This window comes from Fictibacillus sp. WQ 8-8 (assembly GCF_024494405.1).
GTDB classification, from domain to species: Bacteria; Bacillota; Bacilli; order Bacillales; family Fictibacillaceae; genus Fictibacillus_C; species Fictibacillus_C marinisediminis.
This window is the reverse complement of record NZ_JAMXKG010000009.1, coordinates 1-57,671: the sequence shown is the minus strand read 5'-3', so window position 1 is coordinate 57,671 and position 57,671 is coordinate 1. Positions and strand designations below refer to the sequence as shown.

The 57,671-nt window shown below is 42.2% G+C and carries 54 protein-coding genes and 1 pseudogene (1 of these 55 running past the window's edge); 38 read left to right on the top strand and 17 right to left on the bottom strand.

Features of this window, described 5'->3' with window-relative positions:
• The 8 genes and pseudogenes from M1K46_RS18690 to M1K46_RS18655 form a co-directional block, all read left to right on the top strand.
• Nucleotides 1-328, top strand: partial view of a GNAT family N-acetyltransferase gene (locus M1K46_RS18690; RefSeq protein WP_375162217.1) — the 3' portion only. The gene continues 116 nt to the left of window position 1, outside the view; 328 of the gene's 444 nt are visible here — the last part of the coding sequence; its start codon lies off the left edge, out of view; the stop codon is at nucleotides 326-328.
• 14 nt (nucleotides 329-342) lie between these two features.
• Nucleotides 343-780 (top strand): annotated as a pseudogene (locus M1K46_RS18685) (LD-carboxypeptidase); the annotation flags it as partial.
• Nucleotides 781-1,536: 756 nt separating this feature from the next.
• Nucleotides 1,537-2,790 (top strand): dicarboxylate/amino acid:cation symporter, encoded by a 1,254-nt coding sequence (locus M1K46_RS18680; RefSeq protein ID WP_256227218.1) that lies wholly within the window; start codon nucleotides 1,537-1,539, stop codon nucleotides 2,788-2,790.
• A gap of 231 nt (nucleotides 2,791-3,021) precedes the next feature.
• Complete coding sequence (locus tag M1K46_RS18675) at nucleotides 3,022-4,224, top strand: macrolide family glycosyltransferase (protein WP_256227217.1); 1,203 nt, start codon at nucleotides 3,022-3,024, stop codon at nucleotides 4,222-4,224.
• 641 nt (nucleotides 4,225-4,865) lie between these two features.
• Nucleotides 4,866-5,384 (top strand): YbaK/EbsC family protein, encoded by a 519-nt coding sequence (locus M1K46_RS18670; protein WP_256227216.1) that lies wholly within the window; start codon nucleotides 4,866-4,868, stop codon nucleotides 5,382-5,384.
• 128 nt (nucleotides 5,385-5,512) lie between these two features.
• Complete coding sequence (locus M1K46_RS18665; protein WP_256227215.1) at nucleotides 5,513-6,064, top strand: sigma-70 family RNA polymerase sigma factor; 552 nt, start codon at nucleotides 5,513-5,515, stop codon at nucleotides 6,062-6,064.
• 1 nt (nucleotide 6,065) lies between these two features.
• Nucleotides 6,066-6,722 (top strand): hypothetical protein, encoded by a 657-nt coding sequence (locus tag M1K46_RS18660; protein ID WP_256227214.1) that lies wholly within the window; start codon nucleotides 6,066-6,068, stop codon nucleotides 6,720-6,722.
• A 28-nt stretch (nucleotides 6,723-6,750) separates the two neighbouring features.
• A complete protein-coding gene (locus M1K46_RS18655; RefSeq protein WP_256227213.1) occupies nucleotides 6,751-7,074 on the top strand; it encodes a hypothetical protein in 324 nt (107 codons plus the stop codon).
• 248 nt (nucleotides 7,075-7,322) lie between these two features.
• Here the strand turns inward: M1K46_RS18655 and M1K46_RS18650 are convergent, their stop codons facing one another.
• The 3 genes from M1K46_RS18650 to M1K46_RS18640 all read right to left on the bottom strand — a co-directional run bounded on the left by M1K46_RS18650 (nucleotide 7,323) and on the right by M1K46_RS18640 (nucleotide 9,827).
• Nucleotides 7,323-8,786 carry a DUF4153 domain-containing protein gene (locus M1K46_RS18650; RefSeq protein WP_256227212.1) on the bottom strand — a complete coding sequence of 488 codons (1,464 nt, stop codon included), beginning with the start codon at nucleotides 8,784-8,786 and terminating at the stop codon, nucleotides 7,323-7,325.
• Nucleotides 8,787-8,851: 65 nt separating this feature from the next.
• Complete coding sequence (locus tag M1K46_RS18645) at nucleotides 8,852-9,499, bottom strand: hypothetical protein (RefSeq protein ID WP_256227211.1); 648 nt, start codon at nucleotides 9,497-9,499, stop codon at nucleotides 8,852-8,854.
• Nucleotides 9,486-9,827 carry a PadR family transcriptional regulator gene (locus tag M1K46_RS18640; RefSeq protein WP_053355218.1) on the bottom strand — a complete coding sequence of 114 codons (342 nt, stop codon included), beginning with the start codon at nucleotides 9,825-9,827 and terminating at the stop codon, nucleotides 9,486-9,488. The genes M1K46_RS18645 and M1K46_RS18640 overlap by 14 nt, the downstream gene beginning before the upstream one ends.
• 267 nt (nucleotides 9,828-10,094) lie before the next feature.
• Between M1K46_RS18640 and M1K46_RS18635 the strand changes: the two genes are divergently transcribed.
• The 6 genes from M1K46_RS18635 (at nucleotide 10,095) to wrbA (ending at nucleotide 15,319) form a co-directional block, all read left to right on the top strand.
• A complete protein-coding gene (locus M1K46_RS18635) occupies nucleotides 10,095-10,937 on the top strand; it encodes an alpha/beta fold hydrolase (RefSeq protein ID WP_256227210.1) in 843 nt (280 codons plus the stop codon).
• Between the two features lie 140 nt (nucleotides 10,938-11,077).
• On the top strand, nucleotides 11,078-11,932 hold the full coding sequence (locus M1K46_RS18630; protein WP_256227209.1) for a dimethylarginine dimethylaminohydrolase family protein: 855 nt from the start codon (nucleotides 11,078-11,080) through the stop codon (nucleotides 11,930-11,932).
• Between the two features lie 192 nt (nucleotides 11,933-12,124).
• Entirely contained in the window at nucleotides 12,125-12,817 is a 693-nt protein-coding gene (locus M1K46_RS18625) for a YqcI/YcgG family protein (RefSeq protein WP_256227302.1), read from the top strand.
• A gap of 105 nt (nucleotides 12,818-12,922) precedes the next feature.
• Entirely contained in the window at nucleotides 12,923-13,399 is a 477-nt protein-coding gene (locus tag M1K46_RS18620) for a GNAT family N-acetyltransferase (protein WP_256227208.1), read from the top strand.
• A 406-nt stretch (nucleotides 13,400-13,805) separates the two neighbouring features.
• On the top strand, nucleotides 13,806-14,582 hold the full coding sequence (mreC, locus tag M1K46_RS18615; protein WP_053355213.1) for a rod shape-determining protein MreC: 777 nt from the start codon (nucleotides 13,806-13,808) through the stop codon (nucleotides 14,580-14,582).
• Between the two features lie 125 nt (nucleotides 14,583-14,707).
• Nucleotides 14,708-15,319 (top strand): NAD(P)H:quinone oxidoreductase, encoded by a 612-nt coding sequence (wrbA, locus tag M1K46_RS18610; protein ID WP_091008751.1) that lies wholly within the window; start codon nucleotides 14,708-14,710, stop codon nucleotides 15,317-15,319.
• 63 nt (nucleotides 15,320-15,382) lie between these two features.
• On the opposite strand, the gene M1K46_RS25755 is transcribed toward wrbA, so the two are convergent.
• Both M1K46_RS25755 and modA read right to left on the bottom strand, forming a co-directional pair.
• Nucleotides 15,383-15,709, bottom strand: coding sequence for a hypothetical protein (locus M1K46_RS25755; RefSeq protein ID WP_053355211.1), 327 nt, complete (start codon nucleotides 15,707-15,709; stop codon nucleotides 15,383-15,385).
• Between the two features lie 158 nt (nucleotides 15,710-15,867).
• A complete protein-coding gene (gene modA, locus M1K46_RS18600; RefSeq protein WP_256227207.1) occupies nucleotides 15,868-16,665 on the bottom strand; it encodes a molybdate ABC transporter substrate-binding protein in 798 nt (265 codons plus the stop codon).
• 148 nt (nucleotides 16,666-16,813) lie between these two features.
• Between modA and M1K46_RS18595 the strand changes: the two genes are divergently transcribed.
• The 3 genes from M1K46_RS18595 to M1K46_RS18585 all read left to right on the top strand — a co-directional run bounded on the left by M1K46_RS18595 (nucleotide 16,814) and on the right by M1K46_RS18585 (nucleotide 19,753).
• Nucleotides 16,814-17,725 (top strand): substrate-binding domain-containing protein, encoded by a 912-nt coding sequence (locus tag M1K46_RS18595; RefSeq protein WP_256227206.1) that lies wholly within the window; start codon nucleotides 16,814-16,816, stop codon nucleotides 17,723-17,725.
• Nucleotides 17,726-18,131: 406 nt separating this feature from the next.
• Nucleotides 18,132-18,314 carry an aspartyl-phosphate phosphatase Spo0E family protein gene (locus M1K46_RS18590; RefSeq protein WP_256227205.1) on the top strand — a complete coding sequence of 61 codons (183 nt, stop codon included), beginning with the start codon at nucleotides 18,132-18,134 and terminating at the stop codon, nucleotides 18,312-18,314.
• Between the two features lie 188 nt (nucleotides 18,315-18,502).
• The gene (locus tag M1K46_RS18585; protein WP_256227204.1) at nucleotides 18,503-19,753 is read left to right on the top strand and encodes a helix-turn-helix domain-containing protein; all 1,251 of its coding nucleotides are present in this window, start codon (nucleotides 18,503-18,505) and stop codon (nucleotides 19,751-19,753) included.
• Nucleotides 19,754-19,799: 46 nt separating this feature from the next.
• Here the strand turns inward: M1K46_RS18585 and M1K46_RS18580 are convergent, their stop codons facing one another.
• The 6 genes from M1K46_RS18580 to M1K46_RS18555 form a co-directional block, all read right to left on the bottom strand.
• Nucleotides 19,800-20,453: a DUF2306 domain-containing protein gene (locus M1K46_RS18580; RefSeq protein WP_256227203.1), complete on the bottom strand. Its 654-nt coding sequence runs from the start codon at nucleotides 20,451-20,453 to the stop codon at nucleotides 19,800-19,802.
• Between the two features lie 797 nt (nucleotides 20,454-21,250).
• Nucleotides 21,251-21,691 (bottom strand): cupredoxin domain-containing protein, encoded by a 441-nt coding sequence (locus M1K46_RS18575; RefSeq protein WP_369795830.1) that lies wholly within the window; start codon nucleotides 21,689-21,691, stop codon nucleotides 21,251-21,253.
• 439 nt (nucleotides 21,692-22,130) lie between these two features.
• Nucleotides 22,131-22,895 (bottom strand): SurA N-terminal domain-containing protein, encoded by a 765-nt coding sequence (locus tag M1K46_RS18570; RefSeq protein WP_062235746.1) that lies wholly within the window; start codon nucleotides 22,893-22,895, stop codon nucleotides 22,131-22,133.
• Between the two features lie 130 nt (nucleotides 22,896-23,025).
• On the bottom strand, nucleotides 23,026-24,429 hold the full coding sequence (locus tag M1K46_RS18565; RefSeq protein WP_256227202.1) for a hypothetical protein: 1,404 nt from the start codon (nucleotides 24,427-24,429) through the stop codon (nucleotides 23,026-23,028).
• Nucleotides 24,430-24,580: 151 nt separating this feature from the next.
• Nucleotides 24,581-25,171 carry a DedA family protein gene (locus tag M1K46_RS18560; protein ID WP_256227201.1) on the bottom strand — a complete coding sequence of 197 codons (591 nt, stop codon included), beginning with the start codon at nucleotides 25,169-25,171 and terminating at the stop codon, nucleotides 24,581-24,583.
• A gap of 22 nt (nucleotides 25,172-25,193) precedes the next feature.
• The gene (locus tag M1K46_RS18555; RefSeq protein WP_256227200.1) at nucleotides 25,194-25,790 is read right to left on the bottom strand and encodes an undecaprenyl-diphosphatase; all 597 of its coding nucleotides are present in this window, start codon (nucleotides 25,788-25,790) and stop codon (nucleotides 25,194-25,196) included.
• Nucleotides 25,791-25,975: 185 nt separating this feature from the next.
• Here M1K46_RS18555 and M1K46_RS18550 point away from each other — a divergent pair, with 185 nt between their 5' ends.
• From M1K46_RS18550 to M1K46_RS18540, 3 genes are all read left to right on the top strand, one after another.
• Nucleotides 25,976-26,677 (top strand): response regulator transcription factor, encoded by a 702-nt coding sequence (locus M1K46_RS18550; RefSeq protein ID WP_062235693.1) that lies wholly within the window; start codon nucleotides 25,976-25,978, stop codon nucleotides 26,675-26,677.
• Nucleotide 26,678: 1 nt separating this feature from the next.
• Nucleotides 26,679-28,046: a sensor histidine kinase gene (locus M1K46_RS18545; protein WP_256227199.1), complete on the top strand. Its 1,368-nt coding sequence runs from the start codon at nucleotides 26,679-26,681 to the stop codon at nucleotides 28,044-28,046.
• 117 nt (nucleotides 28,047-28,163) lie between these two features.
• Complete coding sequence (locus M1K46_RS18540; RefSeq protein WP_053355198.1) at nucleotides 28,164-28,367, top strand: hypothetical protein; 204 nt, start codon at nucleotides 28,164-28,166, stop codon at nucleotides 28,365-28,367.
• Between the two features lie 67 nt (nucleotides 28,368-28,434).
• On the opposite strand, the gene M1K46_RS18535 is transcribed toward M1K46_RS18540, so the two are convergent.
• Nucleotides 28,435-29,181: a COG4705 family protein gene (locus M1K46_RS18535; protein ID WP_256227301.1), complete on the bottom strand. Its 747-nt coding sequence runs from the start codon at nucleotides 29,179-29,181 to the stop codon at nucleotides 28,435-28,437.
• Between the two features lie 371 nt (nucleotides 29,182-29,552).
• Between M1K46_RS18535 and M1K46_RS18530 the strand changes: the two genes are divergently transcribed.
• The 15 genes from M1K46_RS18530 to M1K46_RS18460 all read left to right on the top strand — a co-directional run bounded on the left by M1K46_RS18530 (nucleotide 29,553) and on the right by M1K46_RS18460 (nucleotide 51,081).
• Nucleotides 29,553-30,296 carry a DUF2161 domain-containing phosphodiesterase gene (locus M1K46_RS18530; protein WP_256227198.1) on the top strand — a complete coding sequence of 248 codons (744 nt, stop codon included), beginning with the start codon at nucleotides 29,553-29,555 and terminating at the stop codon, nucleotides 30,294-30,296.
• A gap of 135 nt (nucleotides 30,297-30,431) precedes the next feature.
• Complete coding sequence (gene pulA, locus M1K46_RS18525) at nucleotides 30,432-33,347, top strand: type I pullulanase (protein ID WP_256227197.1); 2,916 nt, start codon at nucleotides 30,432-30,434, stop codon at nucleotides 33,345-33,347.
• Between the two features lie 161 nt (nucleotides 33,348-33,508).
• Nucleotides 33,509-34,513: a hydroxyectoine utilization dehydratase EutB gene (gene eutB, locus M1K46_RS18520; protein ID WP_256227196.1), complete on the top strand. Its 1,005-nt coding sequence runs from the start codon at nucleotides 33,509-33,511 to the stop codon at nucleotides 34,511-34,513.
• Nucleotides 34,514-34,658: 145 nt separating this feature from the next.
• Nucleotides 34,659-36,365, top strand: coding sequence for a PucR family transcriptional regulator (locus tag M1K46_RS18515; protein WP_256227195.1), 1,707 nt, complete (start codon nucleotides 34,659-34,661; stop codon nucleotides 36,363-36,365).
• A 237-nt stretch (nucleotides 36,366-36,602) separates the two neighbouring features.
• On the top strand, nucleotides 36,603-37,796 hold the full coding sequence (locus M1K46_RS18510; RefSeq protein WP_256227194.1) for a M24 family metallopeptidase: 1,194 nt from the start codon (nucleotides 36,603-36,605) through the stop codon (nucleotides 37,794-37,796).
• Nucleotides 37,797-37,813: 17 nt separating this feature from the next.
• Entirely contained in the window at nucleotides 37,814-38,818 is a 1,005-nt protein-coding gene (locus M1K46_RS18505) for a cyclodeaminase (protein WP_256227193.1), read from the top strand.
• A gap of 14 nt (nucleotides 38,819-38,832) precedes the next feature.
• Nucleotides 38,833-40,032, top strand: coding sequence for a cystathionine gamma-synthase family protein (locus tag M1K46_RS18500; protein ID WP_256227192.1), 1,200 nt, complete (start codon nucleotides 38,833-38,835; stop codon nucleotides 40,030-40,032).
• Nucleotides 40,033-40,067: 35 nt separating this feature from the next.
• The gene (locus M1K46_RS18495) at nucleotides 40,068-41,315 is read left to right on the top strand and encodes a M20 metallopeptidase family protein (RefSeq protein WP_256227191.1); all 1,248 of its coding nucleotides are present in this window, start codon (nucleotides 40,068-40,070) and stop codon (nucleotides 41,313-41,315) included.
• Nucleotides 41,305-42,360 carry a homoserine dehydrogenase gene (locus tag M1K46_RS18490; protein ID WP_256227190.1) on the top strand — a complete coding sequence of 352 codons (1,056 nt, stop codon included), beginning with the start codon at nucleotides 41,305-41,307 and terminating at the stop codon, nucleotides 42,358-42,360. The genes M1K46_RS18495 and M1K46_RS18490 overlap by 11 nt, the downstream gene beginning before the upstream one ends.
• A gap of 22 nt (nucleotides 42,361-42,382) precedes the next feature.
• Nucleotides 42,383-43,822, top strand: a complete 1,440-nt coding sequence (locus M1K46_RS18485) for an aldehyde dehydrogenase family protein (RefSeq protein WP_256227189.1) — start codon at nucleotides 42,383-42,385, stop codon at nucleotides 43,820-43,822.
• Between the two features lie 6 nt (nucleotides 43,823-43,828).
• Entirely contained in the window at nucleotides 43,829-45,370 is a 1,542-nt protein-coding gene (gene proP, locus M1K46_RS18480) for a glycine betaine/L-proline transporter ProP (protein WP_305586013.1), read from the top strand.
• 111 nt (nucleotides 45,371-45,481) lie between these two features.
• Entirely contained in the window at nucleotides 45,482-46,951 is a 1,470-nt protein-coding gene (locus M1K46_RS18475; protein WP_256227187.1) for an MFS transporter, read from the top strand.
• 274 nt (nucleotides 46,952-47,225) lie between these two features.
• Nucleotides 47,226-47,714, top strand: coding sequence for a GNAT family N-acetyltransferase (locus M1K46_RS18470; protein WP_256227186.1), 489 nt, complete (start codon nucleotides 47,226-47,228; stop codon nucleotides 47,712-47,714).
• Between the two features lie 199 nt (nucleotides 47,715-47,913).
• Nucleotides 47,914-48,426: a hypothetical protein gene (locus M1K46_RS18465; protein WP_256227185.1), complete on the top strand. Its 513-nt coding sequence runs from the start codon at nucleotides 47,914-47,916 to the stop codon at nucleotides 48,424-48,426.
• A gap of 228 nt (nucleotides 48,427-48,654) precedes the next feature.
• A complete protein-coding gene (locus M1K46_RS18460) occupies nucleotides 48,655-51,081 on the top strand; it encodes a transglycosylase domain-containing protein (RefSeq protein WP_256227184.1) in 2,427 nt (808 codons plus the stop codon).
• 34 nt (nucleotides 51,082-51,115) lie between these two features.
• Here the strand turns inward: M1K46_RS18460 and M1K46_RS18455 are convergent, their stop codons facing one another.
• Nucleotides 51,116-51,493, bottom strand: coding sequence for a MerR family transcriptional regulator (locus M1K46_RS18455; RefSeq protein ID WP_256227183.1), 378 nt, complete (start codon nucleotides 51,491-51,493; stop codon nucleotides 51,116-51,118).
• 131 nt (nucleotides 51,494-51,624) lie between these two features.
• A complete protein-coding gene (locus M1K46_RS18450) occupies nucleotides 51,625-52,176 on the bottom strand; it encodes a GNAT family N-acetyltransferase (RefSeq protein ID WP_256227182.1) in 552 nt (183 codons plus the stop codon).
• A gap of 136 nt (nucleotides 52,177-52,312) precedes the next feature.
• Here M1K46_RS18450 and M1K46_RS18445 point away from each other — a divergent pair, with 136 nt between their 5' ends.
• The 3 genes from M1K46_RS18445 to M1K46_RS18435 all read left to right on the top strand — a co-directional run bounded on the left by M1K46_RS18445 (nucleotide 52,313) and on the right by M1K46_RS18435 (nucleotide 54,557).
• Entirely contained in the window at nucleotides 52,313-52,402 is a 90-nt protein-coding gene (locus tag M1K46_RS18445; protein WP_256227300.1) for a winged helix-turn-helix transcriptional regulator, read from the top strand.
• Nucleotides 52,403-52,894: 492 nt separating this feature from the next.
• Nucleotides 52,895-53,569 carry an AlkZ-related protein gene (locus M1K46_RS18440; RefSeq protein ID WP_256227181.1) on the top strand — a complete coding sequence of 225 codons (675 nt, stop codon included), beginning with the start codon at nucleotides 52,895-52,897 and terminating at the stop codon, nucleotides 53,567-53,569.
• A gap of 259 nt (nucleotides 53,570-53,828) precedes the next feature.
• Nucleotides 53,829-54,557 carry a thiamine pyrophosphate-binding protein gene (locus M1K46_RS18435; RefSeq protein WP_256227180.1) on the top strand — a complete coding sequence of 243 codons (729 nt, stop codon included), beginning with the start codon at nucleotides 53,829-53,831 and terminating at the stop codon, nucleotides 54,555-54,557.
• A 247-nt stretch (nucleotides 54,558-54,804) separates the two neighbouring features.
• Here M1K46_RS18435 and bioA read toward each other — a convergent pair whose 3' ends face one another.
• From bioA to M1K46_RS18420, 3 genes are read right to left on the bottom strand one after another with little or no spacing between them, the layout of a single operon-like run.
• Complete coding sequence (gene bioA, locus M1K46_RS18430; protein WP_256227179.1) at nucleotides 54,805-56,181, bottom strand: adenosylmethionine--8-amino-7-oxononanoate transaminase; 1,377 nt, start codon at nucleotides 56,179-56,181, stop codon at nucleotides 54,805-54,807.
• The gene (gene bioD, locus M1K46_RS18425; RefSeq protein WP_256227178.1) at nucleotides 56,162-56,884 is read right to left on the bottom strand and encodes a dethiobiotin synthase; all 723 of its coding nucleotides are present in this window, start codon (nucleotides 56,882-56,884) and stop codon (nucleotides 56,162-56,164) included. The genes bioA and bioD overlap by 20 nt, the downstream gene beginning before the upstream one ends.
• Nucleotides 56,863-57,447, bottom strand: a complete 585-nt coding sequence (locus M1K46_RS18420) for a biotin transporter BioY (RefSeq protein ID WP_256227299.1) — start codon at nucleotides 57,445-57,447, stop codon at nucleotides 56,863-56,865. The genes bioD and M1K46_RS18420 overlap by 22 nt, the downstream gene beginning before the upstream one ends.
• Nucleotides 57,448-57,671: the final 224 nt, after the last annotated feature.

Genomic DNA, 57,671 nt, shown 5'->3' with positions numbered 1-57,671 from the left:
GGAAAGGTTATCCGATTTGCTGAATACACCGAAGTTTCTCGGTTATGTATTTTATGAGAGCGGCCAGCTCATTGGCTTTATAGCGGGCAACAGCAAAAAGACCGATAACGGTTTAACGTTCTATATTGCTGAACTCTGTGTAAACAACAAGATTCAAGGGAAGGGCTATGGCACTAAAATGCTGAATGGGTTTGAAGTAGAACTGAAAAGAAGAGAGATTCAAAGTCTATATTTATTAACAGCTAAGGAAGGATTGGCACAAGCGTTTTACGAGAAAAATGGTTTCAGAGTTAACGAAAACCGGATCGTCATGAACAAAGCTCTATAAAAGGGGGGACTGCAATGATCATCTATCCATATCTAAAAAAAGGAGCCACTATTGGGGTAACAGCCCCTTCGTCTGGTTTACAGCCTGAGCTTCATGACCTTTTAAAACAAGCCATTCAGCAAATGAAGGATGAAGGATTCCAAGTAAAAAGCGGCAAGACGCCTTGGACACAAAGCAAGGCCAAATCAGCAGATGCAGCAGCACGTGACGATGAATTTAACGAGACGATGCAGAGTGAAGGGATCGATATCATTATTCCTCCATGGGGCGGGGAACTTCTAATTGAGATGCTGCCTCATGTGGATTTCGAGAAGATGAAGCGCAAATGGATATTAGGCTATTTCGATTTGAGCGGGCTGTTGCTGGCAACTACCTTAATCACTGGAATGGCCACAGCACATGGGACCAATCTCATTGATTTAAGGGGAGAAGATACCGATCATACAACGGCCTAGTTTAATAACCACTTAATTACGTAAAATTTCGTTAATAAAGGCGATTGCTTTTCGCAGTCATCTTTTTTGTATTTGTGCAATAAAACTTGAAAATACAAAGATTATGTGTTGGGTTGATCAATATAGTCCTGAATTGATGAAAAAGTACAGTGTAATCTTAAACCAACAAATGACTCATGGAGAGTCAATGAAGCGTAAAAAAAGTTAAAGGTAAATGGATGTACTAATATTTATATGTGCAGCAGGTTGATTAACATTGATTTTTATCTAAGCGAATTAAGAGACAAACAAGCAGCCTAACACTTTTTCATGAAAGCTTTGGCTGTTTTTTCATGTTTAAAGCCTCGTGCCAAACTCAAAAATGGTAGGTTTTATCGTATTTTATCCAATCAGGTTTCATTTAATTTCATAGAATATATTAAAGTTTAATAGAAAGGAGAGTTGAAAAAATTTGCTTTTCTTCTTTATATCTTTATTAGCTTATTAAAAATGGTCTTGTATGATGGAGCCTACCTTTGAAAGCCATAGTGTGGGTAAGTGTCAAATATTGGTACTATCGTCCAAATTAGGAACTATGATATTACAATATTCACAAAATTATTTATATTGGAGGTTATCCATGAAAAATGTAGAAATAATTTTAGATGCGATTTTTACTTTCTCATTGAAAAGGTTCAAAAGAGAAAGAAATAATCTAAGAAATAATATAAAATGGGACGATGCTATTAATTTTTCGTTCAGGGAGGACAGCCTATGAAAAAGTTTTTTGCTTTTCAAGTGTTAATTGCATTGGTTATAGGAGCGCTTATCGGACATTTTTTTCCTGAACTTGGCCAAGCTTTAAGACCAGTTGGCGACGCTTTTATTCATCTTATTAAAATGATTGTTGTGCCTATTGTTTTCACTACAATTGTCATTGGGTCATCAGGCGGCGGAAGCATGAAAAAAATGGGTTCATTAGGACTTAAAACAATTATTTGGTTTGAATTCATTACCACGTTGATTCTAGGTATTGGTCTTTTACTTGCTAACACTTTAAAGCCAGGTGCCGGGCTTAATATGTCTCATCTTGCAAAGAATGATATCGCACCATTAAATGAGGGCGTTTCCAAAGTTGTTGATTTTAAAACGATGCTAGTTAACATCATCCCAAGCAACATTGTTGATGCGATGGCAAAAAGTGATTTATTAGCTGTTATATTCTTCGCTATATTATTTGGTGTTGCTGCTGGAGCCATTGGCAAAACGTCAGAGCCGGCAATAAAGTTTATGGAGTCAGTCGCCAAAATTATGTTTAAACTGACACAAATGGTCATGGTAACTGCACCGATTGGTGTACTCGCTCTCATGGCAGCCTCTGTAGGTCAGTTTGGTATCGCCCTTTTAGTCCCTATGGCAAAGTTAATTGGGGTCGTGTATCTTGGGCTTGCTATTGTTATTTTCGGTCTGTTTCCTTTGATCGCTTGGTTCTTAAAGATTTCTTACTTTAAATTGTTTCGAATGATATGGGATTTGTTCCTTATCGCATTTTCTACAACAAGTACGGAAACTATTCTTCCGCAGTTAATGAGTAGAATGGAGGCATATGGTTGTTCGAAACGTGTTGTATCTTTTGTTATTCCTTCTGGACTATCATTGAATTGTGATGGTTCGACATTGTACCTTTCAGTTTGCTCTATTTTCTTAGCACAAGCATTTGGAATCCCGATGGATTTTGGCCAACAGTTAATTTTAATGGGGGTTCTTGTTGCAACCTCAAAAGGAATTGCGGCTGTTCCATCCGGCTCGCTGGTTGTACTTTTAGCCACCGCCTCAGCAGTAGGGCTTCCTGCAGAAGGCGTCGCCATTATCGCAGGCATTGACCGTGTGCTGGATATGGCACGTACTGCCTGTAATACACCCGGACATGTTCTCGCTTGTATTGTGGTTTCAAAGTGGGAAAAAGAGTTCCGTCAGCAGGAATGGGTTAATACTCAAACCGAACAATCAAGCATTCGACAGGCATAAGAGAAAAGTTACTTATTCTCAAAGTTGAGGTGATGGTCTTCGGACCTCACCTTTTCTACTGCGAGTTTTCAGTCGATGATTCTCACTTTTTTATTTATTGTGACAATGGTACTTCTAAAATCTAGTTTCCCCGGTAATAAGATTTTCTACGTTCCATATAAAACCGTCACGAAATTTGGTGCCCTTTCTCTTACACAATCCAGAGAACATTTTACCCAAGGAGTGGTTATAATGGCACGTGTTTTATTTATTAATGGTGGATCAGAAGGACATATTAATCCAACTATTGGAGTTGTGCAAGAGCTTATTTCGCGTGGAGAAGAGGTAGTGTACTTTACGATAGAAGCTTTTCGAGAACGTATTGAGAAGACGGGAGCTACTGTACGAACATTTGACGGTGAAAAATTTATAAAAGCTTTTATCTCAGGTGGAAGAAATTATTTACTCGAGAGAATTAATGGTCTTTTGCTTACGGCAGATATCATAATACCTAGTGTTCTGGAGCAAATCGAAGGGGAACATTTTGATTATATCATTCACGATTCCATGTTTGGTTGTGGACTTTTTCTTGCACAAATACTTAAACTTCCGGCAATTAATTCTTGTACTTCTTTTGCACAGACCAAAGCATCATTTGATAAAATGTTGGAACATCTTTCACAAAATATCCCAACAGAAATTGTTAATACGATAAATAATGATTTTCAAAACTTGACAACAAAAATTAAAGAAAAATATGATGTTGAAATTCGTTCTCCTTATGAAGTTTTTTGTAACCCTGCACCATTTACAATCATTTATACAACTAGGGAGTTTCAACCCTTTGGAGAAACATTTGACCAAACTTACAAATTTGTAGGTCCATCCATCTCTTTACGATCAACGCAAGAAAACTTCGACCTTACCGCAATCAAGGTAAAAAGCCTAATTTACATTTCACTGGGTACTGTCTTTAACCAAGCAATTGATTTCTATAAGCTTTGTTTTAAGGCATTTGAGAACACTGATCATACTGTTGTCATGTCTATCGGGAAAAAAGCTCAAATATCTGATTTGGGGGAGATTCCTAAAAACTTCATTGTAAAAAATTATGTTCCACAAACTGAGGTGCTGAAATACACTAAATTATTTATCACACATGGTGGAATGAACAGTACCAATGAAGGTCTCTATTACGGGGTTCCGCTAATTGTAATCCCGCAAAGCGCGGATCAGCCGATAATTGCTCAACAAGTTGCCAATATCGGAGCCGGTATTCAATTACAAATGCAAAGCTTGACTGCAAATCAACTACGTGAGGCCTTAAATCATGTGTTAAACCACCCATCTTTCCATAAAGCTGTTGCAAATATTAGGGAATCCTTTCAAAAATCGGGTGGGTATCACCAAGCTGTTGATGAGATTTTCGAATTTAAAAGTCAATATGATATCTAAATATAAAAATTTCTCAGGTGCCATTATTATTGACTTTTTCTTAGTGGTTACGGCAACTTCTTTTTTAATTAAGTAATGGAGCAGGAACTATTATAAAAGCTAGATTATGAAGTTAAAAACTTAACGTGCTGCCGTTTGTTGTAAATACGATGGAGCCCTTTTGATCGGTGCGTAAGATTTTTGCAGGCTTCAATCGGTTCAACACTTCTTACCAAGAATGTTTACAATGTGGCTGAGTTTAGCTATGTTCCAGTCGTTGGTCTGGATGTAGCCAAAGGTGAAAGTGAAGCTCAAGTCTTTTTATTCATTAAACCGTTTATGCTATATACATCAACCTGCAAATCAAAAAATTCCATTACCTTGACAGTGGTTATTAACTTTGAGATAAATGTAAAAAAGATCATAAATATATAATCTTTTAAGTTCAGAAAAATAGGTGCCATTTTTGGAATGCATATTATGGAATTAATTCTAAAATACCGCTTTCCTCTTGTGCCATTTCGTGCCTATTGAGTTTGAAAAACCTGAGAACATTCTGAAAATGAAAATCTGAAAAACGTTGATTTATTAAGGTTCATCCATCTCTTTAAAACATTTTGAAAAAGGTAATTTATCAATATCAGCATGGAAGGATGATAGAAATGTCGATTGAAAGCGTTAAAGCTTATTTGAAGCAATGGAACCGTGAAAAAGATGTGATGGAATTCGATGCATCCAGCGCAACCGTTCAACAGGCAGCCGATACGATTGGTGTCATTCCTGCAAGGATTGCCAAAACGTTATCATTCAAAGGAGAAGATGGAACCGCTATGCTGATCGTAGCAGCAGGAGATGCGAAGATTGATAACAAGAAGTTCCGCCAGCAGTTCGGTTTTAAAGCGAAGATGCTTTCCCCGGAAGAAGTGCTGGAGCAAACCGGTCATGCGGTAGGCGGTGTTTGTCCGTTTGGTTTAAAGAATGAGATTGATGTCTATCTGGATGAGTCGATGAAAAGATTTCAAACACTCTTTCCGGCATGTGGCAGTTCGAATTCTGCAATTGAACTAACAGTCGATGAGATATACGAATATTCCAATGCTAAGGAATGGATAGATGTTTGCAAAGGCTGGGAATCAGAAGAAAGCAATGAGAAAGAAGCAGTGAAAAGCAGCTTATCATAGTTCTGAGATCAAGGTCCTTATTCAGGGTCCTTTTTTTCTTTGGATTTTTACTTTTTTTTCTAAAATATAAACTTCTTTCCATTAAACTTCGTCTATAGTAGTAGAGAGGGGTTGGAGGTGATGGTATCATGCACAATCAGCAGTTTAACAGCATGCCTGTATTTGAAACACCCGTGACAAAAGAAGAATTGATGGAGCAGATCATGAAGGATTACGGCAAGGATGTTCTGTACCTTTGTTATACGTATGTGAAGGAATGGAATCTGGCAGAGGATCTGGCGCAGGATGTTTTTGTGAAATTTTATAGCAAAGCTGACACCTTCAGAGGTGAAGCCAAACGAAAGACGTGGATCTACAAGATTGCCGTCAACCACTGCAAAGACTATATCAAAAGCGCTCATTACCGTTACTCTGTGGTCACAGAAAAGATTCAAAAGTACATAAAAGGAACCTCTTCTTCCGTTGAAGATCTGGCTCTTTATAAAGATGAAAAACAAACCCTATATCAGCACATTTTTCGGTTGCCGGTGAAATACCGTGAAGTGATCTTTCTCTTTTATTATGATGAGTTGTCACTTCAGGAAATCAGTGAATCATTGAACATCAACATTAACACGATTAAATCAAGATTAACGAAAGCAAAAAGTTTGCTGAAACACTCTTTAAAAGGAGGGCAGTGACATGGAGGAACTAAAAGGATTTAGAAACCACATGGAAAATACCACCTTTAAGAACCGGAACTTTGGCGAAAAACAACGGCAGATCGTCCATCAAAGGTACAGGGATATGAAATCAGAGAGTACTGCTTTCCGCCGTAAAACGGTTATTATGCCGATTGTCAGTGTGATCGTCTGCGCCTTGTTTTTCTTCATTACAGCTTCTCTTGTGACTGACCATACTGCCAAGCTTGATCCTAATTCAGGGGATGCCTTGACAAAAAGCCAAATGGTTAAAGCAAGCGTCCTAAAGGAAGCGAATATAAAAGGCGAGGTTGTCTCTTATTTAAAAGAAGGAATAGAAATGTTCGACAGCAAAACAGATAATTTGGAGTACATGCTTCGGCTTATTAGAAAGGGAGAGAAGGGAGAGCCGTTTCAAACAAACATCTATTATATAAAGAAAAATAGAGTGTATATGAATAAGCTAACTTTTGACGGGAAGCGTTTTATCTATAAAAATACCGTCCCTGGTCTTGGCGAGCTAAAAACCTATCAATGTAAAGCACTGGAGTGGCGAAATGTTGTGCTGACAGGCTGTAAAGGTGAAAAAGAGGGCAACGATGTGCTGGTAGTGCCTACAACCATCTCAGATTCTAAATATGCAGAGGCAAGAGAGTAGATTTTAGGTAACGATTAGGGGGGATATAATGAAAAATGTAATTGTATTCATCGTTACATCAGCAGTAATCGTTTTGGTTAATGTAGTCTTCTCATTTGTCATAAACGTCCATTTTATTGATTTAGCGTTCATTGTAGGTTTGCTTTCAGCTGTTGTTTTTAAGTTTTTTCCTTCATCCGGCGGTTTAACGTCCAATATGATTCGGCTTCAGGCACAGGCACAAACAGGAATGAAGGTTGAGGAGGAAAAAAAAGCCTACACACCCGGCATTCCGTTTTATACCGCGATTGCCTATACGCTCATTTCTCTAATTGCTACAATTGTCTATTACAAAGAGTATTTTTTAAAATAAGGGAACGAAGCGAGGAAAAGGGGCTGTCCAAGAAGTCTGGTAGCTGTTGATCTCCGCTCCAGGCTGCTCGCTTTCCGCGGGGCGTGCGGTGAGCCTCTTGGCGCAAGCGCCTGCGGGAGTCTCACCTGTCACGCTAGTCCCGCAGGAGTCTCGCACCTTGCACTCCAATCAACTTTTCATTGAAGATTTTTCACGTCAAAGGAGCTGCCTGAAGGTCAATTTTCGACTTTCAGGACAGCCCCTTAGTATTACTTGCTGAACTCCTGAAGCCGTTCCCGCACAGAGTGTTTCACGATGTTAAACGATTGCCAGGAGTGATCTTCTGCAAAGGTGTACTTTTTTCGGTCCGATAAAGCTTTCTCCAAACCTGGCAGATATGGATGGCTTTCATACAGGTCCAGCAATCCGTCCACTCCCGTATAAGAAAGCGAATCGAGATAATAAATATCTATTTTTCCTGTGTCTTTGTATCGCTGCAAGTTCTGGTCTACCACAAACTGATCAATGTTCACCATGTTTAATAGCGTGTAATAGACAAGGGAAGAGATCAGGTAGAAGCGGATCAGCGAAAGCCTTTCAATCCATACATTGACCAAAGTATAAAGGAAGATAACACCCAGGAAAATCATGAACGAGTGAGGCAATACCCTCGCGAGTGTGTATCCGTAGGCACTCTCGTACAACGACAATCTCATAAAAGCAGAAATTAGCATGACTCCGCTAACGGCTACCAATAAAGTGAGCATGACTTTGATGAAGAGCCTAATGCCTTTGCCGCTCTCTTTACTGAACGAGAGCGTACCGATCAAAAAGGTTAGGTTGATCATGGTAACAGCCATCAGCTCGAAAAAGCCTCGGCGTGCATATTCTGCAAACGTATAGCTGTCCTGTAAATTGCCGCTGAAAAAATATTGAAACTGAATGGTTACAAAAAGAACGTAAACCGCATTGATCAGGACAAGTAATGTTGAGACGATCACAGGATCCCAAAACTTGGGCTTACCTTTCATTTCAAGAAGAGCAGGCGGCTCCCACTTTGATTTTAACAGTTGTAAAAAACCAAAGAATCCAAACGTATAGAGCAGGACTACGATCGTTCGAAAGCTTCCTTCCAGCAAGTTGACATGAACAAAGAGAGAAGGGAATCTGTCGATCACTTGGCTGAACTCTGAATCTGCCGAAGAAAGGAGATTAACAACGATCAGAAGCAGCGGAACCGAGATGAGCAGGCCGATACCAATTTTGGTGATCACTTGATAAGCTTTGTTGTCGACCTTTGTCTTCACATTTTCTTTTTCTTTTGCAAAAAAAGCGATGTTGTAAGGAAAGAGTGCGAACAGCTTAGAAAACGTATAAGGTATGAAGGAAAGGCGATACCAGTCCATAGTGGGCGATCCAGTAATCAAAATGACGTGCAAAATGACCAAGACGGGAATGACCAAAATATTCAGTGCATAAAACAGCGTGTTGCAATAAAGAAAATAGCCGGCGGAAAGCAGCCAGATACAGAAGAGCAGCAAAAAGCCAATCCGCCGGTTGGTGAACGGAAATCCTCTAAACCGCCAAAAGAATGCCCAATAAAATGCCGTAACAAAAAGGAAATAGGAAATCCCGATCTCCCCGTGAAAAAAGGAAAGCTCAGCCAATAATCCGAGCAAGGCGCATATCACTAAAAAAACCAAATCACTCTTTGAAGTTTGAATCTCCATCATGATCATATTCCTCCTATATCGTTTTTCTATATACTGAGTAATTCTATGTAGTTAACCAAAAAAAATTAAAGTGACTGTTTTTTCCCCCATCGGAAGGCGATCCAGCAAATCGGGTACAGCAGAATGGTGGCTGCGATACACAACATAATAAATGTAGTGGAGAGGAGCGGATGAAACCATTCATGGGGTATGATGCGAAACAGGACGAGGAGCATCAAGACCAGGTTGGGAAGAACGGAAATAAGGAACGTCTTTTTCAGCAGCGGCCGTCCTCTTGCTCCAAAGTTTTTTCCGATTTCGTACCCGAGAAATGCCCAAAACCCCATGTAAAGCATCATGATGATGAAAGGAATGGAGGTTAGGGTGCGCCAGACAGCTTGAATCCATGTGTATTCATTCAGAAGATGAGCGAAAGTCAGTAAACTTCCTGCCACAAAAAAAGCAGCGTTCATCAAAAGAAAAAGGTAGAAGGTCTTATTGGGTGTAACAGAGAGCTCTTCCTTCCACATGGAGGCAACTTCCTTCGGATGTCCAATCACCTCTGAAAAAAGTAAATGCCACTCTTCCGCCGTCTTTTTTTCGTCTTCTTTTTCTGCCACTAGCTCATAGAGATGGGCTTCGTAGTCCTGTACAATGCTTTCTCGCTGGGGGTGTTTCTTTAATTCCTTTTTTAATTGCTGTAAATAATGTTCTTTAGCTTCAAGATGGATCATGCTCCGGACCTCTCATCACCTTGTTTATTACTTGAACGAATTGCTCCCATTCGGATGTCTTTTCTTTTAGCATCTGTATGCCTTCTTCGGTAATCCGGTAGTATTTTCGTGCCGGGCCCTTTGCTTGTTCTTGCCAGTAGCACTCAATGTATTCCTGCTTTTCAAGCTTGTGAAGGGCAGGATAGAGAGTACCTTCTTTCACCTGCAGATGCTGGTCACTTCGTTTTTCCAGCTCTTTTACAAGCTCATACCCATACATATCCCGCTCAGCCAGCAGCTGAAGAACAATTAAGGAAGTACTGCCTTTTAAAAGTTCACGATTAAACATTTATTTTCACCTACCTAGAATTAAAAGGTATAGTAGCATCTTAGCATAAATAGGGAAAAATGTTCAAGTAAAGTTTGGAAAAACCATGCTATACTTAATTGGGGGGAATTCCCTTTTTTTAATGCAGTGAAAAGGAGGCCTCGTCATGATTATCAAGTGGATCAAACAAAGATAATTAAGGGTGCAGGCCAAATACTCCGTAGAGAGTTTATTGATCTGCGCCAAAAATACGGCGGTTGGATAATAAAAAACACGGAGGTATTAAACATGAGAGAACAAATACTGAACATTAATAAAGTAGAGATATGTACAGAATGCTTTGGAAATCCGAAAGATCCTGCGATGCTGCTGATCATGGGAGCGATGTCTTCTTTAGACTGGTGGGATGAGGACTTCTGTCTCCGCCTCGCAGATTCAGGGCGGTTCGTTATCCGCTACGATCATCGGGATTTAGGAAGATCAACCGTTTATGAGCCAGGCACGTCAAACTATTCGATAACGGACTTGGCTGATGATGCAGCTAGTGTATTGGATGCTTATTCTATTGAAAAAGCCCATATTGTCGGGATGTCGTTGGGCGGTATGATCGGCCAAATCCTTGCTTTGAGGTATCCGGAACGTGTGCTCTCTCTTTCAGTCATTGCTTCAAGCGTGTTTGGAACAGAGCAGGAGCAACTGCCGCCGATGGATCAGAAAATACTGGATTATCATGCGAAAAGTGCAACGTTGGATTGGACGGATCGGGCGTCTGTTATTTCTTTTCTCGCGGATGGCTGGAAAACACTAGCCGGTTCCAAGCCATATGAGCAGGAAAGAATGTATAAGCTGGCGGAAAGAGAAGTTAACCGGGCGAAACAGCTGACGAGCCGATTTAATCATGCGATGCTGCAGGGCGGCGGGGAGTATTTTGATAGAATGGGTGAAATCAGCGTTCCTGCTGTTATTATTCATGGCACGGATGATCCTGCTCTTCCATACGAACACGGGCTTGCTCTTGTGAAAGCCATCCCCCATGCAGAATTGGTGACGCTAGAAGGATCCGGGCATGAGATTCATAGTGAAGACTGGGATCAAATTATAGAATCAGTTATAGACTTGAGTTCGCGATAAAAGAATAGGTGAACAGAAGCAGCCGTTTCATGCAACGGCTGCTTTTTTTTGCGTTGAGCCTCACTTATTTTAAATTTACTGTTTAACCTCGAGAGGAAAACGGGAAATATCACAATAAATCATTGAATCGGGGGTACAGAATGGCCATCACACTCAAACCAACAGAAAAAGTAGCGTGCAGGAGCGAGTATGATTCACTCGCCCGTGTAGTCGTATGTGAACCCAAATTTATGCATATCTCTGAAGTTATCAATGAAACACAGCGGCATTATGCAGATGAAAATATTAACAAGACATTAGCAACCAATCAGCATCGGAATTTTGTCCGAACCCTTCGATCTCATGGAGTTGAGGTGATTGAACTTCCCCCTCATCAGGAATTTCCTGAGCAGGTATTTACACGTGATATTGGCTTTACACTGGGGTCCACTATTTTTGTTTCTTCTATGGGAAGTAAAATCAGGCAAGGTGAGGAAGACATATTAAAAGAATGGCTGGGAAACAAAAATGTCCGCCTTCAAAAGATTTCTGACGGAAAGATGGAGGGCGGAGACGTGCTGGTTGATGGGGATACGATCTATATTGGTGTAAGCGGCCGGACAGCACAGTCATCTATCCAGTCTTTGCGGGAAAGGCTGCCAGAACACAAGGTGGTTTCCATGCCGTTTAATCCAAAGTATCTGCATCTTGATTGTGTATTCAACATTCTTTCATCCACGGAAGCACTCGTATTTCCGCAGGCATTCCTTAAAAAGGAACTGGACTTTTTAGCCAAAAGATATGATTTGATTGAAGTCAGCAAGGAAGAACAGTTCTCGTTAGGCACGAACGTACTCTCCATTGGGGATAAAAAAGTGTTCAGCCTGCCAGTGAATCCTAAGGTGAACAACAATCTTCGGAAAAGAAGATATGAAGTCATTGAAGTCGACTTATCTGAGATCATCAAATCAGGCGGATCGTTCCGCTGCTGCACAATGCCTATCTTAAGAAAATAAGCAAGTCATATAGAAATGGAATGCCGCCTTTAAGGTGGCATTTTTTACATTTGATCGTGCAGTTTAAACGAAAGGCTCTCAGGGTACTGTTTCATATAACTACAATAGCTGAGTCAGTAATTTGAATCTAGTGGATGCAATGGAGGGGTGTGCTTGAAAACAGCGAATAAATATCTTCTTGAAAAAGAAGATATGATAAACCCGGAAATCGTTCCGGAATGGGTGATTCGAGAATACAAAAACTTTCATGAGACAGTGACAGATAAAACGTTTCCTTGCTATTTCGGCATGAATGCGGAAAAGAAGGGCGAGCTGCGGTATGCCTATGTTTCACAGGGAGATTGGTCAAACTTGCCTGGAGCCGTCGAAGAATTTATCCAGCTGTTTGATGCACCGAAACTCATTCGCTACGGATTATTTGTTTTTGTAGAGCCGGAGACAGAAGAGAAATCCATTCCTTACTACAGGGAATATTTCTGGAACCTGCTTCAATACATGCATGATCAGGATGAGAAAGATTGGCCTGAGGATAAGCCTACAGATCCGGATCATTATTTATGGAACTTTACCTTTGCAGGAGAGCCGTTCTTTGTGTTCGGAAATGCACCAGCCTACAAACAGAGAAAAACAAGAGACCTTGGCAACAGTCTTGTACTTGGGTTCCAGCCGCGAAGAATATTCGAGGGTCTTGAAGGAACATCGAAAGGCGGAATCATGTCACGGGATAAGGTTCGGGAACGGGTGGAAAAGTGGGATAACCTGCCGACGCATCCGAACATCAGCCATTATGGCGACCCTGAGCATCGTGAGTGGAAGCAATACTTTATCGGTGATGATGTAAAACCAATTGAGGGCAAATGCCCCTTCCATCATAGAAAAAATTAAGTCCTCATTGCTGGTGCCAGTCACCCCATTTACACACTTGTGTAATTGAGGTGCCTGGCACCAAATTGCGTTATAATAGTAGAAGTTTAAAGGGGGAAATGCAGGATGACGATTCAATGGATACAGATGAGAGGTCAAAATTCAGCTAGGATGGATAAAGTGCTGGCGCTGTATGACCGGTCATTTCCCTTGGAGGTAAGAGAACCTCATGATGTATTTTACAGCGGCTTTCAGTATGCACAGACCGCTGCTCCCAATCAATTCTGTTTGCTGATCGGCGTGGAAGGGGACCAGCTTTTGTCATTTGCAGCCGGGCACTTTTTAGCAGAAGTGAATACAGGCTTTGTTGTTTATATCGCAGCAGACCCCAACCACCGAAACAGGGGCATGGGATCAAAAACACTTGCTAAAATGGAAGACGTCTTCAATGAAGCAGCCATTTTAGCGGGGAAGAGCAAGGTGAGCGGCATTATTTTGGAAACAGAAAAGGAAGAAGAAGCTGTAACAACAATGGAAGAAATGGAATGCAGAAAACGAATGCATTTTTTGCCAAAAACCAATACCAACCCTGTCTTGGTATAGACTATGTGCAGCCTCCGCTTCATCCGGATGACCCCACAGTGCCTCTTAATCTTCTATTTAAGAATTTGGACGGTGAAAATGTCCATGATGAACATGTACGGGAGATTGTCCAGCAGATCTACGCTGAAAAAATATGGCGCGGTGAATAAAATTGAAAACACGATTCTCGGGAAGTGCCTGAAACAGATGGGCATCTAATAATTGTGTGTAAATATTTATATATTCATGGTCCATTTGACAAATAACGATAAGATGATAGTATTGTGTGATCTGTTTATATTCAACTATGTTAATATATGGTAGGAGAAATAAATTATAAATTGTCTTGCAGGCGGCAGCAGATCAGAAGCATTTTGCTGCCTTTTACTGTGATTGAAACAATAACATGAAAGGTGAATTTTCATTCATGAGATTTTTAAGTTTTAAATTTCTGCTTTTATTATTTTGTACGGCTGTTTTAGCCGTTATGCTGCTGTATTACTTCACAAATATTAATATTCCTGGAAAACAACCCATTCTTAATGTCATACATAATGTTAAAGATATGGCTTCCATCGAAAAAGAAAATAAAATCTTAAAATCAAAGCTCCAGGAACAGGAATCTCTTTCTGTACAAAAAGTGGAACTTGAAAAAGAAAATAAAAACCTTCAAGCCGTTGTAGATAAAACTAAAGAAGTGGAACAATACGATCCCTTGCAAGCCAGCGTTATGTACAGAAATTCTGATTCATCCAGCTGGTATGAAACCGTTGTTATTGATAAAGGAAGCCAAGACAAGGTTCAAAACAATATGGCTGTTATCACGAAAGACGGATTGATCGGAAAAATAACCAATGTAAAACCAACATCCTCAGAAGTCAAGCTGCTCAGCAGCAAAGATAAAAGGTACCGTATCTCTGCCTCCATCAAGGGAAAAAAGAACATCAACGGTATCCTGAACGGCTACGACCCGAGCAATAAATATTTAATGGTACGAGACATTTTGAATAAAAACATTAAAAAGGGTGAAAAGGTAGTAACTTCAGGATTGGGCGAGATTCTGCCGCCTAACCTGGATATCGGAACCATCGTCAAAGTGAAACCGGATCCCTACGGACTGACAAGCATTGCTTACATTAAACCGTCCGCCGACTTTTATGACATCAATCAGGTTGTCATCCTCAGATCGTCTGCCAATCAATAAGATCTTTCCGAAACGTTATTAAGGTATTTTCTAAATCTGCTTATTTACTTTAAATGACAGGTTTAAAGTGCGGACAATAGGATATTAAAGAGATATGTACTTTTATAACAAAGGAGATGGATTGCATGTCAAACGTTAAACTGGCGGTTATCTATTACAGTTCTACAGGAACCAACTACAAGCTGGCGAATTGGGCAGCGGAAGGCGGAAAAGAAGCAGGAGCAGAAGTAAAAGTGGTAAAAGTGCCTGAACTTGCACCACCTGAGGCCATTGAATCAAATGCTGCATGGAAAGCGCACGTAGATGAGACGAAGGATGTTCCTGAAGTCTCTCTAAATGATTTAGAGTGGGCAGATGCCATTATATTCAGCATCCCTACCCGTTTTGGAAACGTGCCTGCTCAGGTTAAGCAATTTCTCGATACGACGGGCGGCCTTTGGTTTAATGGAAAACTGGTAAATAAAGTGGCCAGTGCCATGACATCTGCCCAGAATCCGCATGGCGGACAGGAAGCTACAATCCTTTCTCTATATACAACGATGTACCATTGGGGTGCTATTGTGGCGACTCCGGGTTATACGGATCCCGTCTTATATGGAGCTGGCGGCAATCCATATGGAACCAGTGTTACGGTAGACCAAAATGGAAACATGAAGGATGATGTGAAAGATGCCGTCATTCATCAGGCAAAACGGACAGTGACGGTTGCTGAGTGGGTCAAAAAAGGAAATCAATAAAAAATAAACATTTTAAAGAAATAGCCGATTCTCTATGGGGGAGAATCGGCTTTACCTCTTCCATTACGATGCGGGTCCTCCTCTGCCTGAAGGAGCAGCTGGTGCACCCGGTGCTGCACTGCCTGCAGATGGAGCGCCCGGTGCGGCAGGTGTTAACGGCACAGATGCCCCAGCCTGCGCGGGAGTAGCAGGGGCAGGTGGTTTCGTTTGAAGCGTACCCTGAACCGGAGTCAATAAAGGACCAACAACGAGTGAGGTAGGCGGGGTATCGAAGGCCGAACCAGTTGAGATTGATTCAGCGTCACCGATCAATAAGATGGAGGAGATGCTGACACCCACAATATTGACCTCATGTACTGCGAGTTTGCGGTTGATCACTTTAACGTTCAATCCCTCAGCTCCTGTCCCAAGGTAGGAATGTGTAATGCATACTATATGTATGGAGAAGGCTAATTCTTTATGAATGTTTTTTACGCATACGCAGGCCTAAAATATATTATTAAGGAAAGACAAAAGGCAGACCCACCGGTGAGAGGATCTGCCTTTTCTTAATTGATCTTTTTAAATCCGTATTTTTCAAGAGTCTTTACGGACGAGTCGCTCTTAAGAAATGTATAGAATTTTTGTGCCTCTGCTTTATGTTTTGAGTCTTTGATGACTCCTAATGGGTAAACGATTGGAGAGTGAGATTCAGGATCAGCGGAAGCAGCTATCTTTACTTTTTTTGAAACCAGTGCATCTGTTCTATAAACGACCCCGGCATCGACATTTCCTGTTTCAACATAGGAAAGAACTTGACGCACATCCTTTGCATAGACCAGCTTTGGTTTTACTTCTCTCCATACCTTCATGTTTTTAAAAGATTCCAGGGCATATTGGCCGGCGGGCACGGCTTCAGGCGTCCCAATGGAGACCTTTTTAACAGAGTTGTTCGTTAAATCACTGAACGACTTTATCCCGGAGTCAGACCCTTTTGGAACAATCAGGACTAAATCGTTTCCTACTAAATCTGTCCCATCTTTCTTTTCAATACTTCCATCCTTTACAAGGGCTTCAAACTTGTCCTGAGCTGCAGAGAAAAACAGATCAACAGGTGCTCCTTGCGAGATTTGCTGCTGCAAGGTACCTGAAGCGCCAAAATTGAAGTGCAGGTTCACGTCGGGATGCTTTTTCTCGTATGTATGCTGAAGGTCTGTAAGAGCATCCTTTAGACTGGCGGCAGCAGAAATCGTTAAGTCGATTGTTTGTTTTTCTTTTGAATCCTGATCCTTGTCCGATTGGCCCGTACAAGCCGTAATTGTCGTGAACAAAAAAAGAAGCAGAAGCAGGCTTACTGTTTTTTTCATGAGAAGATTCCTCCAATTACCAATATTCAATACATATTTATTATAACTGATTATAACTAGATATAACTAGTTATAATAAATGCGGTTAATCAGAATAAAAGAATACTTTTTCGATAAAAAAAGTTACACTTGGGAGTGGAGGGATTGTATGGATAAACCAGTATCATACACGATCGAGGAAGTATCCGCGTTGTTAAAAGTTTCAAAGCTGACCATTTATGATCTTATTAAAAAAGGTGAGATTTCGGCTTTCAGGGTCGGAAGGCAAATGAGGATTGACCATGAAGATCTTGTGGCGTATAAAGCAGGGAGCAGAACGGTAAAATCTTATTCCGAGAATGCAGTACCTGCGCTTCATTCGCATCAAACAGTAATCAGCGGCCAGGATATCGTGCTGGACTTGCTCAGCAAGCACTTGGAGCCTAAATTAAGAACACCTCCTTTAAGGCTGTATATGGGAAGCTTGAATAGTTTAATGTCGATGTATCATGGAGAGTGTGATCTTGTCAGTGTCCATCTGTACGATGGAGAGACCGGGCAATACAATGTGCCTTATGTAAAACGGATGCTGGTCAGCCAGCCTTTTGCGCTGATTAACTTAGTTTGCCGGAATGCAGGAATCTATGTGTGGAAGGGAAATCCTCTTCAAATCAAAACTTGGAGGGATTTGGCCAAGCCCGTTGTTACTATCGTCAACCGGGAAAAAGGTTCGGGTGCGCGGGTGCTGCTTGATGAGCAATTGCGGCTTCATCAAATTTCACATGTAAACGTTAAAGGCTATGAAACAGAAGTAACCAATCATCTATCTGTCGCCTCAGCTGTGGCCAGCGGACAAGCTGATGCAGGCATAGGCATTGAGAACGTGGCAAAGATGGCAGAAGTTGATTTTATACCGATGATTCAAGAACAATATGATCTTGTTATTTTAAAAACAAATGAAAATAAAAATTTGCTTCATCATGTAATGAACACTTTGTCCTCTTCGGATTTTAAATCCCAGTTAAGCCAGCTGAAAGGCTATGATCTGCATCTTACCGGGCAAATCATCTATGAAACATAAGCGAAACCAGATTCTGTGCTTTGGAATCTGGTTTTTTCTTTTATCAATCTTAAGGAAGAGTTAAGCTTCTCCTTCTAAACTGGCTGTAAAGTTGCTTCGGACACTACAGGGGCCGAGGGGCCGCGGAAGCCAGAAGGTGACCGACTGGATCAAGAATAACTGTGAAAAGGTGCTCTCAAAACCAAGCCCTCTATGTATACAAATGATAACTGCAGCGGCTCTTAATTGGAGCCGCTTTTTTTCCTTTTTGTAGGATGTTGAGAAACTTTCAGCCAGATGGCCTTGAGAGCTGTTCGTTTTTCATAATATTTCTCAACCTGTTAAATGCTGTTTTTGCTACTATTGGATTATTTTTTGATTTAAGATGATGGTGTAAGAAGATTTTAATAAATCAGGAGTGAATGGCATGAGTCCAGCGTTAAACAGGGAATTACTAGAGTTAATTGAGAATAAGCGAACAGAAATGGTGCTTTCAGCAATGGAGAAAGGGTTTCATAGTGAGGAGACCATCTGCCGAGGAAATGAACTGAATGAACTATTAAACTGTTATCATAAGCTGCTTTCTATTCATTCCACGGACAGAATCTAGCGATTTGGCCCTGTTTAAAATACTTCCTTATCCAATTAATTGTCTCTCTTATCCTATTTCACTCTCTTACACTGCACATCCTTCTTTACCAAACACTCTCCTGCATATATGTAGATAGGGAAACTTATGGTAAAATCTTTAGCAGAGAAATATTTTCTGTCTTTAATGATATGAGGGGGAGGCAGCACGTGATTGACGGTAAAAAAATTTACTTTTACAGAATTAAAAAAGGCTTAACCCAAAAAGCTGCCTGTGAAGGAATCTGTTCGGTTTCATACTTAAGCAAAATTGAAAACAACAGCATTACAGCAAGCCCTGAAATTCTACAGTTATTATGCGAACGGTTAGACATCGAAACTTCTCATATTAGCGAGGAGTTCATCAATAATTTAAAGAAAGAAATTTATGAATGGTATCAGGATATTAAGTACAGGAACGAAGAAGATGTTCACCGGAAATTTGAGGAACTGCAAACCCAGATGACCCATGTGGATGACTTAGGTCTTGTTAACCTGTTTCAAATTTTTTCAGTACGATATTTCATTTATAAAAATGACCTGGAGAAGGCAAAGGAACTGCTTGATAAGCTGACTGAAGTGAAAAAGACGTATACCACTGAAATGGAGTTTTATATTTTTCAGTTTACAGCTCATTATGAATATTTGCTGGATAATCATAAATCTGCTTTATATTTCTATAAAAAGGCTTATTTTTTATCAAGTAAGCTTAGCATTCAAGATCCTGATTTAATCTATCAATTAGCGAATATTACCGGCCGGTTAGGATATTTTTCTCAATCTCATTTTTATGCGAAAACAGCGCTGGAGGCATTCAACGCAGAAGCCAATTATGCCAAAAGCATTGATTGTCATATTATACTTGGCGTTACATATAGCCGATTAAAGGACTTTGAGTCGGCGAAATCTCATTATCTTGTCGCATTGAATGCAGCTACTTTTAACCCGGCATTAAAAATCATGCTGCCAAACATTCTTCACAACATGGGCCATTCCTATTTTCAAGCAGAACAGTATGACGAAGCCCTATCCGTTTTAAAGGAAAGCCTGCGAAAGAAAAAGGGGATCAACACGGCAATAACCATTGGCTTAATTGCCCATAATTATTATATGAAAGATGATGTGAAGGAAGCGAAGCAATGGATCAGAAAAGGAATAAAAATTACAGGTGAAGAAAATATTACTGCTGGCTATATCCGGTTAAAGATACTGGAGTTCAAACTTCTTAAACTGGAGCAAACCGAGGAATATCGTAAGTTTATTGAAGAGAAGGCCATTCCATTTTTAGAAAAAAAGCAAGACCGTTTGCTTCTGATTGAAATGTATGAGGAACTGGCTATCTACTATTCCAACAAGTTTTCTTATAAAAACGCCAATCATTATTATGAAAAACTTAATCAGTTATACAAAGAGTCTTTATAGATGAGAGAGGAGAAAAAATGTAGTCTTATTTTTTCTCCTTTTTATATTACACAGACAATCTGGGGCTCACTTTTGAAGATCTTTTTCTGTGCAAATACCACTCCGCCAGTCCTAGATTCAAAATCATCGACAAAAAGACAGCAAGCGGAAACCCAAGAGCAAAACTTGTACCTGCAACGAATGTAAGTAGGGGCAGAAAAATCCGGAACGTGATAAAAACGAGGGTAACTGCATAGCTGCGAATCATCCATTCCTGGTGGCTGTTGATTTTCCGTTCCCTAATCCTTTTCAACCCTACAAAGGCAGTAATGAACCAGGCGGCATCAAGGCATAAGAAACCAATCGTTGATCCCATTCCGCCGGTGGCATAAAACGCAAGGTAAATACCGGCAGGGACACTGAGAAAAATGGAAGACACATAAATTCTTCCAATGATTCTGTGGATGGAAATCTTCTTTCGGCTCGCTTTTAAAAATTGAAAAGGTCCAGCTGCTAAAGCGATAGCGCCGGTTGCTATATGGATAAAGAAAAAAACCTGCCACTGGCTGTAGGGAAATCCAGGATCCTCAAGTTTTCCTGATACGATTCCCGACTGTTTAGGCCCGTACACAATGTACTGAATAACGATATAACCAATAAATAGAGCTACAACCAGATAAGAGAGCAACGCCTTGTAATTCATGCCCTTACGACCGCCCACATCCATTCCCCCTTCAACTCAAGACACTCACCCTTAAATTATAGTGCAGGAAAAGGATTTAAAAACATATTTTGCAAATAAATGAATGGTTTTAAAGAAATATAAATTTCAAAGTTACGTTATAAATGAGTTAGTCTATCAAGTCTGTCCGCTAATTCATTCCGAATCATCGCTGGATGAGAATGCTACTACCTTTGCAATATCATTAGGTTGACATAGTATTTGCATTGCCGACATTTCTGTATCAAAGACATCAAAATTTCTCTTTATATTGGAGCCAGTGAAAATCATTCTAAACAATTCCATGCTTAGGAGACATTGCTGTTGATATGCTTTTTATTATGTATTCTATTCGAAAATAGTAAAAAGCCTTACATAAACATACTAATGATGTTCGCAAGGCTTTTTATTATTTCATTTTTTTAATAATATGGATCAATGATCAGCAAGAAGATTTTGATTTCCTGAGCCCCACTTAGCAGTCATAATGATCCCTGAAATTTTCCACACTTCATTTACTTTTAGCAGGGAATTATAGCAATTCCTTTTTACTCCACCCGACTATATGAAATTCAATTAATCGGCTGATTAGTGCAGGGCCAAAAGCGCCGCCCATTAATTCTTACTGCTCGCCAGAGAGGGAAACAAATTTTAAAGAGGAGAATAAGGAATATCTCTGTATAAATAAAATTCTTTGACCTCCTATTAGTGTTGCCGTGACTATCATCCACAATCAACAAGCTATCCTAAATAAAAAAGCATTCTGAATATGATTTCAGAATGCTTTTTTATGTTTGCTAATCGACAACAAGATAGGCGATCATGGGACCGTTGTGGGAGATATCGGCATGTGTCTTGCAGATCAGACGGTAAATGCCTTCTTTTTTAAAACGCAGGTGCAGAACCGTTTCTTTCCCTTTAACGACATTTCCTTTAACATTCGTTCCCTCAATATAAAACGGATGTTCTTTGCCATTCACTCCATAGATGCTTAAAGTTACAGGCTGATTGTGAGGGATATGGATGGTTCCGGGGTCCCAGCGGTAAGCTTCGATTTCCTTGCCATTATCAAGCTTGGACTTAAATTCCCCAGTGACCATGTTGATCACAATTCTTTTTGATGCCGCTGGAGAACCAGCTGTCTGGACCGCTTCCGGCTTTACAACGTACCATGTGCCGAGCCCGATACCAATACATAAAATAAAGGCAAGTATCCATTTCCTTGGAACATACAGCACTTTCAAACATTCCACCTCCATTAGCTTGTCTTTTAAACTATATGTAGGGTGGGCGGATAAGTTGTTTTTAAATATAAAAAAATTTAGTTAGAGAGGCTTTTTGGAGAAAGTAGATGCTGTGCAAAGGTGTAAATACAGCTAAATTGCAGTTCGCTTAATATATTAATGTTGTTTTGTTCGTTATCTTATTTCAACACACCTTGTTTTGTTCACTATAGAAGTTCTTTTGAGGGCCGTTTATGCTTTGGGAAATTTTATTATCGAATTTAGAAATATATGATCGAAAATGCAAATTTATTATTGAAAGGAACGGATTTATTATCGAAATCCCAATTTTATTATCGAACAGGTTAAACACGACAGGATTTGACCGGTTTCAACCGAAGCATCCCACAAAAAAAGGAGTGACTCAATTCAAGTCACCCCTTCTCAAACCATATTAGATTTTAATATCAATTTTTGCGTTTTTCTTAAGAGATTTTACGTGGCTCATCAGTTTTTCCTGTTTCTTTTGCTGTTCGAGCTGCTGCTTAATCTGCGGTTTTACTTCTTCCAGTTTTGGAGGCTTTTGGCCTTTGCCTGTTCCCTGCTTGGCATACTGGTTGTAGTAATCCTGAATTTCTTTATCAGTTACTGTATCGGCAGGTACTTCTTTATCAATATACTTTTGAGAAGTAATTCCCTCCGCGATCTGAGCTTTTAACTGAGATTCAGAAAGGTTAGCCTGTTTGAGAGCGGCGGTAAAATTTTTCTCGCCTTTATATTGTTTTTTTGTTTTTTCAAGCTGAGCATTTACTTCAGCTGAGGATGCTTTATAGCCTTTTTTCTTGGCATCCTGCATGATCAGCGACTGTCCGATCAAGCTTTCAATCGTTTGTTTCTTTATCTGTTTTGCCGCTTCTTTAGAAGAAGGGTCTTGTCCCATCTGCTGCATCTGCATTTGGGAGGAGGAAAGAGCCTGGTTGTAGTCTTTGCCCTTGATTTTCTCATTGTTTACTGTCGCAACAACTTTTTTATTTCCTACTTTTTGAGCTTCAAGTTTTTTCTGCATTTCTTTCATTTGTTTTTCTTGCTTTTTCTGAGCTTGGGACGTTTTCGCTTTATCGTTGTTGTCCGAAGCCTTTTTCTCTTTATCATTTGATCCACAAGCCGTTAATGCTACGGCAAGTAAACACACCATTAGTACCGAAATGATTTTTTTCATCATTCCACTCCTTTCAAAACATCCTTGGTGCGCATTATAACGGATATAAGACAAAAAGGGAAATCAAAGGGTGTTAGTCAGAAAAAAAGAAAAACTCACACATTTCCATGTGTGAGTTTCTCCATACGGATCAGATGATAAACATAGCGACGATGGTCGTTACTACGAGACCGATGACAACCGGCAAAAGATTTCTCCTAGCCAGTTCAAAAGGATCAACTCCGCAAATAGCAGCAGCGGGAATCAGCGCCCACGGAATCAAGGTGCCGCCCCCTACCCAAATGGCTGCAATCTGCCCTAAAGCAGTAAGCACAGCTGCTCCTGCTCCAATGGAGTGAGCAAACAAAGCGGCAATTGAACCAGCAAGCGATATACCAGAAAAACCAGACCCGTCGAGACCGGTGATAGCACCCACTACGGTTAGTGTAACGGCACCAACCTCCTTGCTTAATGGCACAACAGAAGCAAGAGAGACGCCTAAGTCGTTGACAATGCCGTGAGAGTGTTTTGGCAGAAAATCACCGATGATTTTTATAAAACCGGCATCTCCCAGGTAAAAGAAGGCAGCGATCGGAATGACCGGGCCAAATACTTTAAAACCGAACTGAAAGCCTTCAATCAGGTAGCTTGTTGTTTTTTCAAGCCCTTCATTTTTGTGGCTCGCCATGGTGATGAGCAGAAGAATGAACACGGAAGTTCCACCGATCAGTGCGGTCGCATCGCCGCCTTGAAGTTTAAGGATGTACATGGCGGCAACATCAAGAGCAAACAACAGAGGAATCAGCAAAGCAAACAAGCGTTTTTGGCACTCAGAAAGAAGGTTTATTTGGCTCTGAGGCAGTTCTTTTGGCTCGGCTGCGGTTGAAAGTCCAGTAGCTGCCGTTAATTTTCCGGATTTTAAGTCGCGTTTTAAAAAGTAGAAAGCAGCTAATGTCGTCACAACTCCCATAACCGCCACAAGAGGAATGCTGGCATGAATGACTTGGCTGACCGGGAGTCCGGCAGCATCTGCTGTCAGTTTGGGAGCGGCCTGGATGACATAATCACCAGACAATGCAATTCCATGTCCGAAGAGGTTCATCGCCATCGCCACACCGAGAGCGGGGAGCCCGGCACGTATTGCGACAGGAAGCAGGACGGCTCCCATCAAGGCAACAGCAGGAGAAGGCCAGAAAAACCAGGAGATGATCATCATGAGAATTCCAATCGTCCAGTAGGCAAGAGCGGGAGTCCGTATCAGCTTTGAAAACGGGGAGATCATGACATCATTAATCCCTGTAGCCGTCAGCGTTTTGCTCATCGCCACGATAATCGAGATGACCAGGATAGTAGAGAGCAGCTCAGTGATTGCATAAGCAAAGCTGTTGAAGATGCTGCTGACGGAAGCACTTAACGAGCCTGTAGCCGTTATGGCAATTAAGAAGATCCCGATGATACAGACCAGGGTCGTATCCCGTCTTAATACCATAAAGCCGATAATCAAAAAGATGAACACGACATAAATCCAATGAAGCGCTGTAAGTTCAACGCCCATTTTTTTCTCTCCCTTCATCGTTTCATATTCCTCAAACGGGCTTATGCCCATGGTGGTGGTAATACAGAATATGTTTAGGTGAAGATATGGTGAGAAGGATTTATAAGACAAAAGCCCCAACCCTGATATTTAAAGGGCTGAGGCTTCGAACTTAAATCGTTTTTCTTTTTTTAATCACAAAAACAGCAAGCAAGATGAATGCCATCAGCATCACAAGGATTACACTGAATTTTGACATATACATCTCTATGGATTTCCATTGGTTTCCGAGAAGGTATCCAAAGGTCAGGAACGTAATGGTCCAGATCAGGGCGCCTGTATAAGCGAAAAAGGAGAATTTTCGGAACGAGTAACCATTTATGCCCGCAAGATAAGCGGTCAAATGTCTTAAACCCGGTATAAAGTAACCAATAAACAATAGGAAGGGACCGTATTTATCATAAAGTTTTTTTGCTGTATCGATTTTATCCTCAGTAAGATGAAGTTTCGGGCCGAATTTCTTTAAAAACGGTAAACCTAATTTAACGCCTAAAAGATAGCTGATGGATATTCCTGCAGCCGATCCAGCCCATGCACTGAGTAAAGCTGGAATGTAGGCCATCTCACCTTTAAAGATATGATATCCAATAAAAGTGAGGAACAGCTCGTCAGGTACAGGAAGCCCTACAATTCCTCCAATCAAAGCCATAATAATCCCGAAATAACCAAAATGTGCAAGAAGATAACTGATGTGCTGTTCCATGTGTGATCACTTCCACAATAGGTTATAGTTTTTCTTTTATTTCAAGTTCATCTGTTTCAAAGAAATTTACTCTGCGGTACACGTTCAAGATAAACTGTACGAAAAATTCCAGCTTAGCTGAAAACCGCACAACCAAATATCCACATGCATAAGCAATTACTGCACTGCCTGCAATATCAGCCGGGTAATGAACACCAACAAAAATTCGTGAAATTCCAATCACCACCGCCCAGCAGAGGACAGGCACACGCCAACGGCTGCCCCTCATCCATAAAATCCATGCGATAGAGAATACTACTATGGCATGATCACTTACAAAAGAAGAATCCATGGAGTGTGGAATCAGTTTGTGTACATGGTGTACGGCAAACGGGCGTGGATGATAGTAAACAAGGTGTAAGATGAGATTCAGCAATAGCGCGAAGGCAGTTGTACATCCAGCATATATCGCGGTACGTTTATTTTCTATATGGTGTGACGTTCCTGGAATAAACCATAGCAGCAAGATCATGGCTACGGCTAAATAGGGCACACTGTTGGTCAGCAAAATCATACTTTTATCCAAAAAGACCGATTGATTTGCCAAGCTGTTGATCCATTGAAAGATAATATCATTCATACATTTCTCTCCTTACATACATAGAATCTCAGGTGTGGATGATTCTGTATCAAAAATTAAGTATAGTTCTGTAAACTGAAAAAACACTGAAGACCACATTAAAATTCAATTAAAATAAGAAGTTTGAAACGTGTCTCATGATAAAGTTGAAAAATAATAGTACAGCATTAAAGAGGTGAGATGGAGTGAAACAACGGATTCTAGTCGTGGAAGATGAAGTGCAGATTGCTAAAGTCCTTAAAATAGAACTGGAATATGAGGATTATGAAGTCCACATCGAGCATGATGGCTTGTCAGGACTGGAGAACGCACTAGGAGAAAATTATAATTTGATCCTTTTGGATGTCATGCTTCCGAAACTGAGCGGAATAGAAGTGTTAAGAAGGCTGCGAAAAGCAGGCAGCCATACACCGGTAATTTTATTAACTGCCCGAAATACAACCCTGGATAAAGTGATGGGCCTGGATCTGGGAGCGAACGATTATGTCACGAAGCCGTTCGAGATTGAAGAGCTGCTGGCGCGGGTGCGGTCCTCCATCCGCTATCACTCTTCCATCATCAGCTGGCAAGCGGACCGAAACCAGCAGCCGAAGCTTTCGATTAAGGATTTAAGTGTGAACACAGAATCAAGGGAAGTGACAAGAAGTGGAGAAAGCATATCACTTACTCCAAAAGAATATGATTTGCTTGTTTATCTTCTTCATCATAAAAATAAGATCGTTACACGCGAAGGTATATTAACGAATGTTTGGGGCTATGAATTTGAAGGAGAAACCAATGTGATCGATGTTTATATCCGGCACCTGAGGAAAAAACTCGAAGATGATTCATCCGATCCATTAATTCAGACCGTTCGTGGTGTCGGTTACACCATGAAGGAGAAGTAAAGTGAAAATCACCACAAAGATCAACATCTTAACAACAGCCTGGCTGGTCTTTATCCTTCTCATCATGAATGTTCTTGTTTTTTTTACATTTATGAAAACCATCGGCAATATTGAAGAACGGTTCCTCATTCAGAAGGCTCACGAGATTATTAAAAAAACAGAAAATCAGGGTTCAAGAGTTCTGACTAAGGACTTGTTGGAAGTCTATCTGTCGGATCATTCTTTTATCCGTTTAGTAGATAAGAATTCAGTGGTCACCAAGCAAATTACAGATGATCAAGACTTGGCAAAGGTAAAAGCGGAATTTTCACCCAAAGAGGAATCCGAGCTCCGGCAGATCGGTGAAGAACAGTTCCAGTTTGTCCGCGTTCCCATCTCAACGAATCACAATGTTTCCTATACGATGGAGATTGCACAGAGGGTAACAGGGCTTGAAGTGAAGAAAGACAAGCTATTATCAATCTTAGCGGCATGTTCAGCCATTACGATTCTGCTCTCTTTGGTAGGAGGAAGGTTGCTTTCCAACGTGATCATGAAGCCAATCTCCAGAATGATTAGAACGATGGAGGACATTGAACAGAGCGGGGTTCCTAAAACGATATTTATCCAAAATCGATCGAAGGATGAACTCTATACCCTTGCCAACACATTTAATCACATGATCAGCAGATTGCAAGAAAATATTGAACGGCAGAAGCAATTTGTTTCTGATGCCTCTCATGAGTTGAAAACGCCAATTACGGTTATTGGCAGCTATGCGAACTTATTAAGAAGAAGAGGATTAAAAAACGAAAAACTCTCAAAAGAAGCGATAGAAGCCATTCATCAGGAAGCGATGAGGATGCAAAAAATGACAGAGACACTGCTTGATCTGGCCTCATCTGAAAATGAAACCTCATTACATGTTAAAAAAGTAAATCTTACTCAAGTTTGCGAAAGCCTTGCCAAACAGCTGAAAAGTATTTATAAACGGGAAATCCTCTTTCATCAGGAAAATCCGCCAGTGTTTGTTGAAGCTGATGAATTAAAGATGAAACAGGTAATCATCATCGTTCTCGATAATGCGATAAAATACAGCAAAGCTAAAATAGAAGTCACGGTCCGCCAAAAAGAAGGGCAAGCCTTTATTCATGTAAAAGATTATGGAATCGGTATACCAGAAGAGGATGTCACCCACATTTTTGAACGATTTTACCGTGTGGATATGGCAAGATCCAGGGAAACGGGAGGAACAGGCCTCGGGTTATCCATTGCTAAAATCATTATGAAGCTTCATCGAGGCGATATTGATATAAAAAGCAGGGAAGGAAAAGGGACAGAGGTTGAATTACGAATTCCGATTTTTTACCAAACGACTCAAGAGGCATAACATTAAATTTTGCTGAGGAGAACATTAATAATAAATGAAAAACCAAAAATAAAGGATTTTACATGCTACAGTTGACACAAGGTTCAGGTGAACTGAACCAAAAAGAGGCGATACACTGTGGCTATTTTAGAAAAACTTCTTTCGCTCTTTCAATTTAGATCATCTTCATTAGAGGAGGATGAGTATATCTCATGTCCTGAATGTGAGGGAACGGGAGAATTTGATACAGATATAGCATGTGAATACTGTGACGGAAAAGGAAAGATTGAAGAAACAGAGTACTATGAAATGCTTACGAAAGGTGATTTTGAAGAATTATAAATAAAAAAATGTAAGCATACAAAAAAGCGCTCCTGAAAATGGAGCGCTTTTTATGCTAGCATAAAGGTTAACTTTCCAACGGGGACTCATCTCTTCGTGTCTTCGTCAGATAAGTAACGAGAGCCAAAATAATAACCAGGAAGATCACACTTGTTCCAGTCGTTCCGAGACCAAGTCCTCCTGCATGGTGGGACTGTGAAAGAAAATCGCCAATTGAAGCGCCAAGTGGGCGTGTTAAAATATAGGCGATCCAGAAGGAAAGAACGGCATTCATGTTAAACTTGTAAAAAGCAAGGGTTACTAAAGCAATCACAGCAGCGAAAATAATTCCGGATTTCCAGTAGCCTAATCCCATATCTTCAGAGACAAGGTCTCCGGCTGCTGTACCAAGTGCAAAGGTAAACAAAATAGCGAGCCAATAAAAGGTTTCCCGTTTCGTTGTAAAGATGGAGTGGATTGAAAGGGTCTTTTCACTGGCATACCAAGCAGCGAAGGTAATGGCTAATACGATGGAAAAAACAATCGTCGATGTCACCAGAGGCACTCCGAAATGATCGGTGAGATTGTCGGTGATCAATGTTCCAACTACACTGATGAGCACGACCGCCAGCCAATAAATACTCGGTATATATTTTCTAGCTTTAAACTGAAAGACCAAGGTGATGATCAAGAGAACGCTCATGACATAGGTTGTATTGGTCAGTCCCCAGTGCAGCTTGAAGGTAAGAAAATCGGCTGCTGTTTCACCAACCGTTGTGGCCATAATTTTAATGACCCAAAAGAAAATGGTGACCTCCGGAACTTTATTCAGCATTTGGCGTCCGATAGAGGTTTGAGTGTTTTCAATGTTTTCCAAATCTATTTCCTCCTTTTTTATTGAAATGGATGATTACATCATCAACCATACTTAAGAGCAATTAAATTCACCTGAAAATTAAATTAAAAATGAATTAAAATGTATCTTTTCTAAAAGAATGTGCTTGGGAACATTTTTGTGAAAAGTCTTCAATGATTGTTGATTGGTGTGCAAGGTGCGAGACTCCAGCGGGACGAGCGTGACAGGTGAAACCCGCAGGCGCTAGCGCCGAGGGGTTCAGCGCACGCCCCGCGGAAAGCGAGCATCCTGAAACGGAAATCAACCACTCTCAAGAGCAACAATGGTTGCGAAAACAGGCAGAGGTTTTTATGAATAACAAAAATGACAAACGATATGAAACAGACTTGTACGAACCAGTAAGGGATTTTTTTATGGAAAAAGGCTTTGAAGTGTATGGGGAGGTCAACCACTGTGACATTGTGGTGGTCAAGGAAGATGAATTGATCATTGTCGAATTGAAGCTGAATCTGAATGTTGAGCTCCTCGTCCAGGCAACAAACAGACAGAGGCTGACGGATTTCGTATACATCGCTATTCCGAGGCCTAAATACAAATTAAGATCAAAAAAGTGGCAGGACACCCTTCATTTGATCAGAAGGCTGGAGCTTGGCTTGCTGCTCGTTTCATTTCCAAAAAGCGGACCTGTAGTGGAAACCATTCTTTCTCCTGGAGCGTTTGACCGGTTAAAAAGCCAGCAGCGCTATAAGAAGAAACGAACCAAGCTTCTGGAAGAAATTAAGGGAAGAAATGGAGATTATAATGTTGGAGGCAGCAACAAAAAGAAGCTCATGACCGCCTACAAAGAAAACTGCATCCAGATCGCCTTTCTGCTTGATCAGCTTGGGCAGTTGTCCCCAAAAGCGCTTCGGGAGCTAGGGACAGGTGCGAAAACCCTCTCGATCCTGAACAAAAATTATTATGGCTGGTTTGAGAAAATTGCCAGGGGAATGTATGGGGTCAGTGAAAAAGGAAAGAAAGAGATGTCTTTGTTTCCTGAGCAAGTCAGGTATTACAGCGAGTTACTGGAAAAAGTAAAAGCGGAAACGGATTAGAACCCTCTAATTCGTTTTTTTTTCGCCAATCAGACTATTTACCCATCTATTATGCAACCGCTTTCATTTATTTCTTTATCATGGTAAAGTTAGGTTTGGAATCCACATTTTGTAATTGTAAAGGGAGGATAAGGAATGAAGTTTGCATCTTTCAAGCGATTTATTGCATTACTCTCGATTTTTACTTTGGTCATTGGAGGTCTTTTTTCTTTCCATTCTGTGCAATCGTTTGCGGAAGCGACGTCTACAGGTGGAAAAACAAAAGTCACGATTCACTACAAGCCTGCAGAAGGCAACACGAAGGACTGGAATTTATGGGTCTTTCCTGAAGGCGGAGAAGGAAAAGCCTATCCGTTTACAGGAGAGGACAAGTTCGGAAAGGTAGCCGAGATCGAGCTTGACGGTACATACAAGAAAGTTGGCTTCATCGTAAGAACGGACAGCTGGGAAAAGGATGGCGGAGACCGTTTTATTGATATCTCTGCCGGCGAAGGCGAAGTTTGGGTGAAGTCCGGTGATGACAATACTTACACAGAGCCGCCAGATGGAGAGTATCGAGACCTTCCTGCTTATGAAGATATTAATGTGAAGGTTCACTATTTCAGATACGACAATCAATATGAGGGCTGGAACCTATGGACCTGGCCGGAGAACGGCGAAGGAAAAGCGGTTCAATTTACCGATGAAGATGAATTTGGCAAAGTGGCCAACATCAAGATGGATAACTTGAAGGACGTTCATAAAATCGGGCTTATTGTAAGAAAAAGCGTGCCCGGAAATGAGTGGGCTGATAAGGAATTTAATGATAGATACGTAACAAAGTTTCACGAAGACGGTTCTGCAGAAGTGTGGATCGCACAGGGGCAGGAGCGCATTTATTATGACAAAGACTTGGTCGACCGTACGCCGAAAATCGTAAAAGCCAGCCTTGATGGGTTCAATGAAATTACGTTTGAAACCAACTTCCCGTTTGATATAAAAAATCACGGTCTTTCCCTTTCAGGCGGAGCAGCTATAAAAGAAGTTGTTCCTTATGACAGCAAAGCAGGAGATTTTACAAACAAAGTTAAAGTCATCACTTCGAAAAATCTGGATCTTACAAAAGTTTACAAGATCTCTAAAGAGAATTTTGGAGTAGCTGCCGTCCAGACAGGCAAGGTGGTCCGTACTCCGGAATTTGATAAGCAGTTTTTCTATAACGGTAAGGATTTAGGAAACACCTATACTAAAAAAGAAACGAGTTTCAGGCTTTGGGCACCAACTGCTAGTGAAGCCAAGATCGTGGTCTACAAATCATGGAAAGAAGAGAAGGGGACCGAGCTGCCATTGAAGAAGTCCGAGCGCGGCACTTGGAAAACAACTCTTAACGGCAATCAAGAGGGTCTGATTTATACGTACAAAGTAAAGATTGGCGACCAGTGGAATGAAGCCGTGGACCCCTACGCACGTGCAGTAACGGTAAATGGCGATAAGGGTGCTGTTATCAATTTGGATAATACCGATCCGAAGCATTTTCACAAAAGAATGAAGGCCTTCACTCCTGAAGATGCTATCATTTACGAGCTTCATGTCAGAGATTTATCCATGCATCCAAAAAGCGGCATCAAGCATAAAGGAAAGTTCTTGGGAGTAGCTGAAGAAAAAACAACCGGGCCAGCGGGAGTAAAAACAGGACTGAACCATATTAAAGATCTCGGTGTTACACACGTTCAGCTGCTTCCAATCTATGATTATAATACGGTTGATGAGACAAAATTGAATAAACCGCAATTCAACTGGGGCTATGATCCTAAGAACTATAATGCACCAGAAGGCTCGTATTCTACTGATCCTTATAAGCCAGCAGTCCGGATCAAAGAGATGAAACAGATGGTCAACACCCTGCATCACAACAAACTTCGGGTCATCATGGACGTGGTATATAACCATATGTTCGCAGCAAAGGAGTCTAACTTCCAGAAGCTTGTACCGGGCTATTATTTCCGCTATAACGAAGATGGGACGTTGGCGAACGGTACAGGTGTGGGGAATGATACGGCATCAGAGCGTAAGATGATGCGCAAATTTATCGTAGATTCTGTGAGCTATTGGGCCAAAGAATACAATCTGGATGGTTTCCGATTCGACTTGATGGGCATCCATGACGTTGAAACGATGAACCAGGTCAGAAAAGCATTGAATACAATTGATCCTTCTATTATAGTGCTTGGCGAAGGTTGGGATCTCAACACACCGATTGATCCTGAAACCAAAGCGAATCAAAAGAATGCCGGAAAAATGCCGGGAATCGCTCATTTCAACGATGGTATACGTGATGGTCTAAAAGGCAGCGTGTTCAATGATACAGATAAAGGAATTGTGAACGGTAAACCGGGTACAGAGGATGCCATTAAAGAAGGTGTAAAAGCAGGCATCGATTATCCAAGCACGACGGCGACCTATAAGGATCCGCAGCAAGTGATCTCATACGTAGAAGCTCACGATAACCACACCTTATGGGATAAATTGCAGCTGACCAATCCGGAGAGTTCAGTTGATACCCGTAAGAAAATGCACAAGCTTGCGTCCTCTATTATCCTGACGTCACAAGGCATTTCGTTCCTGCATGCCGGCCAGGAGTTCATGAGAACGAAAGGCGGCGACCATAATAGCTACAGATCTCCTGATTCTGTGAACCAGCTTGATTGGCAGCGCCGAGCAGACTTCAGCAAAGAAGTAGATTATATGAAAGGCCTTATTAAGCTGCGCAAGAGCCATCCGGCATTCCGAATGAGAACAGCACAGGATATCCGAAATCACTTAATGTTCCTTCCAGCTCAGAAAAATACAGTCATTTATGATCTGAAAGGACACGCAAACAAAGACAAGGCAAAAGATCTAGTTGTCGTGTACAACGCCAACGAAACTGTACAAACGATCTCTCTTCCAACGGTCGGACCATGGAAGGTGCTTGCCAATGGTGAGAAAGCGGGAAACAAATCACTCGGTACCCTGCTGGGCAAAAAGATAAAGGTTCCTGCACTTAGTGCTGTTGTTCTTGAAGGTAAATAACAAAAAGCTAAAGCTAAAGGCTGCCGGCGTAACCCGGCGGCCTTTTTGATGTCAATTTGTACGAAAACTCAATTCAATCACTATTCACTATTAACAGTAGATTACAGAATATTCATACTATATAATCCGAAGTAGGAATGATACTCAGGGAGGGGACCAGCATGAATGAAATAATAAGTACAAACATAAAAGCTGAAGTGACGATTCGGGAGGTGTGGGAAGCCAAAAAGAGGATCGGTTCCCTGATAAAAAAAACACCTGCTGTTGAATCTTTTATTCTATCTGAAAGAGCAGGACGGCCAGTTTATCTTAAACTTGAGACGGTTCATGATACAGGAGCATTTAAAGTCCGGGGGGCAGCGAACAAAATTTTTAGTTTAAGTGAAGAGGAAAAAAAGAGGGGAGTTACAACGTATTCTACGGGAAATCATGGAATGGCAGTAGCCTATGTGGCGAAAAAACTAGGCATTGAGGCCACTGTTTGTATATCCAACCGGGTGCCAAAAGCAAAAGTTGATTCTCTTAAGAGACTGGGTGCTGTCATTGAATTTTGTGGAGAAAGCCAGGATGAGGCTGGCGAAAGATGTTTCACATTAGAAAAAGAGCAGGGATTGACCGTGATCGAGCCATTCGATGATCCGCACATAATCGCAGGACAGGGTACCATTGGTTTGGAACTGCTTGAAGATATTCCATGTTTAACTGATGTGATCGTGCCGCTTTCGGGTGGGGGGCTGCTATCCGGCATTGGTATGGCGGTTAAGTCAAACGACCCGGGGATCAGGGTGACTGGGGTTTCCATGGCAGAATCCGCAGTGATGTATGAAAGCCTTAGAGCAGGGAAACCCGTAAAACTACCTGAGAAGGACACGCTTGCTGACAGCCTGCTCGGAGGAATTGGCCTGGACAATCGCCATACCTTTGAAATGGTAAAAAGGTATATGGACCAGGTTCTATTAATCTCTGAAGATGAGATTGCCTACAGCATGGCCTATATGATGGATCATCACCGAATGATCATGGAAGGAGCAGCAGGTACTGCAATTGCAGCATTATTAGGAAAGAAAATAGAGCACCAGGAAGGAGCAATTGCTGTCATTATCACAGGCCATAATGTAGATCTTTCGGTGGTACAACGAATTCTTCAAACCTACTCACCTTCTTGAAATTACCCATTTTTCCGTAAGATTGTACAGGGGAATTTGGTTTTGTGTTGAAAATATAGTAGAGATCTTCCCGATTATTGTGATGTGCTATATTTAACAATATGTATAATTCAGGAAGGAACATCTTGCGGTCAGGAGGGTTCATATGAGGTTAGCAGTAGGGGATATATTAAACTTCGAGATTATGAAAAATGCCAGAGTACGAACTGGGGGCCATATCCTGAACGAACGGTATGTTCAATGGATTTCTGCTATAGAGATGCCAGTAGAGAATTTTGTCCGCAAAAATGAAGTGGTCCTGAGCACGGCCATTGGGTGCGGCCATGATGTTTTGTTATTCAAAAAATTTGTTGAAGACATCATACAATCTGAAGCTTCAGCGCTTATTATTGCTTTAGGCCGTTACATATATGATGTTCCAAAAGAAGTGATGGAGCTTGCAGAAAAACATAACTTTATCATTATCGAAATTCCATGGGAAATCCGTTTTGCTACCATCATTGAAGATGTTCTTAGAGAACTCAATGACAGGCAGTTTAAAGAACGGGAAAAATCTGAAAAAGTTCAGCAGGAACTCCTTAAACTCATTCTGAAGGAGACAAGCCTGAACGAAATATCCGGTTATATTCAAAAACATATAGGCTGTCCTCTCGTTATTACGGACAGAGCGGGAATTATTCAGGACAGGGCTGAAGCATGCGAGCCTGACGCCAGATGGAAATACTATGACATGAAAGATTGCATCTCCACAGAAAAAACACCTGCCGTTCTGCCGCAGGATCCGATGTTTCAAAAGTTTCATCTTATTGAACGTGAGGGTGAGTCAATTCTTCAACTGCCAATACTAAAGGCTTCAGGTGATATACAGGGATATTTATTTGTTCTGCCTCCAAACGATTTGGTGATCGAAGAGTTTTTAAATCAATACCGTGTGAACGTGCTCGAACATTCTGCTACCACGATCGCTCTTTGGCTGTCGCGCCAAAATGCCATTGAAGAAACGGAGATGCGTCTTCGCAGTGATTTTGTTCAGGAATTGGCAAAAGGAGAGTTTTCTTCCCGGGAACAAGCTGAATCCAGAGCAAAATTGCTCGGGTTTAATATTAAACTCCCTTATGTTTGTATTGCTGGCTATCCTGAAAACCTGGAACTATTGTTCAAAAAAAGAAAGCAGCACTATGATTCGTATGAGCACTGGCTTGACAGCATGATCCGCTACATTGAGGAAGAAATTTATTATGCGGCACAATCTCTAAAAAAAGAAGTGATGATGACCTATCAAGGCGAAAAACTTATCCTTTTTGTAGAAATCACAAGCAATGAGAACCCTGCACATCATTTTTTGGATCTGGTTGAGAGGCGTCTCCGGAATCTGCTGCCGGATGTCATCATTTCATGGGGAATCGGCGGTCATCAGGAGGAGGTTACTGGGTTTAATAAAGGATTTGACCAGGCAAAGACCGCACTGCAGATCGGAAGAAATAAGAAGGGAGCAGGACACCGGGTACTGTATGAAAACACAAAGGTTGATCGGGTGTTGTTGACTCTTGCACAGAACGAAGAAATGAAAGAAATCATCGTATCAGCGATCGAACCGCTTATTCAGTATGACCAGCAGCGCACTATGGATCTTATCGGAACGTTCACCACCTACAATGAATGCCACGGAAATGTGAGTCAGACCGCGCGCCTGTTAAATCTTCACCGGCAATCCCTATTGTACAGGCTTCGTAAAATAGAGACCCTGACCGGCCTTTCCCTGATCGACACGGATGATTTATTTTTATTGGATCTCAGTATCAAAACCTGGAAGTTAGGGTTAACTGAAGCACGATATCCTATTAACAGCTAAATACTTTCAAAGATAAATTAACAATCTTTTATTAATAAAATATTTGAGAGCTTGTCTGAACATGGACAAGCTCTTTTTTTATGTGTGCTAGCTATTCTGAAAAATTGACTAAAACTTTTTACAAAAGTTCATACATATTTGCAGATGATGAATAGATAGAGGGTGTTCTATACTAAGTTTATAAATTCATTATTCATAAAATTCTAATAATTATACAGAAACAGGAGGGAAGGTCCTATGTCATTTGGGACAGCTGAATATCAGGAAAGAATTTATAAAACGAAAAAGAGTATGGCAGAGAAAGGGATAGAAGTCCTCCTGATTACAGACCCGGCCAATATGAACTATTTGTCAGGATACGATGGATGGTCGTTTTACGTCCATCAAATGCTGATCGTTATTAATGACGAAGATCAGCCGATCTGGATCGGCCGCGGCCAGGATGCCAATGGGGCAAAAGCAACGTCATGGCTTTACCATGAGAACCTGATTCCTTATTCCGACGATTATGTCCAATCGATCACGTTGCATCCTATGGATTTTGTGGCCGATATCCTAAAGCAGATCGGGCAGGACAAGCGTTCGATCGGTGTGGAGATGGACAATTATTATTTTACGGCTAAATGTTATGAGCAGTTAAAGAAGGGACTGCCCAATGCTTCGTTTAAAGATGCCACATTATTAGTAAACTGGGTTCGCCTCGTAAAATCAGATGCCGAAATTACGTATATGAAACGCGCTGCTGAAATTGTGGAAAATGCCATGATGAAAGGAATCGGGCTCATTAATGAAGGCGTCAGGGAATGTGATGTGGCCGCCGAGATTTTTCATACCCAAATCAAAGGGACGAAAGACTTTGGCGGTGACTATCCGGCGATCGTGCCCCTGTTGCCTTCAGGAGAAAAAACGTCTACGCCTCACTTAACCTGGACGGATGACCGGTATAAAAAAGGGGACTCCGTCATTTTGGAACTGGCAGGCTGCTATAGACGGTATCATTCACCGCTTGCAAGAACCGTAAATATCGGACCGCCATCCGACAAGCTCAAAAATCTTTCCGATGTTGTAGTAGAAGGGCTGAATGCATGCCTGGACATGATCAAGCCGGGAATTGCCTGTGAGGAAATTGAAGAAACGTGGAGAAAGACGATCCACAAAAGCGGCATTGTTAAAGAATCGCGGCTTGGCTATGCGATGGGACTTAATTATCCGCCGGACTGGGGTGAGCACACGGCAAGCATCCGGAAAGGAGACCGAACCATTCTGCAGCCGAATATGACCTTCCACCTTATCCCCGGAATCTGGCTTGATCAATACGGCTTTGAAGCCAGCGAATCTTTCCGGGTAACTGCGAACGGCTGTGAAGCCTTTGCTTCAATGCCAAGACAACTGTTTATCAAAGATGGAGTGCTGGAAACGAACATGAACTAAAAGGGGTGAAGGGAAAAATGTATATTTTCACAGAGCAGGAATTGAAGCAGCATATCTCATTAAACCTGGACGCTCTTTCCGTTGTTGAAGAAGGCTTTTCTTACCTAGCCGAAGATAAAGTAACCATGCCGCCCATCATGCGGGTTGATGTTCATGATCATAACGGAGAAGTGGACGTGAAAACCGCCTATGTCGAAGGGAAAGACATGTTTGCGATTAAAGTGTCTTCTGGATTTTTTAACAATTACCAGATCGGCCTGCCGAGCGGAAGCGGACTGATGATGCTCATCAGTGCAAAAACAGGTGTGCCGAAGGCGATCTTGCTGGATAACGGTTATCTTACCGATATTCGTACGGCTGCCGCGGGTGCTATTGCTGCTAAATATCTATCAAGAGAAAAGATACAAACCGTTGGCGTGATCGGCTCAGGAAGCCAGGCGAGATACCAGGTAAAAGCCTTGCGGCTAGTAAGGGACTTTCAAGAGGTGCTCGTCTATGGTCGGTCAGTTGAACGGGCGAAGGCCTATGCTGAGGAAATGTCAGCTGAGCTTGGGATTGAGGTAAAAGCGGTCGAAAGCGCAGAGGCGGTTGTACGTAACAGCGATCTCGTCATTACAACAACGCCGGCAAAGGAACCGGTGATTAAAGCAGAATGGCTCCATCCAGGAATTCATATTACAGCGATGGGATCGGACGCCGAGCACAAGCAGGAACTCGAGGCTGAAGTATTGGCACAGGCCGGCCGGCTTGTTTGCGACACCATCGGTCAATGTGAGCGGTTGGGCGAACTTCATCATGCATATGATCGAGGAGTTTTATCCCGTGAACAACCTATCGTTGAGCTCGGGGAGCTGACTTCGCAAAAAACAGTAGGCCGGCAGGATGAAGAACAGATTACGGTCTGTGACTTAACCGGAACAGGAGTACAGGATACCGCCATCGCTTTGTTTGCTTTTCAAGAAATGTTGAAACGAGGACTTGGTTTGAAAATAGAAAACAAAGAAGCAGCCTTAAAAAATTAACGAGGAGTGATCTCATGACAAATCAAAACGTTAAAGCAGGCACGAAGTCCGTGTGGGCAGGGGAAAAAGAGTATTTGGTGCACGGTGCCACCCAGGTGCCGGTCGTTCTAAGTGTAGCGTATGGCTACGACGATATGGATGAATGGTATGACGTCGCCATTGGGAAGAAAAAAGGGCATATATACGGACGAAACACAAATCCGACGGTCCAGGCTTTTGAAGACAAAGTAAAAATTCTCGAAGGAGCCGAAGCAGCTACGAGTTTTTCAACTGGAATGGCAGCGATCAGCAATACACTTTCTACTTTTTTAGTGCCTGGTGACCGGATCGTCTCCATCAAGGATACCTATGGCGGAACCAATAAAATATTCACAGAATTCCTCCCCCGGCAGCAGATCGAGGTTGCGTTATGTGAAACCGGAAACCATGAACAGATTGAAAAAGAAGTAGCAAAAGGCTGCAGTATTCTGTATTTGGAAACACCAACCAATCCAACGGTTAAAATTACAGACATTGAGAGGATGGCCAAAGCAGGACGTGAAGCGGGTGCGTTAGTGGTAGTTGACAATACGTTCGGAACACCGATCAACCAGAATCCGCTCGCTTTGGGAGCAGATCTTGTCATCCATAGTGCGACCAAATTTTTGGGAGGACATGCCGATGCGCTTGGAGGCGTAGTCTGCGGTTCGGGGGAATTGGTGGAAAAAATCTATCATTTCCGTGAAATCAACGGAGCAACGATGGATCCGATGGCTGCTTACCTCATCTTAAGGGGGATGAAAACCCTTCAGCTGCGTGTTCGCCAGCAAACTGAAAATGCAATGGAGCTTGCTAAATTCCTCCAAACGCAAGACTTGGTAGAAGGAGTTTATTATCCTGGACTTGAAACACATCCAAACCATGAAATTGCGAAAAAGCAGATGAAGGGATTTGGCGGAATGCTCAGCTTTGCGGTAAAAGGAGGCGTCGAAACGGTCAGGGACCTGCTTCCAAAATTGCAATTTGCTAACCGTGCGGCCAATCTTGGCGCAGTGGAAACAACCGTCGGCCCTGCACGTACGACAAGCCACGTGGAATGTACACCGGAAGAACGGGCGGCGATGGGAATTCCTGAAGGATTGATCCGCATCTCCTGCGGCATAGAGGACATCGAAGATATTATTGCAGACTTTGAGCAGGCTTTTCAACATGTGGAAATTGCTTTAAAAGTCTAAAAGATAGCAAGTGTGTTTGAGGAGATGAATGACAAATGGCAAATCATCAGTTTGTTGCTGCTTCGGTAAAAGGGTTGAATGAAAAATTGATTGCATGGAGGCGGCAGATCCATCAAAACCCTGAAGTCAGTTTTCAGGAATTTGAAACGTCAAGCCTTGTGGCAGAAACATTAAGGCGGATTCCCGGAATGAAAACGGAGATCGGAGTGGGTGTTCCCACTGGTGTTGTAGGAACCCTTACCTCAGGGGAAGGACCGGTCATCGCCATCCGCGCAGACATGGATGCCTTACCCATTCATGAGAAAAATGCAATTGGTTACAAATCCGGGAACGAGGGTGTGATGCATGCTTGCGGTCATGATGCCCATACGTCCATCCTGCTGGGGGTTGCCAGCCTTCTGGCAGATGCATTTGAACGGGGAGATATACAGGGTACGGTAAAATTTGTTTTTCAGCCGGCAGAAGAAAGCATTGATGAACACGGACTTTCAGGTTCTCCGTATATGGTTCAGGCAGGAGTCTATGATGAAGCAGACGCAGCCATAGCCCTCCATATGTGCCCTTGGCTTCCGGCTGGTGCTATTCAAGTGAACGATGGCTACAGCATGGCCAATGTTGATGTGTTCCAGGGCAAAATTTATGGAACAGGAGGACACGGTGCTTATCCTGAACAGGGAACCGACCCCATTTGGATGCTGGGGCCTGTCATGCAGGCACTGCATGGCATTGTGGCACGGAAAGTATCGGCAATGGAGTCAGCCGTGATCAGCATAGGTGAGATCCATGCGGGTTCGGCAAGCAATATTATTCCTACCGAGGTATCCATATCGGGAACGATTCGCAGCTATTCACCTGAAATACGCGGCATGCTCGCCTCAGAATTGGAAAAGGCGTTTTCGATTGTTCAGCCTCTAGGAGGAGAGTACTCTTTCAAAGTAGACCGGGGCGAGCCTGCGCTGAAGAATCATAAAACCATCAACAAGTGGTTTATGGAGGCGGCAAGAGAGCTTTATCCAGAAATCACGATTAAAAGAGGCCCGTTTGGAATGGGCGGAGAAGACTTTGGATATGTAACACAGAAAACACCGGGTGCCATGTTCTTTCTGGGATGTGCCGAGCAAGGACAAGACCAGAGAGATTTGCACACTCCGTTTTTTGATATAAATGAAGACTGCCTGCCAATCGGGACAGCGATTCTAGCACAGACAGCTTTAAAGTATTTAAAAGGCGAGGTATTCCTGCCAAGCCGTGAAAAGGTGGAGGTAGACACATATGGCACATAAACTTGCTTTTATTGGGTTTGGAACAGTCGGCCAGGGATTGGCTGAAATTCTAAGGGACAAGCACGAAGATTTAAAGGCTAAAGAGCATTTTGAAGCGGAAATTGTGGCCATCTCTGATTTTAACAAAGGTTCAATCTATCACCCAAACGGTCTGAACATTAATACGGTTTTACAAGTGCTGCGGGAGACTGGAAATCTGGAAAACTATCCGCCGGCCCCTGGCCTCGTGACCGGCTGGGACAGCCTAAGGACCATTTGTGAAACTAATGCGGATACCATTATTGAGGTTTCGTATACCGATGTACGTACAGGACAGCCTGCCATCGATCATTGCCGGACGGCATTCTTGGCGAAAAAAAATGTGGTCATGACCAATAAGGGCCCGGTTGCATTGGCGTATAAAGAGCTTTCTGAATTGGCAAAAGAGGAAGGGGTGTACTGGGGATTTGAGGGAACCGTCATGAGCGGAACCCCTTCATTAAGGATGCCTGCTGCCGCTTTGGCGGGGAATGAGATTACAGAAATTCGCGGCATCTTAAACGGTACTACCAATTTTATCTTAACCAAGATGGAAGAAGAGGGAGTAACGTATGAGGAAGCGTTGAAAGAAGCCCAAAAACTCGGTTATGCAGAAGCCGATCCAACCAGCGATGTTGAGGGCTATGATGCACGATATAAGATTACCATTCTGTCAAACTATGTGATGAACGAACCTTTGCTGGTAGAAGAAGTAACATGCCGGGGGATTACAGATCTCACCCTGAAGGATATTGAAGAGGCAAAAGCCGAAGGGAAACGGTGGAAACTGCTGGCCAAAGCCCGTAAAGAAAACGGGAAAGTTAATGCTTCCATTGCCCCTGAAAAGGTGGACATGGCCGATCCGCTTGCTTCCATCAGTGGAGCTGTAAACGCCATTGCTTATGACTGTGATCTCTTAGGAACCGTTACGCTAAGCGGAGCAGGTGCAGGTAAGGTTGAAACAGGCTTTTCCTTGTTAATCGATTTAATTAACATTGATCGCGAAAGAAAACTCGTAAACATTTAAACAGAGGAAGGCGGGGATGTTGATGACGACTCAGGTTGCTGGCCAAAAGATGTTTTTAGCAGGAAAGTGGGTACACCGTGATAGAACCATTGAGGTTCGGGACCCGCAGGATAACAGAATGATAGACACTGTTCCTGCAGCTTCAAGAGAAGATATGCTGGCTTGTATTGAGCACACAAAAGAAGGAGCAAAGATTGCCGCCGCCATGCCGGTGTATGAACGGATGGCTGTCATTCATAAAGCGGCAGACTACATTGAAGCCAATAAAGAAAAGTACACTTTGACCATTGCGAAGGAAGGCAGCAAGACGATCCGTGAAGCATCAAAAGAAACCGAAAGATGCATTCAGACCCTCCGTATCAGTGCAGAAGAGGCAAGAAGGATTCAGGGGGAGACCATTCCCTTTGACCAGATGGAAGGGAACAACAACCGGGTCGGCTACTATCATCGTTTTCCAATTGGAATCATTGGCGCGATCACTCCATTTAATGATCCGCTGAACCTGGTCGCCCATAAAGTAGGGCCGGCAATTGCTTCAGGAAACGCTATCATCGTAAAGCCGGCAACGGTTACTCCGCTTAGTGCGCTGCTGCTGGCTGAAGCATTCGCCCATGGGGGGCTGCCTCCAAAAGTATTGTCCGTCATTACGGGATATGGAAGCGAGATCGGCGATGTTCTTGTCACTCACCCTGCCATTCGGATGATTTCCTTTACAGGAGGAGTAGAGGCCGGAGAAGAAATTGTAAGAAAAGCCGGATTAAAAAAGGTGAGTATGGAACTCGGCTCTAATTCTCCGGTTATTGTTCTGGAAGATGCGGACTTGCATGATGCCGTCGAATCCACGGTTTCCGGAGCCTATTGGGCAGCCGGCCAAAACTGCCTGAGCGTGCAGAGAATCTATGTGCAGCAGAGCATTATGTCCGATTTTGAAAAGGCCTTTGTTAAGCGAACAAAACAATATATCGTAGGCGATAAGCTGTCAGAGCTTACCGATATAGGTCCGCTAATTACTGAAAAGGAGGCGATGCGTGTAGAGAGTCTTGTGAACGAAGCCGTTGATAAAGGTGCTCAACTGCTGACAGGAGGCAAGCGTAATCAAGCGTTTTATTCTCCGACCGTCCTAAAGAATATTCCGGATGACAGCACGATTGCAAAAGAAGAAATTTTTGGCCCAGTTGTACTCCTATACGCTGTTGCGGATGTGGATGAGGCCATTGAAAAATCCAATGAAGTAAGCTACGGGCTGCAGGCAGGTATTTTTACAAAAAACATTGATAAAGCTCAAAAAGCGATTGCCAGGATGGATGTAGGAGGCATCATGATCAACGACAGCAGTGACTACCGAATCGATGCCATGCCGTTTGGTGGCGTGAAGAAGTCTGGCTTGGGACGGGAAGGCATTAAATTTGCGATACAAGAAATGACAGAACCAAAAGTCGTTTGTTATAAACTATCAAACTGAAAAGAGATGAGTGAGAAAACGAGCAAGATTTACGGTATTAAGAGGAGGTACGATGTGGAAAGAGGACAAATAGAAAAGCTGACCAAAGAGGATATCACAGTTGTTGACAATAATATTGCGAAAAAATCAATATTTGGAACATCTCTTGGCAATGCCATGGAGTGGTTTGATTTTGGCATCTATTCCTACTTAGCGGTTACGATTGGTAAAGTATTTTTCCCTGAAATCGATCCTTCTGCCCAGTTAATCTATGCTTTTGCAACGTTTGCGGTGGCATTTATCGCGAGGCCGATCGGCGGTATAGTGTTTGGAATGATGGGTGACCGTTTAGGCCGAAAGAAAGTTTTGGCCATAACGTTAATCATGATGGCCATTGCTACATTAAGCATCGGACTCATTCCGGGCTATGCAACGATCGGAGCCGCAGCACCAGTTTTATTGCTTGTTGCAAGAATGATACAAGGATTTTCTACCGGCGGAGAGTATGCAGGTGCGATGACGTTTATCGCTGAATCTACACCTGATAAGAAACGAGGGTTTATGTCAAGCGGCCTTGAAGTCGGAACACTTGTCGGGTTCATCGCCGGATCGGGATTAGTTACTCTGCTTACCTTTCTGCTTGGATCTGAAACTATGCTTGAATGGGGCTGGAGAATTCCTTTCTTAATTGCCGCACCTTTAGGGCTGATCGGGTTTTATTTCAGATCGCATCTGGAAGAAACCCCGGCATTCCAGGCGATGAAGGAATCGGCAAACGAGAGGAAACAGCAAACCTCCCTGAAACATATTTTTACGGAACACTGGCGTTCCCTCTTGATTTGCATTGGCGTCGTTTTTTTCTATAACACCATAAACTATATGATTCTTACGTATATGCCCTCTTATTTATCAGAACAGCTTGGTTTTGGTGAAACAAAGGGGCTGGTCCTCATCCTATTTGTCATGATTGCAATGATTCCCTTTGTTTTGGCGATGGGATACTGGGGTGATCGGATTGGAAGAAACCGCCTGATTAAAGGAGCGTTAATCGGTACGATCGTACTCAGCATTCCAGCGTTCCTCATGATGGGCACGGGTTCAAGCATTTTGGCTTTTCTGGGATTACTGACCCTGAGCTGTTTGTTTACAGCCTTTCAAGGCACATTACCTGCTGCATTGCCGTCGTTTTTTTTCACAGAGGTACGATATGGTTCCTTGGCGATAACGTACAATGTTTCAACCTCAATCTTTGGCGGAACTACACCTTTAATCGTAGCATGGCTCGTTAAAGCAACGAATAACAGTATGCTGCCGGCTTATTATTTGATCACGGTCTGTGTTATCGGGATTTTTGTAGTAGCATTATTCGTTAAAGAAACAGCAGGAAGGTCATTAAGGGGATCGTACCCCGCTGTCGAAGATCCTAGTGAGATAAAGGAAATACTAATGAATTCAGAGGAAGCTTTGTGGTGGAAGGAAGAAGTTCGGGAGAGAAATGAAAGAGCAGCAATGAAAGAAAAAATAAGCATTTTGGGATCTCAGCAGAAAAATGTAGGAAACATCCGATAAAATTGTTGCAGGCTGCCGAGGCTGACTCGGCAGCCTTTTTATATGAAAATGGTTAGTTTGGGATCGATTTAGGGAAAAGGTTTAGTACAACAACTTTTAATTTTAAGCAGTATGAGGAGGCACGCTGTGGATAGAAAAAATAGTAATAGATTACAAAAAGAAGATATTACGGTTGTTGATACAAAAATCGCAAAACAATCGATCCTGGGGACATCGCTTGGTAATGCCATGGAATGGTTTGATTTTGGTATTTATTCTTATTTAGCGGTAACCATTGGCAAAGTTTTTTTCCCTGAAGTCGATTCTTCTGCCCAGGTGATTTATGCTTTTGCGACATTTGCAGTAGCATTTATCGCGAGGCCGATCGGCGGTGTAGTGTTTGGAATAATGGGTGACCGTTTAGGGCGAAAAAAGGTACTGGCCATTACATTGATCATGATGGCGATTGCAACACTCAGCCTCGGGCTAATACCCGGCTATAAGTCTATCGGGATTGCGGCGCCCATCCTTCTGCTGGTTGCCAGATTGGTGCAAGGCTTCTCAACCGGCGGAGAATACGCTGGGGCCATGACGTTTATTGCAGAATCAACTCCGGATAAAAAGCGCAGTTTTATGTCAAGCGTTTTAGAGGTAGGAACTTTGGCCGGCTATATTGCTGGTTCAGGGCTTGTGACCCTGCTGACCTTTATTCTAGGTTCGGAAACCATGCTGGAATGGGGCTGGAGAATTCCGTTCTTTATTGCAGCTCCACTAGGTTTAATTGGTTTATATTTCCGTTCTCACCTCGAGGAAACACCTGCTTTTCAGGCAATGGAGGAAGAACAAGAGGAAAAGAAAAAGGATTCGTCTCTTAAAGAAATTTTCCTCAATCATTGGAGGTCCCTATTGATCTGTGTAGGCATTGTCCTCTTTTACAATACAATTGTCTACATGGTGCTAACCTATATGCCGACTTACCTTTCTGAACAGATCGGTTATGGAGAAACAAAAGGGCTGCTGCTCATTCTCATTGTGATGGTTATTATGATTCCTTTCGTTTTGGGAATGGGGTATTTGGGTGACCGGATTGGAAGAAATAAAATTTTGATAGGAGCTTTGATTCTAACCATTATTTTGAGCATACCGGCCTTTATGCTGGCGGGGAATGAAAATGGCAATAATGCCTTCTTCGGAGTGCTGATTTTGGGATGTCTGCTCACCGCTTTTCAGGGAACGCTCCCGGCAACACTTCCTTCTTTATTTTTTACAAACGTTCGATATGGATCACTAGCCATTACTTACAATGTATCTACTTCCATCTTTGGCGGAACGACTCCGCTCATTGTTGCCTGGCTGGTGAAAGAAACCAATAATAAACTGCTGCCGGCCTATTATTTAATGGCGGTCTGTACGATCGGTATTGTTGTTGTAGCTTTCTTTGTCAAAGAAACAGCAGGCCGTTCATTGCGTGGATCTCTTCCAGCTGTTGAAGACCCAGGCGAGATCAAAGAGATCTTGCAGGATCCTGATGAAGCTTTATGGTGGGAAGAAGAAGTGCCAGCTAGTGAGGGAAAACCGGTTGGTGAGAGTAAACAAGCGTAAAACTGTATTTAATGAGGCTGTCGAGGAGACTCGGCAGCCTTTTTTATGGTGTCTCGTCGGCGAATTGAACCAAAATCGAAGAGAATTGAACCAAAGTCCAATTAATTGAACCAAACTCAGATTAATTGAACCAAACTGAATATTGAGATAACTTCGCCGAGGGTTTTTCAGATGATTCTCCGTTCATTCATTATTCGGCAGGTTAAAAGAGGATTAGCAGACCGAGAGAAGAATAGTTTTTTAGAAGACATGGAATAGAGAAAGGAAGTTACAGATGAAATTGGAAACAGAACGGTTAACCATCATACCCTGCAGCAGACCATACATAGAATCACTATCGCCTGATGCATATCCAATCAGAAACCAAATTAAGTCCCACGTTGAACAGTTAGAACAAGACCCTGAGCTATACGGATGGGGTGTGTGGCTGGTCACAGAAAAGGAAACGGGAATGATTGTCGGAGATATTGGATTCAAAGGGAAACCCAGTGTCGAACGAACAGTAGAGGTCGGTTATGGAATCATTCCGTCTGCTCAGCAAAAAGGATACGCCACCGAATCGGTAAAGGCGATAATCGATTGGGCCTTTACTTCTGACCAAGTTAACCGTGTCATTGCAGAATGCTTGATAAACAATGATCCTTCCATTCGGGTATTGGAAAAAATGAACATGAAGCGTTTAGGGCAAGAGGGTGAAATGCTGAATTGGGAGTTAAAAAAGGAAGAAGCGGGATTGACTAAGAATACTGCAGCGTTCTCATGATATGAGGGCTGCTTTTTTATTTTAGTAAAACTTTCAATTAATTTTATGATAAACTGTAAGTAATTGGGAATTGTTTGGGAATTGATCTTAAACATGGTCTATTTTAGTACGCATCCTTCTGATTACATTGGTTGTATCCATCTTTGCAAAAAATGAGAAGAAAAAGAGGAATAGCCTTCAATGGAAATGGGGTTTGTTGATGAAAAACGGCTGGGGAGCTGCGTTTGTGTTATCTTTTATCGCAGCAGGAATCTATTTATATGTGGTTAATTACGGGTACCACACCAAAAAAGAGGCACTGCAGAAGGGCTGGACGAAAGAAGCCATTGAATTAAACACGGAGAAGGTTCAATCGGTTACTGTCCCCAATAGCCCTTATGTTCTGGAGATTACGAACGCACCTCATAAAATTTATGTTTTTAAAATAACAAAGCATTTCGGTAAATATAAAGCATCCCTGGCTGATGTAAATCTTTTATATCAGAGCATCAATAAAGATGGAATGTATTTTAACAAAAATTTACTGGAATTTGGTTTCGATACTGACAAACCGAGGAATAAAGATATTTATATTGATCATCAAAAAATGAGATACCTCTCTTTGGGCAAGTACTTTTCTAAAAGCAAGTTTGCCTGGAGCTACCAAAACTTATCCTTTTATTACCCTGAGCATCCAATGGAAACAAAGGCTATTGGTCCTGCATATCACTAAAAGCAGCATTCGAACGAGACATCATGTTCTTGTTCTTTTTTTAATTCATATAGATTAAAAAGCTGGAAAAACGGGTACTAGTACTTCTGACCTGTTTGTAATAAAAATGTAACATTTGTGAGATGTATTCGTATTATTTTCTATTAAAATAGTATAAAATTGATGTTCAGGAAAAATAAACTATTTCAGCATAGGGAACAGCATGGAACAATTTAAGGAGAGTTAATGATGGAAAAGAAAAATTCAGCTTCACGATTGGAAAGAAGAAAACAGAACAAAAGGCCTAAACGTTTTCGAAAATTCCTTACATACAGTACACTAACTTTTCTTGTTCTCTTTCTTTTAGTGGTTATTGGCGGGGGGGCAACCGTATTTTCAGTTGCAAAAGGCGCTCCTGAATTGAACCCCGAAAACCTGAAGTATTCACGTACTTCCACCGTCTATGACATGAACAATGAGAAAGTCGTTTCAATCAGCGGGAAGGAAAAGAGAGATTATGCTCACATTAAAGATATTCCGCCGCTCGTTCGGAACGCTTTTATTGCGACAGAAGACGTTCGATTCTACAAACATAACGGAATTGATACGAAAAGGGTCGCAGGAGCCATTCTTTCCAATATAACTCACGGATTTGGTTCAGAAGGTGCCAGTACAATCACACAGCAGGTTGTAAAAAACTCGTTCTTATCACCAGAAAAGACAGTAACTAGGAAGGTACAAGAAGCCTATTTGGCGATACAGCTTGAACGGAAATATTCCAAGGATCAGATTCTTGAATTCTATTTAAATAAAATCTATTTCGGAAATAGTGCCTATGGAGTAAAAACAGCAGCAAAAACGTATTTTAATAAGCCTCTGGACCAGCTGACCATCGGCGAGGCTGCATTGCTTGCTGGACTGCCACAGCGTCCGAGCGGGTATGATCCATTCGTACATCCAGAGTTAGCAGAACAGCGAAGGAATGTGGTCTTGTCGCTACTGCACAAAAACGGGTATATTTCTGAGCAGGAAAAAGTAAAAGCGCAGCAGCAGCCAATTAAGAAAATGCTTGTGAAACCTAAGAAGTCTCAGCCGAGATATGAAGCGTTTTTACAGCAGGTCATTAAAGACGCACGAAAAGAAGGCATTTCTGAAAAAGAACTGTTTGAAGGCGGATTGAAAATCTACACGACGCTTGACCAGGATGCCCAATCTCAAGCAGAAAAAATCTTATCAACGGAGGATTATGTCCGTTACCCAGACAATAAATTTCAGGCGGGGGCCGTTCTCCTTGATACTGAAACCGGCCAGATTCGTGCTATAGGCGGCAACAGGCTGGATGACAACAAACAGGCCATCAGAGGATTTAACTATGCGACCGATACAGAAAGGCAGCCGGGATCGACGATTAAACCGATTCTTGACTACGGCCCGGCGATTGAATACTTGAAATGGTCTACGAGTACCCCGATCAAGGATGAGCCGCTCGAAATCAACGGCAAGCAGTTCCAGAACTGGGATAAAACCTATCATGGTACGCTTTCTATGAGAGAAGCACTCGTCCAATCGTATAACATTCCTGCCATAAAAACGTTCCAGGCAGTAGGAGAAGCGAACGCGAAACAGTTTGCAGGAAACCTAGGAATTAAGCTGGATACGATCTATCCGTCCTATGCGATCGGCGGATTCAATAAAGGGGTTTCTCCATTAACGATGGCCGGTGCGTATTCTGCTTTTGGAAACAAGGGCGTCTATCATCAGCCAACAACATTAAGAAAGATTGAATATCCGAATGGAGAAGTGAAGCAGTTTAGCCATCAGCCAAAAACTGCCATGAGCGATTACACAGCTTACATGGTAACGGATATGCTGAAGAGTGTTGTCAATAACGGAACTGGCCGCATGGCTCAGATTCCAGGATTGGATTTAGCCGGTAAGACAGGAACGACGAACCTTCCAGCCAATGTCTATGGCAACGGCTCGACCGATTCATGGTTTGTCGGTTATACCACACGCTATACAGCAGCTGTCTGGACAGGATATGATCACCCGGGCCAGGATGCTTATGTAAAGAAAGAAGACCAAGTGATCGCTAAGCTGATCTTTAAAGAACTGGTATCCCATGTTTCAGCAAATAAGCTCACTGCCGATTTCCAAAAACCGGGATCTGTCGTTTCACGAGGCTCTGAGCTTTACGTGCAAGGAACTTCGATGCCTCCTATAGCACAGCCAAGCCATAAGGAAGACAAAAAAGAAGATCCATCAGCTGATGCTGAAAAAGAAAAGCAAGATAAAGAAAAAGAGAAAAAAGAAGAAGACCAAAAGAATAATGATGATAAAGAAAAACCTAATGATGACGGTAAAACAAAACCGGATACTCCTGTCACACCGCCTAAAGATGATCAAGGCGGCAGCGATCAGGGTGGCAATGGCCAAGGCGGAAATGGCGGAACAGATCAGGGTGGGAATGATCAAGGCGGGGGCAATCAGGATAAGCCGACAGATCCAACAACCCCGCCTAAAGATAAGCCAGGAGACGGAACCACCAAACCGGATACAGGTGATAAACCAACGGATCCTGGAACCGAGCCGCCGAAAGAACAGGATGATAGTAAAAAACCAGCGGAAACAAAGCCAAGTTCCTTGGAAAAGAATACCGTTGAAACAGACCAGTAACGTGAAAACCTGCACCTAGGTTCTGAAATCAGAACTAGGTGCTGGTTTTATATTTTCGTATGGTCATCATTTCTTTATAGGATCCGATTTTATGATCCAGCATCTTTTCAGTTTCCTGAAGGGTGGTGATTTGCTCCCTCACCGAGGTTCGATGCACTTCGAGGAGACGGAGACGTGCTTCCCGCGTATGTTCTCCTTCTTGATACAGCCTTGAGTATTCCCTCATTTTAGCCAACGGCATTTGCGTCTGTTTTAATTTAATGACGAACCGCAGCCAGGCAATGTGGGAGTCGCCATATTCGCGTTCACCATAGTCATTGCGTTCAGGTAAAATAATTTGTTCTTTTTCATAATAACGCAATGTGTGAGAACTGATTTCCAGTAACTTTGCTGCCTCACTAATGCTGTACATTTTATCCTCCTATTGATTCATTCTTCAAGAAAGTATCAGAATTAGAAGTTGTAGTCGATTTATCCGTATGTATCAAGAACAAGATAAATATCATTACTGAAAGGGTGGAGCTGATATCAGCTCCACCCTTTTTAATGGTTACATCCAATCTCTCTTTTGCTTCGTAAAACAGTTATAAAACCATCCAATATATCATGACTCACCGTAAATCCTTTACGTTTATAGAATTCCAGTGCGTTAGTATTGCCATTTGAGACATAAATAAAATAATCTTCCACATCGTCAAATTGCTTGATCCAATCCATGGACATATGAAAAAGTTTGGATCCAATCCCATATTGCCTGTACTCTTCTTTAATATAAAATTGAGATAAACAGCCTACATGATCTCTATTAACAGAAGAAAGATCAAAAAAAGTGGCAAATTCATTGGAATAGGCTTCTTTAGGAGAGATATTGGAATATACATAACCTACAATTTGATCATCATCATCTTTAACTACCACTGTATAATTGTGAACGGCATTATTTATTGATGGAATCAGCCTTGTTTCAAAATTCATGTTGTCAAACAATTCAGGTGTTATGTAGGATTTTGATTTTTGAAAGGCCATGAGTTCATTGCAAATTTCTCTGCAACATTCAATTTTTTCATCAGGTAAAACTTCATATTTTAACTTCAAAACTATCACTCCTTTATTTATCCTACTAATAATCAACTACGATATAATTTTATTACATAATCAAAGTAAAACAAGTATGCAGTATTTTATTTCTAAGTCAGAAAAAACTGATTAATGGAGAACCAACCAAGGACTTATCATACGAAAGCAGTTTATGGAAATACCACCAAGAGTAGAATACTCACTAACAAAAGCAGGAGAGGACTTGATCCCATCTTTAAAATGACTGGCTGAATGGGGAAAGTCCATGCAAAATTAAAATACGTCTCGATTAATTATGGTATATAATGGAATTACGTGGATCTTTTCAGGCATGTTTTTGATTTTGGGTGGTGTGTGACGAACCGCCCTTACAGAATATTTGCGATAGATGTACAAAAGAAATCAAGCTTAAAGATGATTTAGTTACGGTAACGATGTTTTTTGAGGTGATCCCTTATCCCGAGGAGTGCTATGCGCACGATTTAAAAGGAACGAAATCATTCTTTATAAACAACCGGCCGCTCAATGGCCTGTCTGGCAACATCTCTATTGTGATTTCCATCGTAGTTGCGTTTTGGGCAGCCTTTTTTACAGAAGGGTCCTTAAGGTTTGTTTCCCTTCTCGTTCTTATCCCGATTATATACCGATTGTACTCTTATCTGGCGTATGAAAGGCACTTGGAAGCTTAGGGGAAAGATGGATACATAATAAGGAAAGAGCAAAGGGGAATGAGTGAATGCTTGATTATAAAATTAAAACGTACGAAGAAGCCATTGATATTGTGAATGAAGTAGGGTTGCTGCCGCTTGCTCCTTTGTTTCCCGATTATCCCTCACTTAGCAGTATTACGGTTAAGGAAAATTGGTATACGGAGACCGAATTTGATCCTTGGGGCTGGAGAACGCGGTTTGCTGCAGATGGAATAGCCGCGTACGGAAAATTTGTTAAGAAAAAATCTGTTCTCATCTCCCGCGAACTCCTTCTTTATATAAGAACGGTTCTGGGGAATCCAATGTCTGTGAAGGACCGTTATTATAATGGCATGCTTTCAAAAGATGCCTTCGATCTTCACTCACACATCCTGCAGGAAGAAGGAATTGATACGAGGCTTTTAAGGGCAAAGGCTGATATGAAAGCAAAAGAGAAAAAGAAAGCCTTCGACAACGGATTGCTCGAACTTCAGGCCTCTCTTGATATTGTCGTCTCCGGTACAAAGGAGAAACAAAATGCGATCGGCGAAAAAAATGGCTGGAACAGCACTTCCTATGAGACGATTGAGCATTGGACAGAAAAAAATAAGATAGAGAATATAAAGATTGATCGAGAGGAAGCACTCCAGAAGCTGTTACAGCATTTTTCAGTAATCAGCAGTCCAGAGTCTATGAAAAAATTCCAGAAACTATTTCTGTAAAAATAGGAGTGGGGCAATGAAACGAGAATTATCCCAGCTGGTTTTTACTTTTGTATTTGCAGTCATTCTGTTTTATTGTGTCCTATACTTTCTTGAAACAAATGATGTTGCCATCACCTTTCTTTTGTAATGAAGGAGAGAACAATGATAGACGATAGACAGAAAAACTCCTGAAGTAATTCAGGAGTTTTCTTCATGCCTCACATATTGGATCAGCGATTAGCATAGAAGGGTTTGGGTATATAAATAGGAGTAGTAGATGAACCTTGAAGGAGTGAGTAGTTTGGCAGAAAGAAGACCGGTGGGACAATATTTATTGGATTGTTTAAAAAGAGAAGGAATATCAGAAGTCTTCGGGGTGCCGGGTGATTATAACTTTTCATTGCTTGATACGCTTGAAAGGGATAGCGGCCTTTCTTTTATTACGAATAGAAATGAGCTGAATGCAGGATATGCAGCAGATGCATACGCACGAATTAATGGTATATCGGCACTCATTACAACATTTGGGGTCGGCGAAATGAGTGCGACGAACGCAATTGCCGGCGCATTCAGTGAAGCGTTCGGGGCATGTATGGCAGCGAAGGACCGGCGTGTTCTTCTTTTTACTGGTGATGGCTCATTGCAGCTGACAGTACAGGAAATCAGCTCGATGCTAGAGAACGGCTGCAAACCCATCATCTTTATTTTGAATAACAATGGATATACCATTGAAAAGTACCTGAACGTTAAAGTGGAGATTGAGAAACAGAAGTATAACGAGATCCCTTCCTGGAATTATACCAAGCTGGCAGAAGCGTTCGGAAGAGAGGCGTTTACGAAACAGGTGAGGACGAACCAGGAACTGGACGATGCCATCACTGAGGCTGAACGATTACAGGGAGAAAAACTTTGTATGATCGAACTGGTCGTTGAAGATCCGATGGACGCGCCGGAATATTTGCAGAAGATGCGTGCATTTTTGGAGAAACAAGAAAAAAAGAAGTAATGAAGGAGGGGCTGTCCTGAAAGTCGAAAATCGACCTTCAGCAGCTCCTTTTTGGCTTGAAAATCTTCAATGAAAAGTTGATTGAAGTGGAAGGTGCGAGACTCCTGCGGGACTAGCGTGACAGGTGAGACTCCCGCAGGCGCTAGCGCCAAGAGGCTCACCGCACGCCCCGCGGAAAGCGAGCACCCTGGAACGGAAATCAACAGCTTACAGACTTCTTGGACAGCCCCTTTTTTGATAGACCGACTTATCGAACGGCCAGGCTTTCGCATGCTTCCTGAATCGAGCGGTAGGTGATGTCCACCATCTTGTGCAGTTCTTCATCAGTCATGGACAGGATCGGCATCATCGTAATGACCGAGCCAAGTTCCCGAATGATCAGTCCATGCTCCCGGGCATTTTGGATAATACGGGAGATAACGCCTTCCTGGACACTGAACGTTTCTTTGGTCGTGCGGTCCTTCACAATTTCAATACCGATCATCAAGCCTCGCTGCCGCACTTCACCGACATTCGGAAGCTCATAAAGGGTATCCAATTTTGCGGAAATCTTTTCTGCTTTTCGCTGAATGTCCGCCACAAGATTCCGTTGTTCAATCAGCTCTATATTTTTTAATGCGAGGGAACAGGCGAGCTGGTTGCCGGTATACGTGTGGCCGTGATAGAAGGTTTTGTGCTCGTCCTGTTCTCCTAAAAAGGCATTAAAGATCCTGTCATGTGTGATGGTAGCGGCAAGCGGCATGTAACCGCCGGTGATTCCTTTACCCATGCACATTAAATCAGGAACAACGTCTTCCTGCTCGCATGCAAACAGTGTCCCAGTTCGCCCGAACCCGACTGCTACTTCATCACAGATCAATAGCACATCGTATTTTCGGCACAGCTGTTCGACCCCTTTTAAGAAGCCTTCAGGGTGTGTCAGTATGCCGGCAGCTCCTTGGACGAGCGGCTCCATAATTACTCCGGCGATCTCTTCGGAATGTGATTTTAAAAGTGATTCCAGTTCAGTAAGGCAGTAATCTTTTACTGCTTTTTCATTACCCAGATCTGTCATCCGGTAAGAATAAGGAGACGGAGAAGGGATGCGTTCAAAGAGAAGCGGCCGAAAGATTCTGTGAAACAAATCCATCCCTCCGACACTTACAGCACCGACTGTATCGCCGTGGTACGCTTCGTTCATTGATACGAATTTGTTTTTACTGGAATATTTTTCAGAATCGAGATTTTTCCAGTATTGGTAGGCGATCTTAAGCGCAATCTCTACTGCTGCTGCTCCTGTATCGGAATAAAATACGTTGGAGAGATTGCCCGGTGTGATCTCAGCCAGTTTTTTAGCCAACAGGATGGAAGGAACATTCGCTGAACCGAGCAGGGTGGAATGGGCAACTTTCTCCACCTGTTCGATGAGTGCTCTGTTCAGCTCTGGTTCGCTGTGGCCGTGGACATTCACCCATAGTGAAGCGTAGCCGTCGAGATACCGGTTGCCTTCTGTATCGTAAAGGTAGCTGCCTTTTCCGCTCTCTATAATCAGCGGTTTGGACTCTCGGTAGGTTTTCATTTGGGTAAAAGGATGCCAGACATACTCTTTGTCCCATTGTTCTAGTTCAGTGTATGGAGTACTCATTGAAAAACACCTCTTTCAGTAGCTGTAAATAGTGTTGGTCTTTCAAAAGTGATGCAATGTAAGCAGGAAGATCCTCTTTTACATTCTTAAAAGCTGGGATGCGCACAAGCGGCTCCAGACCGGTCAGTTTTGTTATCGTTTCAACATTATCTCTGTGGATTATATTGTCATGTTGAAAGAAATTAAAAAGGATGGTTTTGATATCAATGTTCTGCAAGGCTGTATAGAACTGTGAGGTAAGAACATGATGGATGGATCCAAGTCCGCTGTTTGAAACGAAAATGACAGGCAGTCCACAATCTTTAATAAGATCAGCTGTCATATAAAAATGCGTATCCTGTTCAATGAGAGGGACGGCAATCCCGCCGGCACCCTCAACAAGGACAATCTCGTATTCTTCTTTAAGTGCGTGAATTCGATCGATGACGCGCTGTTCGTCAACCTTTCTGCCTGTCAATTTAATCGCGAGGTGGGGAGAGGTTTCCGGCTCCAGCATATACATGCCGCAATCTTTAACACCGAGCTGTTCCTCATACCAGGAGATATCAGGATATGTATGATTTTCACGATCAAGGCCGGTCTGAAACGGTTTGAATATCGTTACGCTTTTTCCCAAGGAAGTAAGGGATAGGTACAGCAGGCTGGTGGCCACCGTTTTACCGATTTCGGTTCCGGTTCCGGTTATAAAGTAGGCTTGGCCCATGTTCTTTCATTCTCCTTTCTGTTGATGAATTGTGCCATACGGGGACGGGTCTGCACGATAAATACCGCACATAATAAACACAGAAGCAAGTCTCCGGGAACAGGCAGCAAAAAGCCGTAAAAAAACGTTTGGCTTAGCGTAAATGGCGTATTCACAAACCAGTTCATGGCGGCATAAAGCCAAGCACAGCCGAAAAAATAGACAGTTAGCAGTGAGGCTAAATTAGCAGCAAACACAGATTTAACTTTTACAAGCTGAAAGCGGTGGATAATCCAGCCGTTGACAAAGGCAGCGATGACATAGCCGATTAGATAGCCAAAAGTCGGTTTAAATACATAGCTGAACCCACCGCCATCAGCAAAAACAGGAATTCCGATGAGGCCGATCAAGACATAGCATAGCTGGCTGATCAGGCCCAATCGCGGACCGAGCAGGGCACCGGCAAGATAGACCGATAGAATCTGCAGGGTAAAAGGGATATACGGGATGGGAACCTTAATAAATGCACCAATCGCCGTCATGGCAGCAAATAAAGCTACATACGATATGCTTCTGGCGTTCAGGACGATCACCTCCTCAATATTAAAAGCCTAGTACAAGTTTGCCTGATTGATAAATTAAATGTCAACCAAAAATAAAATTAAGTTGACATTAGGAATGAAAAAGGGGCTGTCCAAGAAGTCTGTAAGCTGTTGATTTCCGTTCCAGGCTGCTCGCTTTCCGCGGGGCGTGCGGTGAGCCTCTTGGTGCAAGCACCGGCGGGAGTCTCACCTGTCACGCTAGTCCC

Excerpts from the sequence above, each read along its gene's own strand:
- M1K46_RS18680 (WP_256227218.1), top strand. The coding sequence starts at position 1,537 with ATGAAAAAGTTTTTTGCTTTTCAAGTGTTAATTGCATTGGTTATAGGA.
- M1K46_RS18675 (WP_256227217.1), top strand. The coding sequence starts at position 3,022 with ATGGCACGTGTTTTATTTATTAATGGTGGATCAGAAGGACATATTAAT.
- M1K46_RS18670 (WP_256227216.1), top strand. The coding sequence starts at position 4,866 with ATGTCGATTGAAAGCGTTAAAGCTTATTTGAAGCAATGGAACCGTGAA.
- M1K46_RS18665 (WP_256227215.1), top strand. The coding sequence starts at position 5,513 with ATGCACAATCAGCAGTTTAACAGCATGCCTGTATTTGAAACACCCGTG.
- M1K46_RS18660 (WP_256227214.1), top strand. The coding sequence starts at position 6,066 with ATGGAGGAACTAAAAGGATTTAGAAACCACATGGAAAATACCACCTTT.
- M1K46_RS18655 (WP_256227213.1), top strand. The coding sequence starts at position 6,751 with ATGAAAAATGTAATTGTATTCATCGTTACATCAGCAGTAATCGTTTTG.
- M1K46_RS18650 (WP_256227212.1), bottom strand. The coding sequence starts at position 8,786 with ATGATGGAGATTCAAACTTCAAAGAGTGATTTGGTTTTTTTAGTGATA.
- M1K46_RS18645 (WP_256227211.1), bottom strand. The coding sequence starts at position 9,499 with ATGATCCATCTTGAAGCTAAAGAACATTATTTACAGCAATTAAAAAAG.
- M1K46_RS18640 (WP_053355218.1), bottom strand. The coding sequence starts at position 9,827 with ATGTTTAATCGTGAACTTTTAAAAGGCAGTACTTCCTTAATTGTTCTT.
- M1K46_RS18635 (WP_256227210.1), top strand. The coding sequence starts at position 10,095 with ATGAGAGAACAAATACTGAACATTAATAAAGTAGAGATATGTACAGAA.
- M1K46_RS18630 (WP_256227209.1), top strand. The coding sequence starts at position 11,078 with ATGGCCATCACACTCAAACCAACAGAAAAAGTAGCGTGCAGGAGCGAG.
- M1K46_RS18625 (WP_256227302.1), top strand. The coding sequence starts at position 12,125 with ATGATAAACCCGGAAATCGTTCCGGAATGGGTGATTCGAGAATACAAA.
- M1K46_RS18620 (WP_256227208.1), top strand. The coding sequence starts at position 12,923 with ATGACGATTCAATGGATACAGATGAGAGGTCAAAATTCAGCTAGGATG.
- mreC (WP_053355213.1), top strand. The coding sequence starts at position 13,806 with ATGAGATTTTTAAGTTTTAAATTTCTGCTTTTATTATTTTGTACGGCT.
- wrbA (WP_091008751.1), top strand. The coding sequence starts at position 14,708 with ATGTCAAACGTTAAACTGGCGGTTATCTATTACAGTTCTACAGGAACC.
- modA (WP_256227207.1), bottom strand. The coding sequence starts at position 16,665 with ATGAAAAAAACAGTAAGCCTGCTTCTGCTTCTTTTTTTGTTCACGACA.
- M1K46_RS18595 (WP_256227206.1), top strand. The coding sequence starts at position 16,814 with ATGGATAAACCAGTATCATACACGATCGAGGAAGTATCCGCGTTGTTA.
- M1K46_RS18590 (WP_256227205.1), top strand. The coding sequence starts at position 18,132 with ATGAGTCCAGCGTTAAACAGGGAATTACTAGAGTTAATTGAGAATAAG.
- M1K46_RS18570 (WP_062235746.1), bottom strand. The coding sequence starts at position 22,895 with ATGAAAAAAATCATTTCGGTACTAATGGTGTGTTTACTTGCCGTAGCA.
- M1K46_RS18565 (WP_256227202.1), bottom strand. The coding sequence starts at position 24,429 with ATGGGCGTTGAACTTACAGCGCTTCATTGGATTTATGTCGTGTTCATC.
- M1K46_RS18560 (WP_256227201.1), bottom strand. The coding sequence starts at position 25,171 with ATGGAACAGCACATCAGTTATCTTCTTGCACATTTTGGTTATTTCGGG.
- M1K46_RS18555 (WP_256227200.1), bottom strand. The coding sequence starts at position 25,790 with ATGAATGATATTATCTTTCAATGGATCAACAGCTTGGCAAATCAATCG.
- M1K46_RS18535 (WP_256227301.1), bottom strand. The coding sequence starts at position 29,181 with ATGCTGAATAAAGTTCCGGAGGTCACCATTTTCTTTTGGGTCATTAAA.
- M1K46_RS18530 (WP_256227198.1), top strand. The coding sequence starts at position 29,553 with ATGAATAACAAAAATGACAAACGATATGAAACAGACTTGTACGAACCA.
- pulA (WP_256227197.1), top strand. The coding sequence starts at position 30,432 with ATGAAGTTTGCATCTTTCAAGCGATTTATTGCATTACTCTCGATTTTT.
- eutB (WP_256227196.1), top strand. The coding sequence starts at position 33,509 with ATGAATGAAATAATAAGTACAAACATAAAAGCTGAAGTGACGATTCGG.
- M1K46_RS18515 (WP_256227195.1), top strand. The coding sequence starts at position 34,659 with ATGAGGTTAGCAGTAGGGGATATATTAAACTTCGAGATTATGAAAAAT.
- M1K46_RS18510 (WP_256227194.1), top strand. The coding sequence starts at position 36,603 with ATGTCATTTGGGACAGCTGAATATCAGGAAAGAATTTATAAAACGAAA.
- M1K46_RS18505 (WP_256227193.1), top strand. The coding sequence starts at position 37,814 with ATGTATATTTTCACAGAGCAGGAATTGAAGCAGCATATCTCATTAAAC.
- M1K46_RS18500 (WP_256227192.1), top strand. The coding sequence starts at position 38,833 with ATGACAAATCAAAACGTTAAAGCAGGCACGAAGTCCGTGTGGGCAGGG.
- M1K46_RS18495 (WP_256227191.1), top strand. The coding sequence starts at position 40,068 with ATGGCAAATCATCAGTTTGTTGCTGCTTCGGTAAAAGGGTTGAATGAA.
- M1K46_RS18490 (WP_256227190.1), top strand. The coding sequence starts at position 41,305 with ATGGCACATAAACTTGCTTTTATTGGGTTTGGAACAGTCGGCCAGGGA.
- M1K46_RS18485 (WP_256227189.1), top strand. The coding sequence starts at position 42,383 with ATGACGACTCAGGTTGCTGGCCAAAAGATGTTTTTAGCAGGAAAGTGG.
- proP (WP_305586013.1), top strand. The coding sequence starts at position 43,829 with ATGAGTGAGAAAACGAGCAAGATTTACGGTATTAAGAGGAGGTACGAT.
- M1K46_RS18475 (WP_256227187.1), top strand. The coding sequence starts at position 45,482 with ATGAGGAGGCACGCTGTGGATAGAAAAAATAGTAATAGATTACAAAAA.
- M1K46_RS18470 (WP_256227186.1), top strand. The coding sequence starts at position 47,226 with ATGAAATTGGAAACAGAACGGTTAACCATCATACCCTGCAGCAGACCA.
- M1K46_RS18465 (WP_256227185.1), top strand. The coding sequence starts at position 47,914 with ATGAAAAACGGCTGGGGAGCTGCGTTTGTGTTATCTTTTATCGCAGCA.
- M1K46_RS18460 (WP_256227184.1), top strand. The coding sequence starts at position 48,655 with ATGGAAAAGAAAAATTCAGCTTCACGATTGGAAAGAAGAAAACAGAAC.
- M1K46_RS18455 (WP_256227183.1), bottom strand. The coding sequence starts at position 51,493 with ATGTACAGCATTAGTGAGGCAGCAAAGTTACTGGAAATCAGTTCTCAC.
- M1K46_RS18440 (WP_256227181.1), top strand. The coding sequence starts at position 52,895 with ATGCTTGATTATAAAATTAAAACGTACGAAGAAGCCATTGATATTGTG.
- M1K46_RS18435 (WP_256227180.1), top strand. The coding sequence starts at position 53,829 with ATGAACCTTGAAGGAGTGAGTAGTTTGGCAGAAAGAAGACCGGTGGGA.
- bioA (WP_256227179.1), bottom strand. The coding sequence starts at position 56,181 with ATGAGTACTCCATACACTGAACTAGAACAATGGGACAAAGAGTATGTC.
- bioD (WP_256227178.1), bottom strand. The coding sequence starts at position 56,884 with ATGGGCCAAGCCTACTTTATAACCGGAACCGGAACCGAAATCGGTAAA.